This is a genomic window from Streptomyces sp. NPDC045968 (genome assembly GCF_056430475.1).
In genome coordinates, this window is record NZ_JBWKLF010000009.1 from 283,568 (window position 1) to 341,238 (window position 57,671).

The 57,671-nt window shown below is 71.4% G+C and carries 51 protein-coding genes, 1 tRNA gene and 1 riboswitch (2 of these 53 running past the window's edge); of the genes, 35 read left to right on the forward strand and 17 right to left on the reverse strand.

All coding sequences use genetic code 11. The annotated features are described in order from the left end of the window. Positions 1-2,817, forward strand: partial view of a transcription-repair coupling factor gene (mfd, locus tag AC07FA_RS26075; protein ID WP_479078651.1) — the 3' portion only. Its footprint begins 714 nt before the window's first position; 2,817 of the gene's 3,531 nt are visible here — the last part of the coding sequence; its start codon lies off the left edge, out of view; it ends in the stop codon at positions 2,815-2,817. On the opposite strand, the gene AC07FA_RS26080 is transcribed toward mfd, so the two are convergent. After that, entirely contained in the window at positions 2,795-3,370 is a 576-nt protein-coding gene (locus tag AC07FA_RS26080; RefSeq protein ID WP_479078652.1) for a TetR/AcrR family transcriptional regulator, read from the reverse strand. The two genes, mfd and AC07FA_RS26080, sit on opposite strands and share 23 nt — an antisense overlap. Positions 3,371-3,494: 124 nt before the next feature. On the opposite strand from AC07FA_RS26080, the gene AC07FA_RS26085 reads away from it, so the two are divergent. Beyond that, a complete protein-coding gene (locus AC07FA_RS26085) occupies positions 3,495-4,361 on the forward strand; it encodes an SCO6745 family protein (RefSeq protein ID WP_479078654.1) in 867 nt (288 codons plus the stop codon). A gap of 153 nt (positions 4,362-4,514) precedes the next feature. Then, positions 4,515-5,270 carry an HNH endonuclease family protein gene (locus AC07FA_RS26090; protein WP_479078805.1) on the forward strand — a complete coding sequence of 252 codons (756 nt, stop codon included), beginning with the start codon at positions 4,515-4,517 and terminating at the stop codon, positions 5,268-5,270. 57 nt (positions 5,271-5,327) lie between these two features. Here the strand turns inward: AC07FA_RS26090 and AC07FA_RS26095 are convergent, their stop codons facing one another. Then, on the reverse strand, positions 5,328-6,218 hold the full coding sequence (locus AC07FA_RS26095) for a sigma-70 family RNA polymerase sigma factor (RefSeq protein ID WP_479078656.1): 891 nt from the start codon (positions 6,216-6,218) through the stop codon (positions 5,328-5,330). 114 nt (positions 6,219-6,332) lie between these two features. Here AC07FA_RS26095 and AC07FA_RS26100 point away from each other — a divergent pair, with 114 nt between their 5' ends. After that, positions 6,333-7,079 (forward strand): N-acetyltransferase, encoded by a 747-nt coding sequence (locus AC07FA_RS26100; protein WP_479078657.1) that lies wholly within the window; start codon positions 6,333-6,335, stop codon positions 7,077-7,079. A 64-nt stretch (positions 7,080-7,143) separates the two neighbouring features. Here the strand turns inward: AC07FA_RS26100 and AC07FA_RS26105 are convergent, their stop codons facing one another. Next, on the reverse strand, positions 7,144-7,887 hold the full coding sequence (locus tag AC07FA_RS26105; protein WP_479078658.1) for a LolA-like protein: 744 nt from the start codon (positions 7,885-7,887) through the stop codon (positions 7,144-7,146). 135 nt (positions 7,888-8,022) lie between these two features. Then, positions 8,023-8,856 (reverse strand): DUF4352 domain-containing protein, encoded by an 834-nt coding sequence (locus AC07FA_RS26110; RefSeq protein ID WP_479078659.1) that lies wholly within the window; start codon positions 8,854-8,856, stop codon positions 8,023-8,025. Positions 8,857-9,085: 229 nt separating this feature from the next. Between AC07FA_RS26110 and AC07FA_RS26115 the strand changes: the two genes are divergently transcribed. From AC07FA_RS26115 to AC07FA_RS26185, 15 genes are all read left to right on the forward strand, one after another. Then, entirely contained in the window at positions 9,086-11,377 is a 2,292-nt protein-coding gene (locus tag AC07FA_RS26115) for an N-6 DNA methylase (RefSeq protein WP_479078661.1), read from the forward strand. Positions 11,378-11,475: 98 nt separating this feature from the next. After that, positions 11,476-12,105 carry a hypothetical protein gene (locus AC07FA_RS26120; protein WP_479078662.1) on the forward strand — a complete coding sequence of 210 codons (630 nt, stop codon included), beginning with the start codon at positions 11,476-11,478 and terminating at the stop codon, positions 12,103-12,105. Further along, positions 12,102-13,661, forward strand: a complete 1,560-nt coding sequence (locus AC07FA_RS26125; protein WP_479078663.1) for a serine/threonine-protein kinase — start codon at positions 12,102-12,104, stop codon at positions 13,659-13,661. Before AC07FA_RS26120 ends, AC07FA_RS26125 begins: the two co-directional genes overlap by 4 nt. Before the next feature lie 173 nt (positions 13,662-13,834). Further along, complete coding sequence (locus AC07FA_RS26130) at positions 13,835-14,491, forward strand: SurA N-terminal domain-containing protein (protein ID WP_479078664.1); 657 nt, start codon at positions 13,835-13,837, stop codon at positions 14,489-14,491. Positions 14,492-14,525: 34 nt separating this feature from the next. Next, on the forward strand, positions 14,526-15,500 hold the full coding sequence (locus AC07FA_RS26135; RefSeq protein WP_479078666.1) for a nucleoside triphosphate pyrophosphohydrolase: 975 nt from the start codon (positions 14,526-14,528) through the stop codon (positions 15,498-15,500). A gap of 41 nt (positions 15,501-15,541) precedes the next feature. After that, positions 15,542-17,851, forward strand: a complete 2,310-nt coding sequence (locus AC07FA_RS26140; RefSeq protein WP_479078667.1) for an SEL1-like repeat protein — start codon at positions 15,542-15,544, stop codon at positions 17,849-17,851. Then, positions 17,848-19,236 (forward strand): cytochrome P450 family protein, encoded by a 1,389-nt coding sequence (locus tag AC07FA_RS26145; protein WP_479078668.1) that lies wholly within the window; start codon positions 17,848-17,850, stop codon positions 19,234-19,236. Before AC07FA_RS26140 ends, AC07FA_RS26145 begins: the two co-directional genes overlap by 4 nt. Before the next feature lie 105 nt (positions 19,237-19,341). Beyond that, entirely contained in the window at positions 19,342-20,352 is a 1,011-nt protein-coding gene (locus AC07FA_RS26150; RefSeq protein WP_479078669.1) for a transglycosylase family protein, read from the forward strand. Between the two features lie 290 nt (positions 20,353-20,642). Continuing rightward, a riboswitch (cyclic di-AMP (ydaO/yuaA leader) is annotated at positions 20,643-20,814 on the forward strand. A gap of 3 nt (positions 20,815-20,817) precedes the next feature. Next, the gene (locus AC07FA_RS26155; protein WP_479078670.1) at positions 20,818-21,525 is read left to right on the forward strand and encodes a transglycosylase family protein; all 708 of its coding nucleotides are present in this window, start codon (positions 20,818-20,820) and stop codon (positions 21,523-21,525) included. 350 nt (positions 21,526-21,875) lie between these two features. Further along, positions 21,876-23,156 carry a phosphopyruvate hydratase gene (gene eno, locus AC07FA_RS26160; RefSeq protein ID WP_479078672.1) on the forward strand — a complete coding sequence of 427 codons (1,281 nt, stop codon included), beginning with the start codon at positions 21,876-21,878 and terminating at the stop codon, positions 23,154-23,156. A gap of 102 nt (positions 23,157-23,258) precedes the next feature. Then, on the forward strand, positions 23,259-23,729 hold the full coding sequence (locus AC07FA_RS26165; RefSeq protein ID WP_479078673.1) for an FtsB family cell division protein: 471 nt from the start codon (positions 23,259-23,261) through the stop codon (positions 23,727-23,729). Positions 23,730-23,861: 132 nt separating this feature from the next. Then, on the forward strand, positions 23,862-24,392 hold the full coding sequence (locus tag AC07FA_RS26170) for a DUF501 domain-containing protein (protein WP_479078674.1): 531 nt from the start codon (positions 23,862-23,864) through the stop codon (positions 24,390-24,392). Positions 24,393-24,444: 52 nt separating this feature from the next. Beyond that, the gene (locus AC07FA_RS26175) at positions 24,445-25,386 is read left to right on the forward strand and encodes a Ppx/GppA phosphatase family protein (RefSeq protein WP_479078675.1); all 942 of its coding nucleotides are present in this window, start codon (positions 24,445-24,447) and stop codon (positions 25,384-25,386) included. Between the two features lie 427 nt (positions 25,387-25,813). Beyond that, positions 25,814-27,199: an NAD(P)/FAD-dependent oxidoreductase gene (locus AC07FA_RS26180; protein WP_479078676.1), complete on the forward strand. Its 1,386-nt coding sequence runs from the start codon at positions 25,814-25,816 to the stop codon at positions 27,197-27,199. A gap of 280 nt (positions 27,200-27,479) precedes the next feature. Then, positions 27,480-28,781, forward strand: coding sequence for a class I SAM-dependent methyltransferase (locus AC07FA_RS26185; protein WP_479078678.1), 1,302 nt, complete (start codon positions 27,480-27,482; stop codon positions 28,779-28,781). Positions 28,782-28,850: 69 nt separating this feature from the next. Here AC07FA_RS26185 and AC07FA_RS26190 read toward each other — a convergent pair whose 3' ends face one another. Together AC07FA_RS26190 and AC07FA_RS26195 are read right to left on the reverse strand one after the other, a co-directional pair. Beyond that, the gene (locus AC07FA_RS26190) at positions 28,851-31,376 is read right to left on the reverse strand and encodes an ABC transporter permease (RefSeq protein WP_479078679.1); all 2,526 of its coding nucleotides are present in this window, start codon (positions 31,374-31,376) and stop codon (positions 28,851-28,853) included. Positions 31,377-31,429: 53 nt separating this feature from the next. Beyond that, positions 31,430-32,200 carry an ABC transporter ATP-binding protein gene (locus AC07FA_RS26195; protein ID WP_479078680.1) on the reverse strand — a complete coding sequence of 257 codons (771 nt, stop codon included), beginning with the start codon at positions 32,198-32,200 and terminating at the stop codon, positions 31,430-31,432. Positions 32,201-32,415: 215 nt separating this feature from the next. Between AC07FA_RS26195 and AC07FA_RS26200 the strand changes: the two genes are divergently transcribed. From AC07FA_RS26200 to AC07FA_RS26210, 3 genes are all read left to right on the forward strand, one after another. Then, a complete protein-coding gene (locus AC07FA_RS26200) occupies positions 32,416-32,631 on the forward strand; it encodes a hypothetical protein (protein ID WP_479078682.1) in 216 nt (71 codons plus the stop codon). A gap of 249 nt (positions 32,632-32,880) precedes the next feature. Next, positions 32,881-32,966 (forward strand) — tRNA-Leu (locus AC07FA_RS26205). Positions 32,967-33,113: 147 nt separating this feature from the next. Then, entirely contained in the window at positions 33,114-34,004 is an 891-nt protein-coding gene (locus tag AC07FA_RS26210; RefSeq protein WP_479078683.1) for a Bax inhibitor-1/YccA family protein, read from the forward strand. A gap of 80 nt (positions 34,005-34,084) precedes the next feature. On the opposite strand, the gene AC07FA_RS26215 is transcribed toward AC07FA_RS26210, so the two are convergent. Beyond that, entirely contained in the window at positions 34,085-34,315 is a 231-nt protein-coding gene (locus AC07FA_RS26215; RefSeq protein ID WP_479078685.1) for a DUF4287 domain-containing protein, read from the reverse strand. A 100-nt stretch (positions 34,316-34,415) separates the two neighbouring features. Here AC07FA_RS26215 and AC07FA_RS26220 point away from each other — a divergent pair, with 100 nt between their 5' ends. After that, positions 34,416-34,733 (forward strand): hypothetical protein, encoded by a 318-nt coding sequence (locus AC07FA_RS26220; protein WP_479078687.1) that lies wholly within the window; start codon positions 34,416-34,418, stop codon positions 34,731-34,733. An 18-nt stretch (positions 34,734-34,751) separates the two neighbouring features. Here AC07FA_RS26220 and AC07FA_RS26225 read toward each other — a convergent pair whose 3' ends face one another. From AC07FA_RS26225 to AC07FA_RS26235, 3 genes are all read right to left on the reverse strand, one after another. Next, entirely contained in the window at positions 34,752-35,603 is an 852-nt protein-coding gene (locus AC07FA_RS26225; RefSeq protein WP_479078806.1) for a hypothetical protein, read from the reverse strand. Between the two features lie 289 nt (positions 35,604-35,892). After that, positions 35,893-37,113, reverse strand: coding sequence for an acetyl-CoA C-acetyltransferase (locus AC07FA_RS26230; RefSeq protein WP_479078688.1), 1,221 nt, complete (start codon positions 37,111-37,113; stop codon positions 35,893-35,895). A 136-nt stretch (positions 37,114-37,249) separates the two neighbouring features. Then, on the reverse strand, positions 37,250-38,311 hold the full coding sequence (locus AC07FA_RS26235) for an SGNH/GDSL hydrolase family protein (protein WP_479078807.1): 1,062 nt from the start codon (positions 38,309-38,311) through the stop codon (positions 37,250-37,252). A 155-nt stretch (positions 38,312-38,466) separates the two neighbouring features. Between AC07FA_RS26235 and AC07FA_RS26240 the strand changes: the two genes are divergently transcribed. Next, positions 38,467-39,870: a cystathionine beta-synthase gene (locus AC07FA_RS26240; RefSeq protein WP_479078689.1), complete on the forward strand. Its 1,404-nt coding sequence runs from the start codon at positions 38,467-38,469 to the stop codon at positions 39,868-39,870. A 294-nt stretch (positions 39,871-40,164) separates the two neighbouring features. Here AC07FA_RS26240 and AC07FA_RS26245 read toward each other — a convergent pair whose 3' ends face one another. Continuing rightward, positions 40,165-40,584 (reverse strand): hypothetical protein, encoded by a 420-nt coding sequence (locus AC07FA_RS26245; protein ID WP_479078690.1) that lies wholly within the window; start codon positions 40,582-40,584, stop codon positions 40,165-40,167. A gap of 199 nt (positions 40,585-40,783) precedes the next feature. Between AC07FA_RS26245 and AC07FA_RS26250 the strand changes: the two genes are divergently transcribed. After that, complete coding sequence (locus AC07FA_RS26250) at positions 40,784-41,599, forward strand: MurR/RpiR family transcriptional regulator (protein ID WP_479078809.1); 816 nt, start codon at positions 40,784-40,786, stop codon at positions 41,597-41,599. A 56-nt stretch (positions 41,600-41,655) separates the two neighbouring features. On the opposite strand, the gene AC07FA_RS26255 is transcribed toward AC07FA_RS26250, so the two are convergent. The 5 genes from AC07FA_RS26255 to AC07FA_RS26275 all read right to left on the reverse strand — a co-directional run bounded on the left by AC07FA_RS26255 (position 41,656) and on the right by AC07FA_RS26275 (position 45,292). Beyond that, on the reverse strand, positions 41,656-42,030 hold the full coding sequence (locus tag AC07FA_RS26255; protein ID WP_479078692.1) for a roadblock/LC7 domain-containing protein: 375 nt from the start codon (positions 42,028-42,030) through the stop codon (positions 41,656-41,658). A gap of 63 nt (positions 42,031-42,093) precedes the next feature. Further along, a complete protein-coding gene (locus AC07FA_RS26260; protein ID WP_479078693.1) occupies positions 42,094-42,567 on the reverse strand; it encodes a roadblock/LC7 domain-containing protein in 474 nt (157 codons plus the stop codon). A 38-nt stretch (positions 42,568-42,605) separates the two neighbouring features. Then, positions 42,606-43,403, reverse strand: a complete 798-nt coding sequence (locus AC07FA_RS26265; RefSeq protein ID WP_479078694.1) for a transcriptional regulator — start codon at positions 43,401-43,403, stop codon at positions 42,606-42,608. Beyond that, the gene (locus AC07FA_RS26270) at positions 43,400-43,804 is read right to left on the reverse strand and encodes a hypothetical protein (protein ID WP_479078696.1); all 405 of its coding nucleotides are present in this window, start codon (positions 43,802-43,804) and stop codon (positions 43,400-43,402) included. Before AC07FA_RS26270 ends, AC07FA_RS26265 begins: the two co-directional genes overlap by 4 nt. A 135-nt stretch (positions 43,805-43,939) precedes the next feature. After that, complete coding sequence (locus AC07FA_RS26275) at positions 43,940-45,292, reverse strand: APC family permease (protein ID WP_479078698.1); 1,353 nt, start codon at positions 45,290-45,292, stop codon at positions 43,940-43,942. A 134-nt stretch (positions 45,293-45,426) separates the two neighbouring features. On the opposite strand from AC07FA_RS26275, the gene hutU reads away from it, so the two are divergent. The 4 genes from hutU (at position 45,427) to hutI (ending at position 50,994) form a co-directional block, all read left to right on the forward strand. Continuing rightward, on the forward strand, positions 45,427-47,085 hold the full coding sequence (gene hutU, locus AC07FA_RS26280; RefSeq protein ID WP_479078699.1) for a urocanate hydratase: 1,659 nt from the start codon (positions 45,427-45,429) through the stop codon (positions 47,083-47,085). Between the two features lie 110 nt (positions 47,086-47,195). Beyond that, a complete protein-coding gene (locus AC07FA_RS26285) occupies positions 47,196-48,410 on the forward strand; it encodes an allantoate amidohydrolase (protein ID WP_479078811.1) in 1,215 nt (404 codons plus the stop codon). 17 nt (positions 48,411-48,427) lie between these two features. Beyond that, positions 48,428-49,777 carry a formimidoylglutamate deiminase gene (locus AC07FA_RS26290; RefSeq protein ID WP_479078812.1) on the forward strand — a complete coding sequence of 450 codons (1,350 nt, stop codon included), beginning with the start codon at positions 48,428-48,430 and terminating at the stop codon, positions 49,775-49,777. Positions 49,778-49,821: 44 nt separating this feature from the next. Next, entirely contained in the window at positions 49,822-50,994 is a 1,173-nt protein-coding gene (hutI, locus tag AC07FA_RS26295) for an imidazolonepropionase (protein ID WP_479078701.1), read from the forward strand. A 111-nt stretch (positions 50,995-51,105) separates the two neighbouring features. Here the strand turns inward: hutI and AC07FA_RS26300 are convergent, their stop codons facing one another. Continuing rightward, positions 51,106-52,131, reverse strand: a complete 1,026-nt coding sequence (locus AC07FA_RS26300) for an RNA polymerase sigma factor SigF (protein ID WP_479078702.1) — start codon at positions 52,129-52,131, stop codon at positions 51,106-51,108. A 282-nt stretch (positions 52,132-52,413) separates the two neighbouring features. Between AC07FA_RS26300 and AC07FA_RS26305 the strand changes: the two genes are divergently transcribed. From AC07FA_RS26305 to AC07FA_RS26330, 6 genes are all read left to right on the forward strand, one after another. Next, positions 52,414-52,782 (forward strand): STAS domain-containing protein, encoded by a 369-nt coding sequence (locus AC07FA_RS26305; RefSeq protein WP_479078704.1) that lies wholly within the window; start codon positions 52,414-52,416, stop codon positions 52,780-52,782. Positions 52,783-52,974: 192 nt separating this feature from the next. Next, a complete protein-coding gene (locus AC07FA_RS26310; protein ID WP_479078705.1) occupies positions 52,975-53,466 on the forward strand; it encodes an ATP-binding protein in 492 nt (163 codons plus the stop codon). 147 nt (positions 53,467-53,613) lie between these two features. Next, positions 53,614-54,279 (forward strand): peptidase, encoded by a 666-nt coding sequence (locus tag AC07FA_RS26315; protein WP_479078706.1) that lies wholly within the window; start codon positions 53,614-53,616, stop codon positions 54,277-54,279. An 88-nt stretch (positions 54,280-54,367) separates the two neighbouring features. Continuing rightward, on the forward strand, positions 54,368-55,354 hold the full coding sequence (locus tag AC07FA_RS26320) for a COG1470 family protein (protein ID WP_479078707.1): 987 nt from the start codon (positions 54,368-54,370) through the stop codon (positions 55,352-55,354). A gap of 95 nt (positions 55,355-55,449) precedes the next feature. After that, positions 55,450-56,463, forward strand: coding sequence for a hypothetical protein (locus tag AC07FA_RS26325; protein ID WP_479078813.1), 1,014 nt, complete (start codon positions 55,450-55,452; stop codon positions 56,461-56,463). A gap of 14 nt (positions 56,464-56,477) precedes the next feature. After that, positions 56,478-57,671 carry the 5' portion of a hypothetical protein gene (locus tag AC07FA_RS26330; protein ID WP_479078814.1) on the forward strand. 153 nt of this gene lie beyond the right edge of the window, so the window shows 1,194 of its 1,347 coding nt (coding positions 1-1,194); it begins with the start codon at positions 56,478-56,480; the stop codon falls past the right edge of the window.

The window sequence follows — 57,671 nt, forward strand, 5'->3', positions numbered from 1 at the left end:
CTGCTGCTCACGGACGAGGTCCGCTCCCGCGCCGCCGCACTCGCCGAGGCCCACCCGGAGCTGGGTGAGCTGCTGGGCAAGATCGCCGAGGGGATCGCCGTCGAGGGCATGGAGTCCCTCGCCCCGGTTCTGGTGGATGAGATGGAGCTGCTGATCGATGTCCTGCCGAAGGGCTCGATGGCGGTGGTCTGCGATCCGGAGCGGGTACGCACGCGGGCGACCGACCTGGTCGCCACCAGTCAGGAGTTCCTCCAGGCGTCCTGGGCGGCCACGGCGGGCGGTGGCGAGGCCCCGATCGATGTCGGCGCGGCCTCGCTCCGGGGGATCGCGGACGTCCGCGACCGGGCCCGTGAGCTCGACATGATGTGGTGGTCGGTCTCCCCGTTCGCCGCCGACGACGAGCTGGACGAGGACACCCTCAAGCTCCGGATGCGCGCCCCCGAGTCGTACCGGGGCGACACCGCCCGCGCGCTCGCCGACACCAAGGGCTGGCTCGCGGACGGCTGGCGCACGGTGTACGTCACCGAGGGCCAGGGCCCGGCCTCCCGTACCGTCGAGGTCCTGGGCGGCGAGGGCATCGCCGCCCGCCTCGACCAGGAGCTGGCCGAGATCTCGCCGTCCGTCGTCCACGTGTCGTGCGGCGCCATCGACCAGGGCTTCGTCGACCCGGCGCTGAAGCTCGCCGTGCTGACCGAGACCGACCTGACCGGTCAGCGCACGGCCACCAAGGACCTCGGCCGGATGCCGGCCCGCCGCCGCAAGACCATCGACCCGCTGACGCTGGAGACGGGCGACTACATCGTCCACGAGCAGCACGGCGTGGGCCGGTACATCGAGATGGTGCAGCGCACGGTGCAGAACGCCACCCGCGAGTACCTCCTCGTCGAGTACGCCCCCGCCAAGCGCGGCCAGCCCGGCGACCGGCTGTACATCCCCACCGACCAGCTGGAGCAGGTCACCAAGTACGTCGGCGGCGAGGCCCCGACCCTGCACCGGCTCGGCGGGGCCGACTGGACCAAGACCAAGCAGCGTGCCAAGAAGGCGGTCAAGGAGATCGCCGCCGACCTGATCAAGCTGTACTCGGCGCGGATGGCGGCCCCCGGCCACGCCTTCGCCCCGGACACCCCGTGGCAGCGCGAGCTGGAGGACGCCTTCCCGTACGCGGAGACGCCCGACCAGCTGTCCACGATCGCCGAGGTCAAGGAGGACATGGAGAAGACGGTCCCCATGGACCGGCTGATCTGCGGCGACGTCGGTTACGGCAAGACGGAGATCGCGGTGCGCGCGGCGTTCAAGGCGGTCCAGGACGGCAAGCAGGTCGCCGTGCTCGTACCGACCACGCTCCTCGTCCAGCAGCACTTCGGTACGTTCACCGAGCGGTACGCCCAGTTCCCCGTCAACGTACGGGCGTTGAGCCGGTTCCAGTCGGACGCCGAGTCGAAGGCGACGCTGGAGGGCCTCAAGGACGGCTCGGTCGACCTGGTCATCGGCACCCACCGGCTGTTCTCCGCCGAGACGAAGTTCAAGGATCTCGGTCTGGTCATCGTGGACGAGGAACAGCGCTTCGGTGTCGAGCACAAGGAGCAGCTCAAGAAGCTCCGTGCCAACGTCGACGTCCTGACCATGTCCGCGACGCCCATCCCCCGTACGCTCGAAATGGCCGTCACCGGCATCCGCGAGATGTCGACGATCACGACGCCGCCGGAGGAGCGCCACCCCGTCCTCACCTTCGTCGGACCGTACGAGGAGAAGCAGATCGGCGCAGCGGTCCGCCGTGAACTGCTGCGCGAGGGCCAGGTCTTCTACATCCACAACCGGGTCGAGTCCATCGACCGCGCCGCGGCACGGCTCCGGGAGATCGTGCCGGAGGCCCGTATCGCCACGGCGCACGGGCAGATGGGCGAGAGCGCCCTGGAGCAGGTCGTCGTCGACTTCTGGGAGAAGAAGTTCGACGTCCTCGTCTCGACGACGATCGTCGAGTCCGGCATCGACATCTCCAACGCCAACACCCTGATCGTGGAGCGCGGCGACAACTTCGGCCTCTCGCAGCTGCACCAGCTGCGCGGACGCGTCGGCCGAGGCCGGGACCGCGGCTACTCCTACTTCCTGTACCCGCCGGAGAAGCCGCTCACGGAGACCGCCCACGAGCGCCTGGCGACGATCGCCCAGCACACGGAGATGGGCGCGGGCATGTACGTGGCCATGAAGGACCTGGAGATCCGCGGCGCCGGAAATCTGCTCGGCGGCGAGCAGTCCGGACACATCGCGGGCGTCGGCTTCGACCTCTACATCCGGATGGTCGGCGAGGCGGTGGCGGACTACCGGGCCGCCGTCGACGGCGGAGTGGAGGAGGAGCCCCCGCTGGAGGTCAAGATCGAGCTTCCGGTCGACGCCCACGTGCCGCACGACTACGCCCCCGGCGAGCGGCTCCGCCTCCAGGCGTACCGCTCGATCGCCTCCGCGAACACGGAGGACGACATCAGGGCGGTACGCGAGGAACTCACCGACCGCTACGGCAAGCTCCCCGAGCCGGTCGAGAACCTCCTGTTGGTCGCCGGTCTGCGCATGCTGGCCCGCGCCTGCGGGGTCGGCGAGATCGTCCTCCAGGGCTCGAACATCCGCTTCGCCCCGGTGGAGCTGCGCGAGTCCCAGGAGCTGCGCCTGAAGAGGCTCCACCCGAAGACGGTCATCAAGCCGACCGCCCACCAGATCCTGGTCCCCCGCCCCACGGCGGGCCGGATCGGCGGCAAGCCGGTGGTGGGCCGCGAACTGCTGGCGTGGACCGGGGAGTTCCTCACGACGATCCTGGGGTCCTGACACCGTCGGCGAACAGCAGCCCCGCGAGTGAGCGGAAGGTCTCCTCGGGGTCCCGGGTGCCCAGGGGGCCGGTCAGGTTGCCGCTGAGCAGCAGGGTGGCGAAGCCGTGGGCCAGGGACCAGGCGGCGATGCCCGCGTCGGCCCCGCGCCCGGTGGGGAGTTCGCTGACGCCCGCGCGCAGGGAGTCGGCGGCGCGGGCCTTCGCCGCGAGCAGGTCCGGGTCGTCGGGGTGGTGGAGCTCCGGGCGGAACATCACCTGGAAGTGCGCGGGGTGTTCCCTGGCGAACCGTACGTACCGCACGCCTCGTTCGTTCAGGGTCGGCGCCTCGTCCAGGGCGTCCGCGAAGAGGGTGTAGCCCTCGGCGGCGATCGCGGTGAGCAGGCCGGTCCTGTCCTTGAAGTGATGGGCCGGGGCGGCGTGCGAGACGCCGGCCCGGCGGGCGAGGTCGCGCAGGCTCAGGGCGCCGGGACCCTCCGTGGCGACGACGTCGAGGGCGGCGGTCAGAACGGCACGCCGCAGGTCGCCGTGGTGGTAGGTGCGCTCGCTGCTCATGCCCAGCACAGTACGCCGAATCTAGTCATTGACAAGTTGGAGGGCGGGGCGCACTCTGGGAATCCGAAGGGATCTAGTCACTGGCAAGATTTCGTGCGCCGTGGAGTTCTGGGAAGGCGGAGAGATGTCCGGAGAGCTGGGACGCGTACGTCAGATGTGGCACCTGTTGGAGCCCCTGCACGCCGTCCTCTACTACGCGCCCGAAGCCCGCGAAGAGGCCGCCGCGCTCGGATACGCCGTCGACGAACGCTGGCCGGGTTACTTCGCCTGGCGTGCCGCACCGCTCGGGGCGGCAGGGGAGCGTCAGGTCGTCGACACCTTCCACAGCTTCAGCCCGGCGATGGTCCGGGAGTACGTCCCGGCCGTCTGGTCCGTCGCCCCGCCGGAAGCCGTGCTCGCGGCCCGGACGCGGGCGGTCGACCGTACGTACCGCGCACTGCTCGCCGAGTGGACCGACGGCCCGGAGCTCGCCGAGATCGCCGCGCTGGTCCGCCGCGCGGCCGAGGCGGCGGACGTGAAGGGCCGGCCGCTCGCCGAGGCCAACGCCGCACTGCCCTGGCCGGACGCCCCGCACCTGCTGCTCTGGCACGCCGCGACCGTCCTGCGCGAGCACCGGGGTGACGGGCACATCGCGGCACTCGTCGCCGCGGGCCTCGACCCGGTCGAGTCGCTGGTCTCCTTCGCGGGCGTCGGAGCGGCGCGCCCCGAGGTGTTCGAGAGCCGGGGGTGGAGTGCGCGGGAGTGGGCGGCCGCGCGTGAACGGCTGGAGAAGCGCGGCCTGTTGGAGCAGGACGGCATGGTCACCGAAGCGGGCCGCGCGCTGCGCGCGGAGGTGGAGCGGCGTACCGACGAGGAGGCGGCCGGACCGTGGGCGGCCCTCGGGGAGGAAGGGCGGGAGCGGCTGGTGGAGCTGCTGGGCCCGCTGTGGGTGGCGGTGCTGGGAGAAGGGCTGCTGCCGTCCGAGACGACGCTCGGTATCGGGAAGGTGTGAGCCCGGGGCGGGCCGGCCGGAGGCGCGGTGGCGTGTGATCCGTGCGGGCGCCCGCCTTGAACGGTCCCTGGCGGGGAAGGAGTCCGTAGGATTCCCGGGTTCGGCTTTCTCCCGTCAGGATGGCTCCGAGTGATATCTCCCCGTGTGTACCGAGTGGTGCTGCCCGCCCTGAGCGCGGCGGTCGTGCTGTCCCTGGCGGGCTGCGAACCCCAGCTGACGGAAGGCGGCGGTGCGGGCGAGAGCAGTGCGGCGAGCGGCGGGCAGCAGGGCGAGGGCGCCGGAGCCAGCCCGCTGAGCAATCGGGACGGTACGAAGCCCGGGCTCGCCCCCCTCACCTCCGAGGGCGACAGGGCCGCGGCCCGCAAGCTCATCGGGGCCGTGGCCACCAAGGGGCGCGGACCACGCACCGGTTACGAGCGGGACGAGTTCGGCTACGCCTGGATGGACACCGCGGACGGCGTCCCGCTCGCGCGCAACGGCTGCGACACCCGCAACGACCTCCTCCACCGCGACGGCAGGGGACTGCGCTTCCGTGGCGGTTCGGACTGTGTCGTCGTCGCGATGAAGCTCTACGACCCGTACACCGGCCGGACCCTCGACTGGCGCAAGGAGCGGGCCGCCGAGGTCCAGATCGACCATGTGGTGCCGCTGTCCTACAGCTGGCAGATGGGCGCCGCGCGCTGGCCGGAGAGCAAGCGCAGGCAGCTCGCCAACGACGTACTCAACCTGCTCCCCGTCGAGGGGCGCGCCAACTCGTCCAAGGGCGACTCCGGCCCGGCCTCCTGGCTCCCGCCGAACAAGCGCGTCCGCTGTGCGTACGTGGTGCGGTTCGCGCAGGTGGCGCGGAAGTACGAGATGCCGGTGACCGCCCCGGACAAGCAGATGATGCTGCGGCAGTGCGGCGGCTGACAGCGGGGACGCCTGCCGGGCGCCGACCCGGTCTCCCGGGTCGGCGCCCCTGGTGCGTCAGTGGTCCGGTACGGCGATGTCGAGTCCGCCGAGACGCTCCGGTTCCGCGATCACGTCGATCTCCGTGATCCTGCCCTCCGCCATCGTGAAGGCCAGCACGATGCGCAGGCGTCCCTGGGGAGCCATCGCGAGGCCGATCGTGCCGTTCACCAGCGCGGGGCCGGTGAAACGTGCCCGGCCCACGGCGGCCATCGCGCCCTTGGCCACGCTGAGGGCGCCGCGGACCTCGACGGGTTCGGGTGTGGGGATGACGGCCCGGTCGGCGCGCAGCACCACATCGGGGTCGAGGAGGGCGACCAGTGCCTCGAAGTCGCCGCCCCGGGTGGCGGCCAGGAAGGCGTCGACGACCTTGCGCTGAAGGGTGACGTCCGGCGCGGGTGCCGCTGTGCCGCCCTTGACCCGGCGGCGGGCCCGGCTCGCGAGCTGGCGGACGGCCGTCGGGGAACGGTCGAGCAGGGGGCCGATCTCGTCGAAGGGCACGGCGAACATGTCGTGCAGGACGAAGGACACCCGCTCGGCCGGTGACAGCGTGTCCAGGACCACCAGCAGGGCCAGCCCCACCGAGTCCGCCAGGAGCGCTTCCTGTTCCGGGTCGTGCCGGACTTCGCTCCCCCCGGACTCGGCCTCGCCCGTGGCGTACGCCTCCAGGGGGTCCTCGCGGCGGGTCTCGCGCGAGCGCAGCATGTTGAGGCAGACCCGGGACACCACGGTGGTCAGCCAGCCGGCGAGGTTCTCCACCTCGCTCGTATCGGCCCGGCTCGCACGCAGCCAGGTGTCCTGGACGGCGTCGTCGGCCTCGCTCGCCGAGCCGAGCATGCGGTAGGCCACCGCGCGCAGATGGGGCCGGTGCTCCTCGAAGCGCTCAGTCAGCCAGGGGTTCTCGTCCACCGTGTCGTGTCGCCTTTCTTCCGCTCAAGTGTCGGACGAGTAGACCATCGAAGGCGGCGGCGGGTCCCGGGATAATCGGTGGACGTTCCTGGTCGGCTCACTAGCGTGTGGCCCATGAAGCTGACCATCACCTCGCTCGCCGCACGCCCCGAACTGGCCGGACCCATGGCCGAGATGCCGGACACCTGGCCGGAGTTCGTCCTCCAGGACCTGGTGGGCTGGGCGAACTTTCCCCGGATCGCGGTCGAGTTCCCCGAGTACGTGCTCGTCGCGACGGACAGCGAGGGCGCCGTCGTCGCCCGCGCCTACAGCGTGCCCTTCGCGCTCGGCGTGGCCGGACGGAAGGAGCTGCCCCCGGGCGGCTGGGACCAGGCGTTGCTGTGGGCCTTCTCGGATCTGCGCCGCGGGCGCACCCCGGACACGGTCAGCGCGATCGAGATCACGGTCGCCAAGGGGCAGCTGGGGAAGGGGATATCGGGCCGGATGGTGACGGCGCTGCGGGAGAACACCGAACGGCTCGGTTTCCGGGAGCTCGTCGCTCCGGTACGGCCGAACGCCAAGCACCAGGAGGCTTCCGCTCCGATGGAGGAGTACGCCCGCCGGACGCGGGACGAGGACGGTCTGCCGTACGACCCGTGGCTGCGCGTCCATGTACGGGCGGGCGGGGTGATCGAGGCGGTGGCGCCGGTGTCGATGACGGTGAGCGGGTCGCTCGCACAATGGCGGAGCTGGACCGGGCTGCCGTTCGACGTGGAAGGGCCGGTGGAGGTGCCGGGGGCCCTGGTGCCGGTGCACTGTTCCGTCGCGCACGGGTACGCGGTCTACGCGGAGCCGAACGTGTGGGTGCGCCACCGGCTGTGAACCGCTCCCGTGTACGCGTGCGGCTCGTCCCCCGTGCACCACTGTGCACGGGGGACGAGCGAGGTCAGACGGTGGCGGGCCTCTTCGCCGCGACGGGCTTGCCGAACGCGGAGAACTCCACGGTGAGCGGCGGCTGTCCACGGTCGGTGACGCGCATCTTCAGGAGGTAGGGCTTGCCCTCGGTGGCGACGCTCGCCGTCCAGGACCCGCCGCCCGGCCCGCCCGAGGTGCCGGACCCGTCGGGCGTGCCGGTCAGCGTGAGCGTGGGCCGGCCGCCGAGGGACACCTGCTCGCCCTTGTGGGCGGTGTCGCTCTTCACCGCCAGACGGTCGAGCAAACGCTGCGGATCGCAGTAACGCAGGCTCTCCGCCGTGCGCCGGTCGTCGGGGCGCGCCTTGACCCAGCGGCCCGTGAGCTTCTTGACGTCGGTTTCCGCGGCGCCGCGGCCGCCGTCCGCCGAGGCCGCCCGCAGCATCGCCTCGTCGGACTTCGTGTAGACCGTGCCGCCGGTCCGGATCAGCTCCATCGTTCCTGCCGTACCCATGGAGAACGTCCCCGTGCACTCGCCCCGCGCGCCGGCCGCGACGAACACCTGGACCGGCCCGTCCGCCGACTCCGTCGTCACGGCCAGTCGTACGGACGTGGCGGCCCGGGTCGCGGCGATCGCCTTGTTGGTGACCTCGGGAGCCGTCAGGCCGTCGAACGGGCCCTGCGCCTCGGGGCCTTCGAGGAACGAGCCGCAGGCGGTCAGGCCGAACACCGCGACGGTGCAGAGAGCGGCTGCTGCGGTGCGGGCTACGGGGTGCATGGTGCGGGCTCCGGGGTGTCAGGGGCGTCGGGGGGAGTCAGGAGTGGACCGGGCCTCGGGCCTGGCGTACGGGCACGGGTGGCCGGCGTGCGGTGAGCGGGCCGGGCGCGGGTGCCGGGCGTGCGGGGGGCGGGGTCAGAGCTTCAGCTCCCACTGGCTCGCGTCCCAGTCGAGGCCGGGGCTGACCTCGACGGTCAGGTTCTTGGCGTCCGCCGGGGTGTCGAAGGCGAACTGCACCGTGACCTTCTTGCCCGGCAGGACCGTGCCGGTGAAGCCCGCGCCGACCTTGCCGTCGAAGATCTGCTCGGCGCTCACGCCGTCCTTGCCGGCCCGGGCGTCCACGCTGACGAGCGCGGTGTCGAACTTCTCCTTGGTCTTGTTCTCGACGATCACGGAGACCTTGTAGGCGCGGTTGCCCTTGGTGTGCCCCGCGGCGTACGCGTCAGGGGTGTAGGCGGCCGCGTTGCCGACGGTGAGCTCCAGGCCGTCGTCGTACACGGCCGTGTCACGCTCCTCCAGCGCCTCGCCCGTGGCCTCCTCCTCGCCCGCCGTGTCGTCCTCGCTCTTCTCCGGTGCCGGCTCGTCCTTCGTCCCGCCCGGCTTCTCCGCCGCCGAGTTGCTCGGGGCCGTCTTGCTGATCTCGTCCACGGCGTCGTCCACGGCCTTGAACGTGATGACCGCTCCGACCACCGACAGGATCAGCGCGAGCAGGCCGAGGACGGCGCCGAAGGTGGTGACGCCCTTGTTGGCCGCCTCGCCGCGCTTCACCCGGCCTCGCCCGGACAGGCCGAGGATCAGGGCGATCAGGCCGAGGATGCCGGCCAGCCAGAAGAAGAAGGGGATGAGGCCGGAGACGGCCCCGATGATGCCGAGGACGAGCGCCGCGGTGCCCAGGCCGTTACGGGCGGGCCGGGCGCCGGGCGCCTGGTCGGGGGCGTACGGCTGCTGGGGCTGGGTGAACTGGGACATGGGTGTGCCCTCCGGCAAAAGCAGGGATAGGTGGTGAGCGGTACTGCGCGCCGCTTGGCTGCGGCGATGAGTCAATAAGACCAGAGCCTGTGAACCGAGTCAACACGGTTCACAGGGAATTGATTCATCCACGCTGTGAAGGGGTGCGGCACGAGCAAGTCGGTATGCTCGCCGACACAGAGCTCAGGCAGCAGGGCAGCGGCAGAGCAGCGGAGCAGGGAGGCAGTCAGTGCCGGATAACACGACAGAGGTGACCGCGGCCGGTATCGCCCGGCTCGCGGGGGTGGGGCGCGCGGCCGTCAGCAACTGGCGCCGCCGTCACGCCGACTTCCCCAAACCGGTCGGCGGTACCGAGACGAGCCCCTCCTTCGCCCTGAACGAGGTCGAGGAGTGGCTGCGGGATCAGGGGAAGCTCGCCGAGGTCCCGCTGCGCGAGCGGGTATGGCAGCAGCTGTCGGGGCACCCGGCCGGTGCCGTGACGGCCCTGGTCCACACGGGTTGCGCCCTGCTGCTCGTACGCGACAGGCCGACCGCCTGGCTGGAGATCAGCGCCGTATCGGACGAGCGGATGGCCGGTGTGCTGCCGGTGGCCCTGGAGGACGTCCTCACCGCGCGCTTCGGACCGGACACCGGATCGGCCACCGCACCGGACAGCGCACCGGTCGCCGGGCAGGGCGCGACGGCGGGCCCGCCCCCGGGCGGCGCTCCCGAGGGCCCGGCCCCCGGCGGCCGGGCGGTTCACACGCCCGGCGCTTCCGAGCTGCTGCCCTCCGTCCCGCTGCTGCGCGCCGCCGCCGAGCTGGCCGCCGAATCGGGGGCCCGGCAGTGTTTCGAGTTCCTGTTCGGCCGCCAGCTCGACGCCAACCCGCGTCAGTACACGCTCACTCCACCCGGCCTGGCCGAACTGATGGCGGACCTCGCGGAACCGTGGAAGGAGGCCGACAAGCCGGGCAGGCCCGCACGCGCCGTCCTCGACCCGGCGGCCGGAACCGGCGCCCTGCTGCGCGCGGTCAGCCGGCCCACGGCTCTGTACGCGCAGGAGTCGGACCCCGACCTCGCCGCGCTCACGGCGCTCCGTCTGGCCCTCCAGTCCGAGGGTTCACGGGCCGACGCCCCGGCCCTCGTCGTACGGACCGGCGACACCCTGCGCGCCGACGCCTTCCCGCAGCTCGCCGTCGACGCCGTGCTCTGCCACCCGCCGTTCAACGAACGCAACTGGGGACACGACGAGCTGGCCTACGACCCTCGCTGGGAATACGGCTTCCCCGCCCGTACCGAGTCCGAACTCGCCTGGGTCCAGCACGCGCTGGCCCACCTCCGCGAGGGCGGCACCGCTGTCCTCCTGATGCCCCCGGCCGCCGCGTCCCGCCGCTCCGGGCGCCGCATCCGTGCCGATCTGCTGCGTCGCGGCGCACTCCGCGCCGTCATCGCGCTCCCGGCCGGGGCCGCGCCGCCGTACGGCATCCCGCTCCACCTCTGGGTCCTGCGCAAGCCCGGCACCGGGCTCCACCCCGCGCCCGAACTCCTGCTCGTCGACACGGCGGAGGCCGCCGAAGCGGTCACCGGGCCGGGCACCCAGGCGGCCGGCGGCCGGGACCGGCTCGACTGGCCGGCCGTGCGGAACGCCGTACTCGACGCCTGGCAGACCTTCAGCCGGAAGGACCGGCCCGACTGGAAGGACCGGGCGGACCAGGCCACGGACCCCGGCCACCCCGCCTCCTCCACCGCCAACGCCAGCGGTACCCACCCCGCCCCCCGCCCCGGCCTCAGCCGCGCGGTCCCCGTCATCGAGCTCCTGGACGACGACGTGGACCTCGCCCCGGCCCGCCACCTCCCACGCCCCGCACCCGGCGGCGGAGCGGCCGAACTGACCCGCGTACGCGAGCGGCTGGCCGACACCCTCCGCGTCACCGCACGCCTCACCCCGCCCCCCGCCGACCTCTCGGACCCGGCCCGCTGGCCCCTCACCACCGTCGGCGAACTCGCCCGCGCGGGCGCCCTCCAACTGCGTACCGGAGGCTCGGGCACCGGCACCGCTCCCGTCCTCACGGAACACGACGTCCTCGGCGGTACGCCCCCGAGTGGCACACCCACCGTCCAGCCCGAGGGCGCCGCCGACGAAGCGCTCCTCCTCCAGCCCGGCGACGTCGTCGTGCCCGTGCTCGGCGGCGGCTCGGTCGCCCGGGTCGTCGACGAGGCGACGGCGGGCGCCGCCCTCGGCCGCAACCTCCAGCTGCTGCGCCCCGACCCGGCCGCCCTGGACCCGTGGTTCCTCGCCGGCTTCCTGCGCGGCACCGCCAACAACCGCCAGGCCAGCAGCTACGCCTCCACCGCCACCCGGCTGGATGCCCGGCGGCTCCAGCTGCCCCGCTTGCCGCTGGCCGAACAGCAGCGGTACGGGGAGCAGTTCCGGCAGCTCGCCGCGTTCGAGGAGGCGCTACGGACGGCCGGGCGGCTCGGCGGGCTCCTGGTGCAGGGGATGTACGACGGGCTGACGGACGGCACGGTCGCCCCGAAGTGACGTGAACCACAACGGTTGTGCACAACCCGGGACCGGGTGTCCGTGTCGGTGTATACGCTCACTGCACACGTCCGACATACGCCTTCCAGGAGCGTCCCATGCACGGCTACGGCTATCCGCCGGAGCAGCCACCGAAGCACCGCCCGTCCTCGGGGGCGCTGACGGCGCTGCGCGTGCTCTTCGTGGCGCTGACCGTGCTGAGCTGCGGACTTCTGGCCTGGGCCGCGATGCTGCGGCTCGCGATCGTGACCCGCAAGGGGCGTGACTGGGGGCTGCTCGCGCTCGTGTTCGCGCTCAACACGGGACTTTTCGCGTTCTTCATCGCGATGCCGGAGGACCCGGACAAGACGACCGACACGGAGGCGTTCATCGGGGTCTCCTGGATCTTCGGCGTCATGGTCGGCGTGATCGCCTACTACCTCTACGCGGAGATTCAGCACTACGGCCCCGAGGGACCGTACGGCACCCCCCGTCCGCCCCTGCTCCAGACGCAGGGACAGGGGCCGTACGGCGGGTACGTCCCGCAGCAGCCCCCGGCCCCGTCCACCCCGGCTCCCGGATACGGCTATCCGCCCGCCGTGCCCCCGCCCGCCCCCACTCCGCCGCCGGCCCACACCCCGCCGCCGGCCCACACCCCGCCGCCCGCCGCACCCCAGCGCCTCGACCAGGTCCGCGCCGAGCTCGACGAGCTGAGCCACTACCTCCGTAAGGAGGGCGAGGGCCGGTGACCGGACGCGTCATCGCCGGGCGGTACGAGCTGGCGACCATCCTCGGCCAGGGCGGCATGGGCCAGGTGTGGACGGCGTACGACCAGCGGCTTGACCGCCGGGTCGCCGTGAAGCTGCTGCGTCCGGACCGGGTGGCCGGGCCCACCGGCAGCGACGCCGCGGGCGAGCTGCGCCGCCGCTTCGTCCGCGAGTGCCGGGTCACCGCCCAGGTCGACCATCCCGGTCTGGTCACCGTCCACGACGCGGGCAACGACGACGAGGACCTCTTCCTGGTCATGCAGTACGTCGAGGGCGCCGACCTCGCCGACCACCTCGCCGAACACGACCCGTACCCATGGCCCTGGGCCGTCGCGGTCGCCGCGCAGCTCTGCGCCGTCCTGTCCGCCGTGCACGCGGTGCCGATCGTCCACCGCGACCTGAAGCCCCGCAATGTGATGGTCCGGCCCGACGGCACCGTCACCGTGCTCGACCTCGGTGTCGCCTCCGTCCTGGACACCGACACGACGCGCCTCACGCACACCGGCTCACCGATCGGTTCCCCGGCCTACATGGCCCCCGAGCAGGCGATGGGCGGCGCCGTCGGCCCGTACACCGACCTCTACGCCCTCGGCGTCCTCCTCCACGAACTCCTCAGCGGGGACGTCCCGTTCGCGGGTTCCACCGCGCTCGGCGTCCTGCACCGCCACCTCTACGAACCGCCGCTGCCGGTCCGCCATCTCCGAGCCGAGATCCCGGCGCAGCTCGAAGCGCTCGTCCTGCGGCTGCTCGCCAAGGACCCGCAGGCCAGACCCGCCTCCGCGCAGGAGGTGTACGAGACGCTCGCGCCCCTGCTGCCCGCCCGTGGCGCACCGGCCGGGCCGCTCGACCCGACCCGGCCCTTCCTGCGGCCGCACGCCCCGTGGCCCGACCGGGCCGCAGCTGTCCAGCCCCCCGCGCCCGTACCGCCGCCGTCCGCGCCCGACCCCCGCTCCCCGGCGCCCGCCCGCCCGGATGTCGCGCGGGCCGTCGACGAGGTGAAGCAGCTCCTCGTGGAGGGCCGGATCACCCAGGCCGTGGACATCCTCGGGGGCATCCTCCCGGCCGCCGCGGCCGAACACGGGGAGCACTCACCCGTCGTCCGCATCCTGCGCAAGCAGTACGCGGCCACCCTGATGGACGACGGCCAGTACCGGCGCGCCCTGCCCGAGCTGCGCCGCCTCGCCGACGACCGCACGGCCGAGGCGGGCCCGGCCGACGTACAGACCCTCCAGTTCCGTTACGACGCGGCGCAGTGCCTGGAACAACTGGGCGAGCCGTCCGCCGCACTCGCCGAGTACCGCGCGGTCCTCCCGTACTACGAGAACACCTACGGGGCGGTCACCGCCGACCCCGGCCGCGCCTTCGACATCCGGCACCGCATCGGCCATCTCCTGCTCGCGGTGGGCGATCACGCGGCGGGACGCGGGCAGTTGCAGACACTGCTGTACGACGCGGAGCGCGCCTACGGGCCGCACCACCCGCTCCCCGTGGAACTGCGCAGGCAACTGGAGCACCAGCAGGACGTCCGCGGCGGCTGACGGAGCATCCCCCGGGGGTCGAACGCGTGCTCTGAAGGGCCCGCGGGCGCGCCGCATCCCCAACTCCTCCCGAATCGTTGGTCGAATCAGTGGCCCCAACCACCTCCACTGCCTAACATCGATCACCGCAAGGCTTTGTGCGCTGATGCACAAACTCTCCCCGGGAGGCTCCTTTGCACCGCCGTCGTCGCACCGCGCTCTCCGTCTCAGCCGCACTGCTCGTCGGGGTGCCGCTCCTCTCCGCCTGTGGGAGCGAGGCCCATCCGGGCGCCGCGGCCCTGGTCGGCGGGGACCGCATCGAGGTGTCCACGCTCCAGGCACAGGTGGCGGACGTACGCAGCGCGCAGGAGAGCTCCCAGCAGTCCGCGCAGCTGGTGAAGAGCTCCGGGCAGCTCAGCCGCGCCAAACTGCACGGGATGATCTTCGGGCGGATCCTGGACCGGGCCTCGAAGGACGCAGGAGTGACGGTCAGCCGCAAGGAGGTCCAGGAGATGCGCCTGGCGGCGGCCGCCCAGTCCGGCGGTGACAAGCAGCTCAAGGCGATGATGCTCCAGCAGCGCTGGGTCGCCCCCGGCCAGATCGAGAACGATCTGCGCCGGGAGGTCCAACTCCCCAAGCTGGCAAAGGCGCTCGGCGCCGACCTGTCCTCCCCCGAGGGCCAGAAGGTCGTCGGGGAGGCGCTCGCCAAGGCGTCGAAGGCGCTCGACATCGACGTCAATCCGCGCTTCGGCGTCTGGGACGACGAGCAGATCCAGCTCGGCAACTACAAGGCGCCGTGGATCACCCAGGTCACCGAGTTCGAGCAGCCAGCACCCGAGGCAGGCGCCTGACCGGGGCGGCAGCGGACCGGGGTAGGTTCGAGGGGTGAACGCTGAAGCCCCCGGCGACCCCGGCCGTATCGTCCTGCTCACCGCCAGCCACCGGGTGGCGCCCGGACTGCTGTCCTGGCCCGCCTGGCAGACCCTGCACGCGGCGGACCGGGTGCTGTGCGGTGAGCCGCACCATCCGCAGCTGCCGTATCTGCGCGAGGCGGGCGTCACGGTCGAGCACGGCGTGCCCACCGCCCAGGAAATCGTCGACGACTGCGTGGGCGGCCGGACCGTGGTGGTCCTGGTGGGCGGCGAGGGGAACCAGCCGCTGACCGACGGCCTCGCGCGGCTCGGCGGCTCGGGCCGGGTGCGGATGCCGGACCTGGAGCTGCTGCCCGGTTCGTACGATCTGCCGGGCGCCCGGCTCCTCGATCTCGTCCAGGTCATGGACCGGATCAGGCGCGACTGCCCGTGGTCCTCGCAGAAGACGCACAAGGGCCTCGCCAAGTACGCCATCGAGGAGGCGTACGAACTCGTCGAGGCGATCGAGGACGGCGACCGGGACGAACTGCGCGAGGAGCTCGGGGACGTACTGCTCCAGGTCGTCTTCCACGCCCGGATCGCACAGGAGGACCCGGACGAGCCGTTCGACATCGACGATGTCGCGGCCGGCCTCGTGGAGAAGCTGATCCACCGCCACCCGCACGTCTTCGGTGACGAGAGCGCCGAGACCCCCGAGGACGTCCACGCGCACTGGCAGCGCACCAAGGCGATCGAGAAGCAGCGCGACTCGGTCACCGAAGGCGTCCCGCTCGGTCAGCCCGGGCTGGCTCTGGCCGCCAAGCTGGGCAGCCGGGTCCGCGGCGCGGGACTCGATGTCGCGCTCCCCGCGGGTGACTCCATCGGGTACGAACTCCTCGCCCTCGCCGTACGGGCCGAAGAGGACGGGACCGACCCCGAGGCCGCCCTGCGCGCGGCGGCACGCACCTACCGCGACGCGATCCTGGCGGCGGAGGGCAACACCCGTTAGTACGGTGGCTCCAGGGCCGGTCGAGGTGTGGGGGACAGCGCGTGAGCGGGGAGATCGAATCGCTGGCCGATGCCGTGCTGAGGGCGTTGGCGGACGACAGCCGCAGTGACTACCTCTTCGGTGTGTACGAGGAATCGCGGCCGGGGATCGCCGAGGCGTTGCGGCTCCGCAGGATCCTGAGCGGGATGCGGCACTTGGGCGGCGTCGACCCGAGGGAGCGTCGCGAGCTGGTCCGGCGGCTGAAGGATGTGGCGGCGCAGGACCCCGACGCGGTGTCGGAGCTGCGGACGTTCTTCCCGGCGCAGGGGGGCCTGGCGGCCGGCGTACAGGAGGTTCCGCAGGACGCGGTGCTGGTGGACCCGGCGCACAACTCCGTCACTGGCGGCACCTTCATGGGACCGGTTCTGGGAGACGGCACCCAGTACAACTACTTCGGCCCGGGTGCCCACGCCCCGCTGCCCGCCGTGGCGCACTGGCTGACGCTCGACATCGCCGACCCGATCGCGCTGGGGGTGCGGCGCACCCGCCGGCTTCCGGAGGAGCCGCCCCTTCCGCCGTACGCCGGACGTGACTGCGACGCGCGGCTCGGCACCCTGGTACGGGCCGCGGCCGGGCAGGGCGGTCTCGTGCTGGTGACGGGCGAGCCGCTGTCGGGGAAGACGAGGACGGCGTGGGCGGCGCTGTTCAGCAACATGGCGGGTGCGACGCGGATCTACGCACCGCCGCCCGGTACGGACCTGCGCGGGCTGCCCGCCGTACTGCGTGGCCGCGGTGACGAGTCGTGCGTTCTGTGGCTCGACGAGCTGGAGGGGCACCTCGGCGAGAACGGCCTGACGGCCGCCGTCCTGGCGGAGCTCGTCCAGCAGCGCACGGTCGTGATCGGCACGATGGCCGACGAGGCGTACGACGCCCACCGCTTCGGCGCGTCCGCCGGCGCGCGGGTGCTCGGCGGCGTGGAGCCGGTCGAGCTGACCTGCGCCTGGTCCAAGAAGGAACTGTCACGGTTCAGGAAGCGCCTCGACGACCCCCGGCTGCGCGGCGCACACGAAGGGCGCGGCGCCAGGGGCATCACCGAGTACCTCGCCGTCGGCCCCGAACTCGGTGACCTGTGGCGCCGGGCACGGCGCGCGCGGGGCCGCGGTCGCGGCCACCACCTGGTGCGCGCCGCGATCGACCTCGCCCGCTGCGGGGCCCGTGGCCCGCTCCCGCTCGACGTACTGCGCGCGGCGCACGACGTGTACCGGGACTGGCCGTGGTCCGAGGAGGAGACGTTCGACGCCGCGCTCGCCTGGGCGGCCGAGATCCGGCTCGGGGTGACGGGGATGCTCGTGCCGGGCCCGGTGGAGGGCACCTGGACGGCGTTCGGTTCGCTGGTCGCCGAAGTGGAGGACCAGGGCGCGAAGGCCCGTCCCGTACCGCTGGAGATCTGGCCGTTCGCCCTGGAAGCGGTACGGGGTGACGAGTCCGGGCGGACCGAGGTCATCACGAGGGCCCGCCGGTGGCTGACCCCGCGGGCGGACGGTGACCCGGACACCATGGCGGTCCTCGGATCGCTCGAACAGGAGTTGGGCGAGGTGGCGGCGGCCGAGTCCTGGTACCGCAAGGCGGCGGACGCGGGCAGTGCGCGGGCGGCGGCCGTGGTGGGGGGACTGCTCGTCGCGCGGGGCGCCGGCGCCGAAGCCGTCCCGTATCTGGAGAAGGCCGCCGCGACGGGGGACACCGCCTCGCAGAACAGGCTGGCCACCGTATTGAGGGAGCGCGCCGAGTTCTGGCTGACCAGGGCCGCCGAAGCGGGGGACGGCGAAGCGGCGTGCCGGCTGGGGCACCTCCTCCTGGCGGACCGGTCGCACGAGGCGATGCGGTGGTACCGCAGGGCCGCCGACAGCGGGTACGAGGGCGTCGCCAGGAGCATCGGCAACCTCTTCCACGACTGGCAGGACCTGGAAGAGGCGGAGACCTGGTATCGCAGGGCCATCGCCCATGGCGACAGCAGGGCGGCGAACCCCCTGGCGCTGATTCTGGAGGAGCGGGACGAACCGGCCGAGGTGATCGAACCGCTCTACCGGATGGCGGTGGAAGCGGGCGACATCAGCGCACTGGCCAATCTCGGCTACTTCATGAAGGCGCGGGGGCGGCTGGACGAGGCCCGGCGCTGGTTCGAGGAGGGCCACGCACGGGGGAGCTACGACGCGGCCTACGCCATGGCCGTGCTGGAGCGGGACCAGGGGAACACGGCAGCGGCGGAGGAGTGGTTCGGCAAGGCCCTGGAGATCGGCCACCACGGCGCCGAGCGGGCGATCGCGGAGCTGCGGTCGGAGGGCGGGGAGGCGGCGGCTAACGTCGAGGGGTGAACGACAGCCCCGCCGAAAGCCCTGCCGACAGCCCTGCCGACAGGGCCGAGAGCCCCGCGGACAGCCCTGACAGCCCTGCCCAGGCCACGGCCGGCTGCCCCGTCGGCCACGCGGCCGCGGCGCCCGCCGCCCCCGAGCTCTTCACCTGGGAGTTCGCCACCGATCCGTACCCCGCCTACGCCTGGCTGCGCGAGCACAGCCCCGTACACCGGACGACGCTGCCCAGCGGGGTCGAGGCCTGGCTCGTGACCCGGTACGCGGATGCCAAGCAGGCACTCGCCGACACGCGGCTGTCCAAGAACCCGGCCCACCACGCCGGGTCGGCGCACGCCAAGGGCAGGACGGGCATCCCGGGCGAGCGTAAGGCGGAGCTGATGACGCATCTGCTGAACATCGACCCGCCCGACCACACCCGGCTGCGCCGTCTCGTCTCCAAGGCGTTCACCCCGCGCCGGGTCGCCGAGTTCGCGCCACGCGTGCAGGAGCTGACGGACCGGCTCATCGACAACTTCGTGGCGGAGGGCAAGGCGGACCTCATCCACGACTTCGCCTTCCCCCTGCCCATCTACGCGATCTGCGATCTGCTCGGCGTCCCGCCGGAGGACCAGGACGACTTCCGCGACTGGGCGGGCATGATGATCCGGCACGGCGGCGGCCCGCGCGGCGGGGTGGCCAGGTCCGTGAAGAAGATGCGCGGCTACCTCGCCGAACTGATCCACCGCAAACGGGAGGATCCGGGCGACGACCTGATCTCGGGGCTGATCCGCGCCAGCGACCACGGCGAGCACCTCACCGAGAACGAGGCCGCCGCGATGGCGTTCATCCTTCTCTTCGCCGGATTCGAGACCACGGTCAACCTCATCGGCAACGGGACGTACGCCCTGCTGCGCAACCCAGGGGAACGCGAGCGGCTTCAGCGTTCGCTCGCCGCGGGGGAGACGGACCTCCTGGCCACGGGGCTGGAGGAACTGCTGCGGTACGACGGCCCGGTGGAGCTCGCCACCTGGCGGTACGCGACGGAGCCCGTCGCGCTCGGCGGGCAGGACATCGCTCCCGGGGACCCCGTGCTCGTGGTCCTCGCCGCGGCCGACCGGGACCCGGAGCGATTCCGTGATCCGGACACGCTGGACCTCGCACGGAGTGACAATCAGCACGTGGGATACGGGCACGGCATCCACTACTGCCTGGGAGCGCCGCTCGCACGCCTGGAGGGGCAGACCGCGCTGGCAACCCTGCTGAGGCGCCTTCCTGACCTGCGCCTTGCGGCGGAACCTGACGATTTGCGGTGGCGCGGCGGCCTCATCATGCGCGGACTGCGCACGCTTCCGGTGGAGTTCGCGCCCGGCCCGCCGGCCGCGCAAGGTGACACTCCGTCAACTCTGTGACTTTCACGTGATCTCCGCTGCATCGACTTGTGACACACGTTCGAGTGCCGCTAGGTTCACCGTTCACCACAGCAGTCACATGTCAGTCACACGGAAGGCAATCCCATGGGCTCCGCGAACGGCAGACACCGCCGCCCTCGCCAGGCACCCGCCATCGTCGTCGCCGCAGGCGTGACGGGATCGGCCATCGCCATCCCGCTGCTCGGTGCGACCGGTGCGCACGCCGCCGACGCCTCGACCTGGGACCGGGTCGCCGAGTGCGAGAGCGGCGGCATGTGGAGTGCGGACCTGGGCAACGGCTACTACGGCGGCCTGCAGTTCTCCCAGGACACCTGGTCGGCGTACGGCGGCTCGGCGTACGCGCCCCGCGCCGACCTCGCCAGCCGCTCGCAGCAGATAGCCGTCGCGGAGAAGGTCCTGGAGGACAAGGGTCCGCAGGCGTGGCCGAGCTGCGCGGTGATCTCCGGGCTCGCGCTGGACGGGTCCCTCCCGGGCGTCGACCCGGGCGGCGTGCCCTCCGCCGAACCGTTGGACCCGCTGTTCCCGTCGGACGAAGCGACGGACGAGGCGGCGGGCGAGGCGGCGGACGAAGCCACGGACGAAGCGAACAAGAGCGGCGAGAGCGACAAGGCGGGCGAGTCGGGCAAGTCCGGCGACATGACCGGGCCTGTCGAGTCCGACAAGAACGGCGCGACCGGCGAGTCGGCCGGGTCCGAGGACTCCGGCGCGACGGCCCCGCCCTCCACCACGCCGTCCCCCGAGGCGTCCGACGCCCCGGCCGACGCGGACCAGGGCGGCGGCAAGCACCGAGGCGCGCCGGCGCCCGAGGCGAGCCAGGACGTCGACCCGGGCAGCGGGCGCGACTCCGGCCGGCACGCCTCGCGCGGTGACGGCGAGGCGCGCGACGGGGGTGCGGCGAGCCTGGACGGCGACTACACCGTCCGGCCCGGAGACAATCTCTGGGCGATTGCTGACGCACAGAAGGTTCCCGGCGGCTGGACCGAGCTGTACGAGGCCAACAAGGGCGAGCTGGGCTCCGACCCGGACCTCATCCTCCCCGGGCAGAGCCTCGATCTGGGGCTGTCGGACAGCGCGGAGAGCTCCGCGCTCAACTGATCAAATTCGGGAAAACGCCCCAAAATCGAGGGCAGTTCAGAGGCCTATGTCCACTTATGCGTAAGTGAGACATGGGTCTCTTTGCTTCAACTGGCGTGCCACGGCCGGGTGGTGCGCCTGCGCCCCCTCTGGCCTGCGGAAACGTTTGATCGCCCAGAGCAAGTAAGACCCGAATGGCCGGTATGTCCCTCTTTGAAAGTGGGGGTTGCCTATGTTTACGGTCGGAACCGCTCGCACCGCGGGCCCCGTCGACCGTCACGCCGAATCCTGCCGTCGGTCGAAGGGAACAGACGCGTAAAGCGCCGTAGGCAGGAGCGGGGGACCCAGGTAAGCGCCGGGCCCGGTCGTCGAAGGACGACTGAGGACCGGCTTGGGGTGAAGTCGCGCGCTAGGACGTGCGACCGGGCAACTCACTTGGCCCGAACCCGACAGCTCACCTCGTAGGCGTCGGTGAGGAGAAGCTCCATGCTGTTTTCCAGCAAGGCCAAGCACCGCCGCCCGTCCAAGGCCGTCCGTGTCGCCACGCTCGCCGGTGTCGCCGGTGCCGCTGTGGCCGTCCCGCTGATGGGCGCGACCGGCGCCTCCGCCGCCTCCGTCGCCACGTGGGACGCCGTGGCCCAGTGCGAGTCCGGTGGCAACTGGTCCATCAACACCGGTAACGGCTACTACGGCGGTCTGCAGTTCTCGCAGTCCAGCTGGGCCGCCGCCGGCGGTACGCAGTACGCGTCCCGCGCCGACCTGGCCACCAAGTCGCAGCAGATCGCCACGGCCGAGAAGCTTCTCGACATGCAGGGCCCGGGCGCCTGGGCCTGCGCCGGTGCCGGCAACCTGACCAACGACGGTGTGGACCCGGGTGTCGACACCGGCTCCGCGCAGAGCGGCGGCGCCGAGCAGCAGGCCCAGCCGGAGCGCCAGGCCGAGCAGCCGGCCACGCGCAGCGAGCAGCGCACCGCCCCGAAGACCGAGGCGCCGAAGACCGTCACCACCCCCACCGGCGAGAAGGTCGAGAAGGGTGACGGCGAGTACAAGGTGAAGACCGGCGACACCCTCAGCAAGATCGCCGCGAAGCAGCACGTCAAGGGCGGCTGGGAGAAGCTGTTCGAGCTGAACGACGACATCGTCAAGGACGCCGACCTGATCTTCCCGGGCCAGCAGCTCCACCTGACGAAGTAGTACCTGGGACTCTCCTCCCCCTCGGGAGGGTGTCCGGCGGCATCCCTCCCGCTCTGCTCCCCGACCCGGCGCGCTCTCCCCCGTGCGCGCCGGGTCGGGGTCGTTTCGAACGCGAGCGCACCGCCGAACGGGTCCGGCTCGCACGGTCCCGGCGCCGTTGATCGTTCAAGTGTTGTAGTTACTGGCCAGTAAATTTCTGGAGCTTTGCCCGTGAATGCATACCCTTGGGTCCTTTTTCGTCCCAGGGGACGGGCGCCCGGCTGGCCGATGGGGTCCGGCCGGATAGGCTCGTGCCGCAAGGCCACAGTGACCCTGCACAACCAGTGTCATATCCCAGAAGGAGATGCCTCGTGCCGTCCATCGACGTCGTCGTAGCCAGGGAAATCCTCGACTCCCGGGGTAACCCCACGGTCGAGGTCGAGGTTGGCCTCGACGACGGCAGCACGGGACGTGCTGCTGTTCCGTCCGGCGCCTCCACCGGTGCGTTCGAGGCCATTGAGCTTCGCGACGGAGACCCCAACCGCTACATGGGCAAGGGCGTGGAGAAGGCCGTCCTCGCCGTCATCGAGCAGATCGGCCCGGAGCTCGTCGGGTACGACGCCACCGAGCAGCGCCTCATCGACCAGGCGATGTTCGACCTGGACGCCACCGAGAACAAGGGCTCGCTCGGCGCCAACGCCATCCTCGGCGTCTCGCTGGCCGTGGCGCACGCCGCCTCCGAGGCCTCCGACCTGCCGCTCTTCCGCTACCTCGGCGGCCCGAACGCGCACCTGCTGCCCGTTCCGATGATGAACATCCTGAACGGCGGCTCGCACGCCGACTCCAACGTGGACATCCAGGAGTTCATGATCGCGCCGATCGGCGCCGAGTCCTTCTCCGAGGCCCTGCGCTGGGGCGCGGAGGTCTACCACACGCTGAAGAAGGTCCTCAAGACCAAGGGCCTGTCCACCGGTCTCGGTGACGAGGGCGGCTTCGCCCCGAACCTGGAGTCCAACCGCGCCGCCCTGGACCTCATCGTCGAGGCCATCAAGGAAGCCGGTTACGTCCCGGGCCGCGACATCGGCCTCGCGCTCGACGTCGCCGCGTCCGAGTTCTACAAGGACGGCGTGTACGAGTTCGAGGGCAAGTCCCGCTCGGCCGCCGAGATGACCGAGTACTACGAGGAGCTCGTCTCCGCGTACCCGCTGGTCTCCATCGAGGACCCGCTGTACGAGGACGACTGGGCCGGCTGGAAGGTCATCACCGAGAAGATCGGCTCCAAGGTGCAGATCGTCGGTGACGACCTCTTCGTCACCAACCCGGAGCGCCTGGCCCGTGGCATCGAGGAGGGCTCCGCGAACGCCCTGCTCGTCAAGGTCAACCAGATCGGTTCGCTGACCGAGACCCTGGACGCCGTCGAGATGGCCCAGCGCAACGGCTTCAAGTGCATGATGTCGCACCGCTCCGGCGAGACCGAGGACGTCACCATCGCCGACCTCGCCGTCGCCGTGAACTGTGGTCAGATCAAGACCGGCGCCCCGGCCCGCTCGGACCGTGTCGCCAAGTACAACCAGCTGCTGCGCATCGAGGAGATCCTCGACGACGCGGCGGTGTACGCGGGCCGTTCGGCGTTCCCCCGCTTCAAGGGCTGATCACCGGCCCCTCGCGGCCGAAGTCACCAGCCTCCGTCCGTCCCCGCACTCGGTCCCGTACCGTGTGCGGGGACGGACGTGCGTAACGGGGAGGCGTGAGACATGGCCGGGAAGGACCGCGACCGGTTCTCCACCGCGACCAGGCTGCGACTGCTCGGTGAGCAGACCGCGGCCCGCGTCTACCGGTCCCAGAACCGGCGCCAGGCCCGCCGCTCGCGGCTCACCGGCCGCGCCGCGTTCCTCGCCCTGGTCGTCTGCTCCCTCGTGGTCGCGCTCGCGTACCCGATGCGGCAGTACGTCTCCCAGCGCGACGAGATCGCCGACCAGGAGCGCCTGTCGCAGGAGGCTCGACAGCGGACCGAGGAGCTGCGCGACGAGAAGGCGCGGCTCAAGGACGACGCGTACATCCGGCGGCTGGCCCGTGAGCACCTTCATTACGTACGTCCGGGGGAGACCGGTTACACCGTGATCGATCCGGAAGCGGCCGAGGACCGCCGCGGGGAGCCGGGCACGACGGACCGCCCCTGGCACTCGAACCTCTGGGACGGCGTGGACAAGGCCGACCGCCCCTGACCGGCGCCACACGACCGGCCCGCACCACCGGCATCACCGCATCAACCGCATCAACCGCACCACCGCATCATCAGCACCACCCGCACCACCCGCACCATCTGAGAAGCACCTTCGAGCAGAACCAAGGCAGGCATGGACACCCCCCCTCCGCAGACCGCATCCACCACGCCCACCGACGCGGACATCGGCGCGTTCGAGCAGCAGCTCGGGCGCCCGCCGCGCGGGCTGCGCGCCATCGCGCACCGCTGCCCCTGCGGCAACCCGGACGTGGTCGAGACGCAGCCCCGTCTGGAGGACGGCACGCCGTTCCCGACGACCTTCTATCTGACCTGTCCGCGTGCCGCGTCCGCGATCGGCACGCTGGAGGCCAACGGGGTCATGAAGGAGATGACCGAGCGTCTGCAGACGGACCCCGAGCTCGCCGCCGCGTACCGCGCGGCGCACGAGGACTACATCGCCCGCCGTGACGCCATCGAGGTCCTGGAGGGCTTCCCGAGCGCGGGCGGCATGCCGGACCGGGTGAAGTGCCTGCACGTCCTGGTCGGCCACTCCCTGGCGGCCGGCCCCGGGGTGAACCCGCTGGGCGACGAGGCGATCGCGATGCTGCCGGAGTGGTGGGCGAAGGGGCCGTGCGTGTCGCCGTGCGGCACCGACGGGGCCTGACAGCCCCCGCCACCCGGGGCGGAGCCCCGTAACGACCACCACAGGAGCCCGTATGACCCGCGTTGCCGCCATCGACTGCGGTACCAACTCCATCCGTCTGCTCGTCGCCGACGCCGACCCCGGTACGGGCCGGTTCACCGAGCTCGACCGCCGGATGCAGATCGTCCGCCTCGGTCAGGGCGTCGACCGGACCGGGCGGCTGGACCCCGAGGCGCTGGAGCGCACGTTCGCGGCCTGCCGCGAGTACGCCGCGGTGATCAAGGAGCTGGGGGCCGAGCGCCTGCGCTTCGTCGCCACCTCTGCCTCGCGCGACGCGGAGAACAGCGACGAGTTCGTCCGGGGCGTCCTGGACATCCTGGGCGTCGAGCCCGAGGTCATCACCGGCGACCAGGAGGCACAGCTCTCCTTCGACGGCGCCACCAAGGAGCTGACCGGGAGCGACCATCTGGCGAAGCCGTATCTCGTCGTGGACATCGGCGGCGGCTCCACCGAGTTCGTGGTCGGCGACGACGCGGTCCGCGCGGCCCGGTCCGTGGACATGGGCTGCGTACGGATGACCGAACGTCACCTGGTGCGGGACGGCGCCGTCGTGGACCCGCCCACGCCCGACCGGGTCGCCGCGATCCGCGCGGACATCGACGCCGCCCTGGACCTCGCCGAGGAGACCGTCCCGATCGCCCGGGCGGCCACGCTCGTCGGCCTGGCCGGCACGGTCACCACGGTGGCCGCGATCGCCCTGGAACTGACGGAGTACGACCCCGGGGCGATCCACCACTCCCGGGTCTCCTTCGAGCAGGTCCAGGAGATCACCGGGCGGCTGATCGGCTCCACGCACGAGGAGCGGGCCGCGATCCCCGCGATGCACCCGGGACGGGTCGATGTGATCGCCTCGGGGGCGCTGATCCTGCTCGCCGTGATGGAGCGGACCGGTGCCCGTGAGGTCGTGGTCAGCGAGCACGACATCCTGGACGGGATCGCGCTCTCCGTGGCGTAGCCGCGACCACCCCTGACGCTCGCTCAAACGCACTCCGGCCTGCACCTCTGAGCCCTTCGGAGGCGCTTGTGGGGACCCTTCGGGAGCCCGCCGCGACGAAGTTCGTGAACTTCTTCACAAGGAATTCGGTCCGGTTGGGCGCCGTTCGGCCTATCGGGGGCCGTGACGGCCGCCCGACGGCTCTCACACCGAGGGTTCGGTCAGGTTCCGCGCGTGTTGCGCGTAGGTGAACCGGAGCCGTGGTTCAGCCCCTCGGAAGGCACAAGGGCCAGCTCACAAGCGGTGAACAACGTTCTCTACGGCACCGTGGTTCCCCTCCGGTGTCATGACCTGGGTCACGTGGGCGGCGGAGTGTAGCAGAGGGGCGCGGATACCTTGTGAAGGGGCTCACGAGCAGGTGCCCCGAGGGGGGTGGATACTCGATGGCATGAGCACCACGGAGCGTCCCAGGATCCTCGTTGTAGGCGGTGGGTACGTAGGCCTGTACGCAGCTCGTCGCATTCTGAAGAAGATGCGCTACGGGGAGGCGACCGTCACGGTTGTCGACCCTCGCTCGTACATGACGTACCAGCCCTTCCTCCCCGAAGCTGCTGCCGGCAGCATCTCCCCTCGGCATGTCGTCGTCCCGCTGCGACGCGTCCTGCCGAAGGCCGAGGTGCTCACCGGTCGCGTCACGACCATTGACCAGGACCGCAAGGTCGCCACGGTCGCGCCGCTCGTCGGCGAGGCCTACGAGCTGCCCTTCGACTACCTCGTCATCGCGATGGGCGCGGTCTCCCGCACCTTCCCGATCCCCGGCCTCGCCGAGCAGGGCATCGGCATGAAGGGCATCGAGGAGTCGATCGGCCTGCGCAACCACGTCCTCGAGCAGCTGGACAAGGCTGACTCGACGACCGATGAGGACGTCCGCCGCAAGGCGCTCACGTTCGTCTTCGTGGGCGGCGGTTTCGCCGGTGCGGAGACCATCGGTGAGGTCGAGGACATGGCCCGCGACGCGGCGAAGTACTACACCAACGTGAAGCGCGAGGACATGCGCTTCATCCTCGTCGACGCCGCCGACAAGATCCTTCCCGAGGTCGGCCCGAAGCTGGGCGCGTACGGCAAGGAGCACCTCGAGGGCCGCGGTGTGGAGATCTACCTCTCCACCTCCATGGACTCGTGCGTCGACGGTCACGTCGTGCTGAAGAACGGCCTGGAGGTCGACTCCAGCACCATCGTGTGGACCGCCGGTGTGAAGCCGAACCCGGCGCTGGCCCGTTTCGGCCTGCCGCTCGGCCCGCGTGGTCACGTCGACACCTCCGAGAAGCTCCAGGTGCAGGGCACCGACTACATCTGGGCCGCGGGCGACAACGCCCAGGTTCCGGACCTGGTCGGCCGCAAGGCCGGCAACCCGAACGCCTGGTGCCCGCCGAACGCCCAGCACGCGCTGCGTCAGGCCAAGGTCCTCGGCGACAACGTCATCTCCGGGATGCGCGGCTTCCCGCAGAAGGACTACAGCCACGCCAACAAGGGTGCGGTCGCCGGTCTGGGCCTGCACAAGGGCGTCGCGATGATCGTCATGGGCAAGGTGAAGATCAAGCTCAAGGGCCGTCTCGCCTGGTACATGCACCGCGGCTACCACGGCATGGCGATGCCGACCTGGAACCGCAAGATCCGCATCTTCGCCGACTGGACGCTCGCGATGTTCCTCAAGCGCGAGGTCGTCTCGCTCGGCGCCATGGAGACGCCGCGCGAGGAGTTCTACGAGGCAGCCAAGCCGGCCCCGGCTCCGGCCGTCGCCAAGTCCGAGGGTGAGAAGGCCAAGGCCTCCTGACCAGGGCCTTACCGTTCCACGCCCGAAGGGGCCGTCCGCCATCCGTGGTGCGGGCGGCCCCTTCGGCGTATCCGGGCCCGCGCGGCTCCCGGTGCCGCCCCGGATAGGTGTGGTGTGCACGTATTTTGCCGTTCCATTGCGCGCTGGCGGGATGGCTTGCGGCCCGGGCACTGTTGACCGAGGTGTACCTCGTCACGTCCCCGAGGTGTCGCGACGTGGCTTTGGGCATGTTTGTGGAAATTTGGGCATGTTGGGAAACACCACCACGGAGGTGTGCGCCATGGCAGACGCCGCATCGCGGCTGACCGCTCTCGCCGAGGAGTTGCTGGGAGAGGCCCTACCGGTCCGTATCCGGGCCTGGGACGGCAGCGAGTCCGGACCGCCGGGCGCCCCCGTCCTCGTGATCCGCAACCGCCGTGCCCTGCGCCGGCTGCTCTGGAAGCCGGGCGAACTGGGCCTGGCCCGCGCCTGGGTGGCCGGCGAGATCGACATCGACGGAGACCTCTACGAGGTCCTGGACCGGCTGGCCGCCCTGCTCTGGGAGCGCGGCGCCGACGCGAAGGACTCCGTCCACCCCGTCCGCGACCCGAAGGTCCGCGCCTTCGCCCGCGGTCTCGTCCAGGTGGCCGGTCCCTGGCCGCCGCCCGCCCCGCCGGCCGAAGAGGTACGCCGCCGCACCGGACCGCTGCACACCAAGCGCCGCGACAAGGAGGCCATCAGCCACCACTACGACGTGGGCAATGACTTCTACGAACTGGTCCTCGGCCCGTCCATGGTCTACTCCTGCGCCTACTGGGAGAAGGACGGCACTCTGGAGGACGCCCAGCGCGACAAGCTCGACCTGGTCTGCCGCAAGCTCGGACTGAAGGAGGGCGACCGCCTCCTGGACGTCGGCTGCGGCTGGGGCTCGATGGCCATCCACGCCGCCCGTGAGTACGGCGCGCAGGTCACCGGAGTGACCCTCTCCACCGAACAGGCCGCCTACGCCCGCAAACGCATCGCCGAAGAGGGGCTGACCGACCGGATCGAGATCCGGGTCCAGGACTACCGGGACGTCAGGGACGGCCCGTACGACGCGATCTCCTCGATCGGGATGGCCGAACACGTCGGCACCGTCCGCTTCCGCGAGTACGCCGACGACCTGTACGCCCTCCTCAAGCCCGGCGGCCGGCTGCTGAACCACCAGATCGCCCGCCGCCCCGAGAAGGACGAGTCCTCCTACCGCATCGACGAGTTCATCGACGCCTACGTCTTCCCCGATGGCGAACTGGCCCCGGTCGGACGGACCGTGGCCACCCTGGAGGAGGCCGGATTCGAGGCCCGGGACGTCGAGGCGATCCGGGAGCACTACGCGCTGACCCTGCGCCGGTGGGTCACCAACCTGGAACGGCACTGGGACGCCGCCGTACGGGCCACCTCGCCCGGCCGGGCGCGGGTCTGGCGGCTCTACATGGCCGCTTCCGCGGTGTCCTTCGAGCGCAACAGGATCGGTGTCAACCAGATCCTCGCGGTCCGTCCGCAGGAGGGCGGGTCCTCCCGGATGCCGCTGCGCGCCCGCGACTGGAGGACGGCCGAGGGCTGAGCCCGCACATGACGAGGGGCCGGTCTCCGCACCCGCGGACACCGGCCCCTCGCACGTCCCCTGCGAGCGCTATTCGGTCTTGATCGCCGTCAGCATGTTCAGCTTCGCGGCGCTGCGGGCCGGCCAGAGCGAGGCCAGCACGCCCACCAGTCCTGCCAGCACCAGGAAGAGCGCGAGCCGGTCCCACGGGATGACGAGTGCGTACCCCGGGATGGACGGGGCCAGGGTCTGGCCGATCGCCCAGCCGAGGAACGTACCGAGTCCCACACCGACCAGCGCGCCGAAGACCGAGATGACCACGGCCTCCAGCCGGATCATGCGCTTCACCCGGCGCTTGTCCAGGCCGATCGCCCGCACCATGCCGATCTCCTGCTGCCGCTCGAACACCGACATCGCCAGTGTGTTGACGACCCCGAGCACCGCGATGATCAGGGCCATCGCCAGCAGGCCGTACATGATGTTCAGCGCCATGTTGACGAAGCCGCCGAACATGTCCCGGATGTCCTGCCGGTCCATCACGCTCATCGCCGGGTTGTCGCCCAGCGCGTCGACCACGGCCTGCTCGTTGGCCTCGCTCGCGCCGCCGTCCATCTTCAGATAGATCTCGCGGATGTCCGGGTGCGAGGTGTGCGCGTCGGCCATCGCCTTCGGCACGAGGATGGGGGAGAGGAACTCGTTGTCCTCGTAGAGCGCGCCGACCTTGATCTTCCCCTTCTTCTCGTCCTCGTACGTCACGGCGATCGTGTCGCCGGTCTTCCAGCCGTTCGACTTCGCGGTCTTCTCGGAGACCGCGACCCCGCCCTCGGCGAGTGTGTCCAGCGAACCGGAGAGGGTCTTGATCGCCAGGACCTTCTGCACGTCACCGGGGGTGACCCCGGAGGCCGAGTAGCCGGAGTCGCCCGTTTCGAGCCAGACGGCCTGCTGGGGGGAGACCGCCGCGACCCCGTCGGCCTTCTCCAGAGCCTTGAGCGCCGACTCGTCGAGCGAGTCGCCGCTCGCCATCGTGACCATGTAGTCGGCCTTGATGTTGTCCGTGGTCATCCGGTCGACGGCCTGGCCGAGGGTGACGCCCAGGACCGAGATGCCGGTGACGAGGGTCAGCCCGATCGCCAGCGCCGAGGCGGTCGCTCCGGTACGCCGGGGGTTACGGACCGCGTTCTGCGCGGCCAGCTTCCCCGAGACGCCGAACAGCTTCATCAGCAGCGGACGCACCAGGGCGATCACCGGCCGGGACAGCAGCGGGATGAGGATGATGACGCCGATCAGCGCCAGGAAGGCGCCGCCCGCGATGAGCCACTTGCCGTCCTTGCCGGCCGCCGCACCCGCGACGATCCCCGCCGCGCCGAGCAGGGCGAACACCCCGCCGATCGAATTCCGCACGATCAGCGACTTGGTGGTGGCCACGGCGTGCACGCTGCTCATCGCCGCCACCGGCGGGATCTTCGCGGCCCGTCGGGCGGGCAGCCAGGCGGCCAGCACGGTCACCAGGATGCCGACGCCGAGCGCCGCACCGATCGCGGTGGGGGAGACCACCAGCGGACCGGCGGGAATCTTGCCGCCGATCAGGCTCATCGCGGAGCGCAGCCCGACGGCGAGGCCGAGACCGAGCAGGAAGCCGGTCACCGACGCGATCGCGCCGACCACGCCCGCCTCCAGCAGCACGGAACGCTTCACCTGCCTGCGGGAGGCACCGACGGCCCGCATCACGGCCAGCTCCCGGGTGCGCTGGGCGACCAGCATGGTGAAGGTGTTGGCGATCAGGAAGATGCCGACGAAGAGGGCGATGCCCGCGAAGGCGAGCAGCATCGTGTTGAGGTTGGAGAGCTCCTTCTTGATCTGCGCGGCCTGCTCGTCGGCGAGGGCCTTGCCGGTCTCGGCGGTGGCGTCCTTCGGCAGCAGCGGCTCGACCGCGTCCAGCAGTTGCTGGGAGGAGACGCCGGGTGCCGCGGAGATCGTGACGTTCTGGAAGACGCCGGGCCTGAGGTAGAGCTTCTGGGCGACCGCGGTGTCGAACAGGACCAGGCTGCCGCCCGCGTTGACGGCGCCGTCCTCGGTGGTGAACACACCGGAGAGGGTGAACTCCTTCACCGGTCCGTTCGTGGCGACCCGCACCGGGTCACCGACGCGGTAGTCGCCCTTGTCGGCGGAGTCCTTGTCCAGCGCGACCTGGCCGGCCTGTGCGGGGCCCGACCCCTCGACGAACGTGTACTGGTCGTCCTTGCCGTTCTCGCCGGGGAAGAAGTTGGCCCCGGTGTTGGACCAGCCGTTGCCGATGAGCTTGCCGTCGGTGTCGGCGACGCCCGCGAAGCCGGAGACCCGGCCGGTGGCGCCCGAGACGCCGTCCAGGCCCTGGATCTTCTTCAGGGTGGCGGTGTCGACGCCTTCGTACTCCTCGTCCCGCTGGGAGGCGTAGGTGGTCACGGCGACGGCGACGTTGTCGTAGCTCTTCGCCGACTGCTTGCGGAAGGCGTTGCCGAGGGTGTCGGTGAAGACGAGGGTGCCGGAGACGAAGGCCACGCCGAGCATCACGGCGAGCACGGTCATCAGCAGCCTGGCTTTGTGCGCGAGGACGTTGCGCACTGCTGTACGGAACATGTCTGTAGTCCTGGGATGGGTTCCGGAAGGGGGACGGGACAGCCGGCGTGACGTCAGCTGGTGCGGCCCTTCGCGTCGAACGCCTTCATCCGGTCGAGGACCCCGTCGGCCGTGGGGTGCATCATCTGGTCGACGATCGCGCCGTCGGCGAGGAAGATCACGCGGTCCGCGTAGGAGGCGGCCACCGGGTCGTGGGTCACCATCACCACGGTCTGGCCGAGCTCGCGCACCGAGTTGCGCAGGAAGCCCAGGACTTCGGCGCCGGAGCGGGAGTCGAGGTTTCCGGTCGGCTCGTCACCGAAGATGATCTCCGGCTGGGAGGCGAGGGCGCGGGCCACCGCGACGCGCTGCTGCTGGCCGCCGGAGAGCTCGGTGGGCCGGTGCTTCAGCCGGTCGGCGAGGCCCACCATGCCGATCACCTTCTGGAGCCACGCGGCGTCGGGCTTGCGGCCCGCGATGTCCATGGGCAGCGTGATGTTCTCCAGCGCCGTCAGGGTCGGCAGCAGGTTGAACGCCTGGAAGATGAAGCCGATCTTGTCGCGGCGGAGCTGGGTGAGCTGCTTGTCCTTGAGGGACCCCAGCTCCGTGTCGCCGATCCGTACGGACCCGCTGCTGAAGCTGTCGAGCCCGGCCACGCAGTGCATCAGCGTGGACTTGCCGGAGCCCGAAGGCCCCATGATCGCGGTGAACTCGCCCTGCGGGAAGTCCACGGTGACCCGGTCCAGGGCGACCACCTGGGTCTCACCCTGGCCGTAGACCTTCGACAGCTCCGTGGCGCGGGCGGCCACCGCGGTGGCGCGGTGAACGGTGGGGGTGGTGGTCACAGGGACACTCCTGGTTCGGGGCTTCGTTCGGGGACCCCTCCATCGTCGCCGCCGAATCCCGCCCGGTCGTCAGTCCCCGTGCCCGTTCCCGGGGCCCTCTTGAGTCGCACCGGCGGGCCCCCGGCGTACTCCTGCGGTATGACACCGCCCCTGAGAACGTCCGTCCACGGTGGGGCCTCGGGGCCGTCGGTGACGGAGAGTGACGGGCCCGAAGCGTGGCACCGGCGGAGGTGATCGCCCGCACGCTCCCGCGGGACCTCGCGCTCGCCCCCTGGCGGTGGGGCCCGGTGGCGGACGTGGGCGACACGCCCGTCGATCCGCCGCCCGGCGGGAGCGTCGTGTTCCGTGTCACGGGAGCGGCGCCGGCGGAGGCCGGGACGCCGGGGATCCGGCCGGTTCCGCGCCGCGTCGACGACGCCTTCGTCGGGTGAGGTGGCGGGACCGTGGCGCATGGTGGCGCGGCCCTGGCGATATGGGCCGTCCGAGTGCGGCGAATTTCCGTCAATCCCGTGTGAGGGGGCATCGGGGCCGTGTTCCGGCCCGGCCATGTGGTGAGGCGCCGGGAATGTGCTGACGGACCCTCAAACGGTCAATAAAATAAGACAACATCGCGCCAGTGTTCGGCTGATCGAGGGACGCCCCCGGATAGGGTCATGTGCCAACGCGGAGCCGCGCGCCCTGCCCGGATGGTGGAATGCAGACACGGCGAGCTTAAACCTCGCTGCCCCTCGGGGGCGTGCCGGTTCAAGTCCGGCTCCGGGCACCACCGCGGTCCCTCTCGGGGAGCGCCGCCCTCCCGAGGGTATTCAAGCGATCAACTTCTCGAAAGATCCTCCCCGAGCACTAGGGTGATTGTTTTGCCTACCCATTACTCTTGTGTCAAGGCCACGCAGTGTGGCCATGGAGGAGTGAAATGAGGAGCAGCAACCCGGTCTTCTCGCGACGGGGGTTCAGCCGCGACAACGGCACCGCGGGCTTCAACGCGGCACCGCAGGCCGGGGCCCCCGCGACGGGCACCAACCCGTACGCCGAGGGCGCCGCCGCCAACCCGTACGCCACGAACCCCTACGCCCAGCAGGACACCACCCAGTACGGCGCCCCGCAGGCGCCCGCGCGCACCGGCGCGATGACGATCGACGACGTCGTCACGCGTACGGCGATGACGCTGGGCACCGTGGTGCTCGGTGCCGTGCTCGCCTGGGTCCTCCTGCCGGTCGACGAGGCCAACATCGGCAAGTCGTACGGCATCGCGATCGGCGCCGCCCTCGTGGCGTTCGTCCTGTCGCTCGTCCAGTCGTTCAAGCGCAAGCCGGTCCCGGCGCTGATCATCGCGTACGCGGCCTTCGAGGGTGTCTTCCTCGGGGTCATCTCCAGTGCGGTCAGCACCTACATCAGTCCCGGTGTGGTCGCGCAGGCGGTGCTGGGCACCATGTGTGTCTTCGCCGGTGTGCTCTTCGCGTACAAGATGCGCTGGATCCGCGTCACCCGCCGTTTCTACGGCTTCGTGATGGCCGCCGCCATGGGCTTCATGCTCCTGATGGTGGTCAACCTGCTGTTCGCCCTCATCGGCGGCGGCGACGGCCTGGGCTTCCGCAGTGGCGGCCTCGGCATCCTGTTCGGTGTCATCGGCATCGTCCTCGGCGCGTGCTTCCTGGCCCTGGACTTCAAGCAGGTCGAGGACGGCATCGCGTTCGGCGCTCCGCGCGAGGAGTCCTGGCTGGCCGCCTTCGGCCTCACCATGACCCTGGTGTGGATCTACCTGGAGATGCTGCGCGTGCTCTCCATCCTGAGCGGCGACGACTAGTCCGCAGGGATCACGTACGACGGGAACGGCCCGCAGGCTCACCGCCTGCGGGCCGTTCCCGTTTCCGTGGGGCCGTACGCCTACCCGAACTTCCGGGCGGCCCGCCTCAGGTCGTACTCGTGGATGATCGCCTTGGCGTGGCCGTAGGTCAGATCGTGTTCGCTCCGCAACCAGCTGACCTTCTCCTCGAAACGGAAGAGGGACGGGCCCTGGTCGACCGTGCGGAGCCAGTCGGAGATCTCACGACCGGTGCATTGAGGGATGCGGGAGAGCAGGTTGCGATGGGTTTCTTCGGAGAAGACTTGAGACATCGGCGCCTCCGACGCAGTGCGCGTTACTGGACCTTCCCGACACCGTGCCTGAGGGTCGGCCCGTTGGCAACCATCGCGCAAGGGCGCGTAGGGTCGCGGAGTGCTCGATACGACTCCGCTGATCACCGCCGTGGACCGGTTCGCCGACCGTCTGCGTTCCGCCCCGCAGAGCCGCCTCCAGCGCGGCACCGCGGCCGAGGCGCTCGCCACGGCGCGGGAACTGTCCGTCCGGGCCCAGCGGATCGAGCGGCCCGGCCCTGAGCCGCGTCTCATGCCGGACGCAGGGGTGTTCACCGTCGGTGACCAGCTCGCCGTCGCGGGGCGCGACCTGGCGGTGGCACTGGTAACGGCCCCGCCGGTGGAGCTGGACGAGGCCGTGCGGTACGTCGACGAGGCTGCGGCGCGGGCGTTCGCGTAGGGCCCGCGCCCGGGCGTACTAGAACGAGGCGATGACCCGGTCGGCGAGGATGTAGACGTTCTCCTCGCCGCAGGAGAAGGTCAGCGCGTAGGCGCCGGAGACTCCGGAACCGCCCAGCAGGACCGGGGTCTCACCGGCGCGCAGGGAGTCCGCGAGGCGCTCGGCCGTCTCGCGGTGGCCCGGCGTCATGCAGAGCGTGGTGCCGTCCGCGAAGACGTAGACGTCGAGGGTGCCGAGCGGCCCGGGCCGGACGTCCGTCAGCTCGACGGCCGTGTCGGCGAGCTCTTCCAGGCGGCTCACGGTGCGTTCGTGGTCGGTGACCACGGGCGTCTGTACGGGGACGAAGTCGGGGTGCGAGGGGTGGCGGCGGCGGGCCGCGGCCAGCTCGGGGGAGTCCTCGGGGTACTCGGAGATCTCCGGAAGATCGGTGATCTCGGCGAGCTCGCGCTCCGCCAGGGACCGCTCGCTGAGCTCCGTCAGTTCCTCCAGGGCCTCGGTCGCTTCGAGGTCCATCCCTTCGAGACCGGCGAAGTCGGCCTGACGGGGAACGAAGAACGGGACGTCGTCGCCGAGACCGGCCAGCCCGCCCAGCAGGGACGGGGCGTCGGCGGCGTCGCGGGCCTCCTGGGCGGCCCAGAAGGCGCGCGCCTCGGCCAGCTCGCGTTCCCGCTCCTCGGCGAGTGCCTCGGTGACGGCCGCGCGTATCTCCGCGGCGGGGGTGGCTGAACTGCGACTCTGCGGTGGCACGGCCGCCGCGTCGAACCGGCCGGCGGCCAGCTCCTCACGCAGGGCCGCGACCTGTTTGCGCAGCCCGTGAGAGGCGTGCAGAGCAGCGGCGCCGACAGCCGTGGCAGCGGCGGTGGTCAGCAACAGGGCAAATGACATGGCGCTCACTGACATACTCCCGGTTTCAATCGATCCCCCGACTTCCTACATCAGCTTGTCCTGTACGTGCGCCCGCTGTCAGTGCATTACGTCACGAATTGGACAGGTCTTTGGGCCTGGTGTTCAACCCTGTGACCAGCGTGACCTGGGGAAACGACTCTCCCCCGGGACGCAGATCACATCCTGGGGGAGATTCGGTCACGGTCGGGGCTCGGTCCGGTTCAGAACGGCCGTTCCGAGGGAGTGGGGGCCGGCCCCCACCCTCCGCCGTGGATCAGCTCAGTCGCTCGATGACCATGGCCATGCCCTGGCCGCCGCCCACGCACATGGTCTCCAGACCGAACTGCTTGTCGTGGAACTGCAGGCTGTTGATCAGCGTGCCGGTGATCCGGGCGCCGGTCATGCCGAAGGGGTGGCCCACGGCGATGGCGCCGCCGTTGACGTTGACCTTGTCCAGCGGCAGGCCGAGGTCGCGGTAGGAGGGGATGACCTGGGCGGCGAACGCCTCGTTGATCTCGGCCAGGTCGATGTCGCCGACGGTCAGCCCGGCGCGCTTCAGCGCCTGCTTGCTGGCCTCGACGGGGCCGTAGCCCATGATCTCGGGGGAGAGGCCGGAGACGCCGGTGGACACGATCCGGGCCAGCGGGGTCAGACCCAGCTCGCGCGCCTTGGTGTCGGACATGATCACCAGGGCGGCGGCGCCGTCGTTGAGCGGGCAGCAGTTGGCGGCGGTGACCAGGCCGTCGGGGCGGAAGACCGGCTTCAGGCCCTGCACGCCCTCCAGGGTGACGCCCGCGCGCGGGCCGTCGTCCTGCGAGACGACGGTGCCGTCCGGCGTCGTCACCGGGGTGATCTCGCGCTCCCAGAAGCCGTTCTTGATGGCCGCCTCGGCGAGGTTCTGCGACCGTACGCCGAACTCGTCCATCTCCTGGCGGGTGACGCCCTTGAGCCGGGCCAGGTTCTCCGCGGTCTGCCCCATCGAGATGTACGCGTCCGGGACGACGCCGTCCTCGCGCGGGTCGTGCCAGGTCGCGCCCTCCTGCTCGGCGCGCGCGGCGGTGCGGGCCTCGGCCTCGGCGAAGAGCGGGTTGTGCGTGTCCGGCAGGCTGTCGGAGTTGCCCTTCACGAAGCGGGACACCATCTCGACACCGGCCGAGATGAACACGTCGCCCTCGCCGGCCTTGATGGCGTGCAGCGCCATGCGGCTGGTCTGGAGCGAGGACGAGCAGTAGCGGGTGACCGTACAGCCGGGAAGGTGGTCCATCCCCATCTGGACGGCGATGATGCGGCCCAGGTTGTTGCCCTGCTCGCCGCCGGGGAGACCGCAGCCGAGCATCAGGTCATCGATGTCCCGTGGGTCCAGCTCGGGGACCTTGGCCAGCGCGGTCTGGATGATGGTGGCGGTCAGGTCGTCCGCGCGCAGGTCCTTGAGGGACCCCTTGAAGGCCCGGCCGATCGGCGAACGGGCGGCAGAGACGATCACGGCTTCGGGCATCACGCGGCTCCATGAGGGCTGGAAGGCAGGCTGGAAGGCTGGACTGCTTTGGAAATTACCCGCACGTATCGCTGAGGTCACCCGGCAGGCCGTGTGATGCGGGCCTCTTTTCTAAGCAACCGCTCAGTCGCTCGGCTCAGTCGCTCTGCCGTGCCTCCCGGTACGCCGGGTCTGTGCCCGGGTCCGTGCCGGGGTGCCTGGCCGGGCCCGTGGGCGGGTGCGTGGCCGGGTGTGAGGCCGGTTCCGTGGCCGTGGGCAGGCGCCGCCGCCTGCGGTGCTTGAGCAGGGCCCAGGGCGCCCGCGCCCCCGTGACCTCCGTACCGGCCTCCCGTGCCGCCCTGGAGGCCGCCTTGGCCACCGGCAGCATGCCCTCGCGCCGCGCCCCGTCCAGCCGGTCGGACTCCGGCCACAGGCCCAGCGCCGCGCACAGGGTCGGCAGCATCGCCATCGCCGCCGTCGCGTACCCCTCCGCCGACGGGTGGTAGTTGTCCGGGCCGAACAGCTCACGCGGATTCGCCGCGAACTCCGGCCCCAGCAGGTCGCCCAGCGACACCGTGCGGCCGCCCTGCTCCACGGCGCCGATGGTCTGCGCCGCCGCGAGCTGCCGGCTCACCCGCCGGGCCAGCCAGCGCAGCGGCTGGTAGACCGGCTCGATGGTCCCCAGATCCGGGCACGTGCCGACGATCACCTCCGCGCCCGCCGTCCGCAGCCTGCGCACGGCCGTGGTCAGACACCGCACCGACTGGGTGGCGGGCATCCGGTGCGTCACGTCGTTCGCCCCGATCATGATCACGCAGACATCGGGCACCCGCGCCGGATCGGCCAGCAGCAGCGAGACCTGGCGCTCCAGGTCGTCGGAGCGTGCGCCCGGCAACGCGACGTTCCTCATGTCCACCGGCCGTTCGGAGACCGCCGCGAGCCCCGAGGCGAGGAGCGCCCCGGGCGTCTGCCCGGCCCTGCGCACCCCCTGGCCGGCCGCCGTCGAATCACCGAGCAGCCCGAGCCGCAGCGGTTCGTCGGGGCCGGTGAACGCCACCCCGTACCGCCCGTCCGCACTCGGCGGAACCGGCGCCGTACCGCCGCCCACCTGCCGTTTCGCCAGCTGGACCTCGGCCAGCACCACTCCCACCGTCGCGGCTCCGATCAGCCCGATGCTGCCGCCTCCATAAGCAGCGCCCGCCGCGATCCGCCGTGCCACCCTCGCCCTCGACACAGTCGGGTCCACCTCCTCGTTGCCGTACGCCGTACCTACACCTACCTGCCCCGTGGGAGGCAGCGCCCAATCGCTTCGCCCAATCTCGTGCCCGTACGCATACTCTGGGCCGGACCATCTCGGAGATCCCGGAGTACACGGTGCAATTCCACGATTCGATGATCAGTCTTGTCGGCAACACCCCGCTGGTGAGGCTGCGCAATGTGACGGCAGGCATCCAGGCGACGGTCCTGGCCAAGGTCGAGTACTTCAACCCAGGCGGGTCGGTGAAGGACCGCATCGCGCTGCGCATGATCGAGGCGGCCGAGCAGAGCGGCGAGCTCAAGCCCGGCGGCACGATCGTGGAGCCGACCAGCGGCAACACGGGCGTCGGTCTCGCCATCGTCGCCCAGCAGAAGGGCTACAAGTGCATCTTCGTCTGCCCTGACAAGGTGTCCATGGACAAGATCAATGTGATGCGCGCGTACGGCGCCGAGGTCGTCGTCTGCCCGACGGCCGTCGACCCCGAGCACCCGGACTCGTACTACAACGTCTCCGACCGGCTGGTCCGGGAGACGCCGGGGGCCTGGAAGCCCGACCAGTACTCCAACGCGAACAACCCGCGCTCCCATTACGAGACCACGGGTCCGGAGCTCTGGGAGCAGACGGACGGCCGCATCACCCACTTCGTGGCGGGCGTCGGCACGGGCGGCACCATCACCGGCACCGGCCGCTATCTCAAGGAGATCAGCGACGGCGCGGTGAAGGTCGTCGGCGCGGACCCGGAGGGCTCGGTCTACTCGGGCGGCTCCGGACGTCCGTATCTGGTCGAGGGCGTCGGCGAGGACTTCTGGCCCACCGCCTACGACCGCACGGTCACGGACGAGATCGTCGCGGTGTCCGACAAGGACTCCTTCCAGATGACCCGGCGTCTCGCCAAGGAGGAGGGGCTGCTCGTCGGCGGTTCCTGCGGCATGGCGGTCGTGGCGGCCCTGGAGGTCGCGTCGCGGCTGGGACCGGACGACGTGGTGGTCGTCCTGCTTCCCGACAGCGGGCGCGGCTACCTCAGCAAGATCTTCAACGACGAGTGGATGGCCGACTACGGCTTCCTTGAGGACACCGGTCCCTCCGCACGCGTCGGCGCCGTCCTGGACTACAAGGACGGCCCGCTGCCGCACCTCGTCCACATGCACCCCGAGGAGACGGTCGGCGAGGCGATCGAGGTGCTCCGCGAGTACGGCGTCTCCCAGATGCCGATCGTGAAGCCGGGCGCGGGCCACCCGGACGTGATGGCCGCCGAGGTCATCGGCTCCGTCGTCGAGCGGCAGCTCCTGGACGCCCTGTTCACCCAGCGCGCCCAGCTCACCGACTCGCTGGAGAAGCACATGTCGGCCCCGCTGCCGCAGGTCGGCTCCGGTGAGCCGGTCGAGGACCTGATGGCCGCGCTCAGCGGCGCGGACGGCGCGGACGCGGCGATCGTGCTGGTGGAGGGCAAGCCCAAGGGTGTCGTGAGCAGGCAGGACCTGCTGGCGTTCCTCGCGAAGGACGCGAACACGAAGGCGTAACGCGGTGCGTCCGTGCTTCGTGAAATCGGTACGAGCGCGTCATGTACGCGCAGCACCCGCTTAACACGGCTCGGGCAGATTAGTGGGTGTCGGCAGGGAAACCCGCCGGCACCCGAGACGGCGACACGGACTACGGAGCGGCTCCCGGACCTCCACCGTCGCCAGGACGCGCACCCGGCCCTGACCCGGACCGCGTCCCTCGCGGGGACCGCCGTCGTCCCGCCCCCCGGGCAACCGGGGGTGCGGCGGTCCCCGCGACATATCTCCCCGTACCGGCTCCCGCCGCGTACCGGTTCACTCCTCCCAGGCCCTGCCGCGTGCGTCCCGCCCGGAGCGTCCCCACGCCCAGCCGTGTGCCGCGTTCACCGCGTTGACGCCGACGATCCCCGCCCAGGCCACGACCAGCCCGTCGATCCCGGCGTTCGCGACGCCGATCGCGGAGAGCGGGATCGCCAGGACCAGCGAGACGATGCCGAATCCGAACCGCTCGCCGAACCTCCCCACGGCCTGCGGCGAGCGCGTCTCGCGGGCGACGGCCATCCGCTGTTCGGCCAGATGCCGGCGCACCCGCCGGTCGAGCGTTCCGTCGAGACGCCGCTCGACCTTCTCCAGGAACGAGTCGATGAGCGCGGACTCGTACTCCGGGCCCAGTTCGGCGCGGGCCTGCACGGTGGCGTCGAGCTCTTCTGCGAGCTCGGGGTCGCGGGCTTCCATCTCCGTACCGTACGAAGCCTGGGGGCCGGAGTCAGGGGGGCTAGCCCCCCAGTTCGCGCGACAGGCCCGCCCGGCGGGCCGCGCAGCCGGGCTGTATATGGACATGCAGGCCGCTTGCTGGCTGAATGGATTTGGCCGGTGCCGGACCGGCGGGGATCTCTGGAGGGTCAGCATGAGCGGGAGCAGCCCGGCTGCGCGGTTGCAGCGGCTCTTCGAAGGGCATCGGCTCACGCCCACCCAGCGGAGGATCGCCCACTCCATGGTGCGCAGGGCCGGGGACGCGCCGTTCCTGTCCAGTGTGGAGCTGGCCGAACTGGCCGGGGTCAGCCAGCCGTCCGTCACCCGGTTCGCCGTGGCGCTCGGCTTCGACGGCTATCCCGCCCTGCGCAGACACCTGCGCGAGGTGGCCCCCGCCGACACGGCCGCGGGCGCCGAGGACACGTACAACGAGTACCAGCAGGCCGTCCGGGCCGAGATCGAGAACCTCCAGCATCTGACGGAGCTGCTCGCCGACCCGGGCCCGGTGGAGCGGGCCGGGCAGCTGCTCGCCGGCTCGCGGCCGCTGCCCGTGCTGGGGCTGCGGGCCGCGTCCTCGCAGGCGCGCGGGTTCGGCTACTTCGCCGCCAAGGTGCACCCCGATGTGCGGGTGCTCGACGAGGGCGGCAGCGCGCTGCTCGACCGGATCGACGCCGTCCGGCGGGCGGGCGCCACCGCGCTGATGTGCTTCGCGCTGCCCCGGCACCCCCGGGAGGTCGTGGAGGGACTCGCGTACGCCCAGGAGCAGGGGCTGACCGTGGTGACCGTGGCCGACTCGCTGTTCGCCCCGGTGGCCAAGCACAGCGATCTGCTGATCCCGGCCGCTGTGGGCACGGGGCTCGCCTTCGACACCGCGTGCGCGCCGATGCTGCTGGGGCGGGTGCTGCTGGAGGCCATGTGCGACGCACTGCCGGACGCGCAGGCCCGGCTGGAGGAGTTCGACGCCCGGGCCGCCGCCCGTGGGCTGTTCGTCGAGTAGAGCGGTGCCGGCGCGGCCGGGACGCCGCCCCCGGGCGGCGCTCCCGGCGAGCGGGATCAGACCTCCAGCTCGGCCTCGATCCTCTTCAGCTGGTGGCGGGCCATCGCCAGGTTGGCGCGGCTGGAGTCCAGCACCAGGTACAGGAACAGACCGTTGTTGCCACGGGTCTTGAGCAGCCGGATCAGGTGGTACTGGGTGCCGAGCGTGATGAGGATGTCCTCGATCTCGTCCTGGATGCCGAGGTGCTCCATGGTGCGGAGCTTGGCGCGTACGACATCGGTGTTTCCTGCGGCCGCGACCTCCAGGTTGAAGTCCTTGCCACCGCCGAGCGTGCCCAGTGCCATGCCGCTCGTGTAGTCGACGAGGGCGACACCGGTGGTGCCCTCGATGGACGTCATCGCTTCCTTCAGTGCCGCTTCGGTGTTCGCCATGGGTGCTCGTTTCCTTTCCTTGGCCGGTCGGGGTGACCGGAGCCGCTGGTGTGTCAGGGGGTGCTACGGGGTGGGGCGCTGCGGGAGAGGGCCGTTGCGCGGGGCGCGTGGCTGCGGGGCGCCGCTCATGGGGGACGCGGGCCGCTCGGTGCGGGCCAGTGCCGTGTCGATGAGTTCGCCGATACGCGTGCCCGCGCGGCGGCCTTCCAGATGGAGCCGGCCGACGTTGATGCGGTCATCGGCCAGCAGGGTGAGGACGGCGGAGGTGCCTGCCGCGTACGTGGCGATGTAGCCGGCCCGGCCGCGGACCAGTAGTTCGCGGAAGCCGCCCCGGCCGGTGGCGTCGGTCATCCGGATCGCCACGCCGAGTGCGGCGGCGGTCAGCGCGGCCACTCCCTCCGCTTCCACGCCCGGAGTGTCGTGGGCCACGACCAGGCCGTCGGTGCTGGCCGCCAGTGCGCCGGACAGGAGGGGGACGCGGGCCCGTAAGCGTTGGAGTTCGTCGAGGACATCCTGCACTTCGGCCTCGGGCACCATCAGTTGTCTCCTCCCGGCACGCTGTCTGAGCGCGCGTATCACAGGGCCTCCAATGCGTCTCGGAGCCGGCGCAACAGGGCGACGTCGGGGTCGGCCGTCACCTCGGGCAGGGCAGCGCGGCCGGGCGGCGCCGCTTGCTGCCTGACCGCTGCGACCAGCCCGGCGGCGGCCAGCCGCCGCAGGTCCACCAGGGTGTGGAACGCCGAACGGCCCAGCTCCCGGGCGATGTCGGAGGCCGTCCGTACGCCGTCGGCCAGCTCCAGGACCCGGAGCGCGCGCGGCGGGACGGGAGCGTCCACGGGATGGGGCGAGCGGGTCACCGGCGCGGTGTCGGTCAGTGCCTCGGGCCAGATCCGCTCCAGCAGTTCCCGGCGTCTGAGCGTCTCGCGCTGTACGGCGTCGACGGCGACGGGACGGACGGGCCCGATCCAGTGCGAGACGCCGTACCGGAACCGGGCCGGGGTCCGGGTCGGGGCGAGTGCGAAGAACGCGGCGTCGTACAAGGCGCCCAGGTGGCACAACTCCAGTGCACCGCCCGGCACATGGCCGCTGTCCACGAGGTAGCGGCCGACCCGCTGCCCGGCGCCCGCCTGGGCGACCGCGTCCCACCAGCCCTCGTGGCGCAGCGTCCCGCCGGTGGTCAGCAGGATGTCGATGCCGGGGGTGGCGGGGCTCTCGGCGTGCACCACCTGTCCGTCCGCGAGGTAGAGGGTGCCGCGGTCCCGCATCAGGGCACCGGTGGCGCGCTCGGCCGCCAGCCGCTGGAGCATGGGGGAGGGCGGGGTGCGCGGGGTACTCCCCACATCTCCCTCGGGGCCGGCGGTCGTCGGTCTCATGCCAGGACCAGCCGCTGCGCCATCTCGCCGAGCCGCAGACGGGCGAGGGCGAGATTGCCCTCCGCCCGGTCCAGCCACAGATGCAGGAAGACGCTGCTGTCGAAGGCCGTCTCGACGAAGCGGAGTATGTGGTAGCCGGCGTGTGTCGTGATGATGACGTCCTCGACCGGGGGGCCCGGTCTCGGCCTGTCCGCCTCTCCGGGCGGCGGGAGCGCGAACGCGGGCTGCTCGGCCGCCATCCGCGCCACCTCCGCCGTCTCCGCGGCGGTGGCCTCGTGGTCGCCGTTGGGCGATTCGCCGGCGGTGCCCAGGGCGAGCCCGCTCGTCCAGTCGACCACTGCGGCTCCCCGGGCACCGGGCAGCTTCATGACGTCGAGCAGGCACTCGTCGATTCCGGGCACGCGGACTCCCCTCCCGACATCGCGTACGGCTGGTCTGTGACCCAGAGATTACGCAACGTGCCCGCGCCAGGGGTGAGTTCTGGCATTTTCCACAGGTACATGCGGGCGGCCGGGCGGAGAGGCCGCCGGACCTCGTCAGTCCTTCTCGCGCACGGTCATCACCACCTTGTTGACCACCCAGAGGCCGATGCCGATCAGCAGCAGCACCCCGGACCTGATGTATACGTCGGCGTCCCGGTCGGCGAGCGGGCTGGCCAGGATCAGGGCCGAGATCGCGCCGAGTACGGGCAGGGCCGTCGGCGTACGGAAGTGGTGGTGGTCCACCCGGTCCTTGCGCAGGACGAGCACGGCGATGTTGACCACGGCGAAGACGCACAGCAGGAGGAAGGCCGTCGTGTCGCCGAGGCCCTCGATCTCCCCGGTGGAGACGAGTCCGATGGCGAGTACGGAGACGAAGACGATCCCCACCCACGGGGTGCGGCGCCCGGCGAGGACCCGGCCCATGGCGCGCGGGAGGATGCGCTCGTTGGCCATGCCGTAGCAGAGCCGCGAGGCCATCATGATGTTGATCAGGGCGGAGTTGGTGACCGCGAACAGGGCGATCAGGGCGAAGAGTTTCGGCGGGAAATCGATGCCGCCCGCCTTCACCACTTCCCGGAGCGGGCCGCTGGAGGTCTCCAGGGTGCGGTAGTCGACCAGGAGCGAGGAGATCAGGGCCACCAGCACGTAGACCGTGCCCGTCACGGCGACGCCGATGAAGATGGCGCGCGGGAAGGTGCGGGCGGGGTTCTGCGTCTCCTCGGCCATGTTCACCGAGTCCTCGAAGCCGACGAAGGCGAAGAAGCCGAGCGCGGTCGCGCCGAGCACGCTGGTGATCAGCGCGAAGCCGGTGCCGCTCGCCTCGAACTCGGTCAGCCGGGACGGCTGCCCCTCGCCCGCCAGGACGGCGTACGCGCCGATGGACAGGATCACCAGCAGACCGGTGACCTCGACGGCCGTCAGCACGACGTTCGCCTTCACCGACTCGGCGACGCCGCGCAGATTGATCGCCGCGAGGGCCAGGATGAAGAGGATGGCGACCAGTGTGGGCGGCACGGCGGAGGTGAACTCCCCGAGGTAGTCGCCGCTGAAGGCGCGGGCCGCCGCGCTCGCGGAGGAGAGCCCCGAGCACATCACCATGAAGGCGATCACGAAGGTCAGGAACGGGACCTTGAACGCCTTCTGGGTGTAGAGCGCCGCCCCGGCCGCCTTGGGGTACTTGCCGACGAGTTCCACGTACGAGGCGGCCGTCAGGATCGCGACGACGAAACCGATCAGGAACGGCAGCCAGAGCGCCCCGCCCACCTTCCCCGCCACCTTGCCTGTGGTGGCGTAGATACCGGTGCCGAGGATGTCGCCGATCACGAAAAGGATCAGCAGCCTGGGGCCGATGGCCCGCTTGAGCGCCGGTGTTTCCGCTGTGGCGGGTGGTTCGGGTGTGTGCGACATGGTCACAGAGGCCTCCCCCGGGTGTGTGGTGCCAGACATCTGCCCGGGCGCGGCATGGGGCTCACCTGTTGACTACAAGTATTCAGACCTTCAGGATGTGAATAGAAGATTCACAGTTGCGAGGAGGCATTGCCATGTCAGGACCCCGCCCCGTACGGGCACCGCGCGGTACCGAACTGAGCGCCCTGGGATGGCAGCAGGAAGCCGCCCTCCGCATGCTGCAGAACAACCTCGACCCCGAGGTCGCCGAGCACCCCGACAAGCTCGTCGTCTACGGCGGCACGGGCAAGGCGGCCCGCGACTGGCGCTCGTTCGACGCCATGGTCCGTACGCTGCGGACGCTCAAGCAGGACGAGACGATGCTCGTCCAGTCCGGGCGGCCGGTCGGCGTCATGCAGACCCACGAGTGGGCGCCGCGCGTCCTGATCGCCAACTCCAACCTGGTCGGCGACTGGGCGAACTGGGAGGAGTTCCGCCGCCTGGAGGCCCTCGGCCTCACCATGTACGGACAGATGACCGCAGGGTCCTGGATCTACATCGGTACGCAGGGCATCCTCCAGGGCACGTACGAGACGTTCGCCGCCATCGCCGCGAAGAAGTTCAACGGGACGCTCGCGGGGACGATCACCCTGACGGCCGGGCTCGGCGGCATGGGCGGCGCCCAGCCGCTCGCCGTGACCATGAACGACGGCGTCGCGATCTGTATCGACTGCGACCCGCGCGCCATCGAGCGCAGGATCGAGCACCGCTTCCTCGATGTGAAGGCCGACAACCTGGAGCACGCGCTCCAGCTGGCCGTCGAGGCCCGCGACGCCCGCCGCCCGCTCTCCATCGGCCTGCTCGGCAACGCGGCGGAACTGCTGCCCCGCATGCTCGCCGAAGGCGCCCCGGTCGACATCGTCACCGACCAGACCAGCGCGCACGACCCGCTCGCCTATCTGCCGCTCGGCGTCGACTTCGACGACATGGCCTCGTACGCCGCCGAGAAGCCGGCCGACTTCACCCAGCGGGCGCGGGAGTCGATGGCCGCGCACGTCGAGGCGATGGTCGGCTTCATGGACGCGGGCGCCGAGGTCTTCGACTACGGCAACTCCATCCGTGGCGAGGCCCAACTCGCCGGATACACGCGGGCCTTCGACTTCCCGGGCTTCGTGCCCGCGTACATCAGGCCGCTCTTCTGCGAGGGCAAGGGGCCCTTCCGCTGGGCCGCCCTTTCGGGCGAGGCGTCCGACATCCACAAGACGGACAAGGCGATGCTCGAACTCTTCCCGGAGAACGAGTCGCTGCACCGCTGGATCAAGATGGCCGGCGAGCGCGTCCACTTCCAGGGGCTGCCCGCCCGTATCTGCTGGCTCGGCTACGGCGAGCGGGACAAGGCCGGCGAGCGCTTCAACGACATGGTGGCGAGCGGCGAACTGGCCGCCCCGCTGGCCATCGGCCGCGACCACCTGGACTGCGGCTCCGTCGCCTCGCCGTACCGCGAGACCGAAGCCATGCTCGACGGCTCGGACGCGATCGCCGACTGGCCGCTGCTGAACGCCATGGTCAACGTGGCGTCCGGGGCCTCCTGGGTGTCGATCCACCACGGCGGCGGCGTCGGCATGGGGCGCTCCCTCCACGCGGGCCAGGTCACCGTCGCCGACGGTACGAAGCTGGCGGGGGAGAAGATCCGCCGGGTGCTGACCAACGACCCGGGCATGGGCGTCATCCGGCACGTCGACGCCGGGTACGACATCGCGGAGTCGGTCGCCGAGGACAAGGGCGTACGCGTCCCGATGACGGAGGGCGAGTGACCGCCGCCGCGGACAGCCGTGCCACCGGCGCGGAGGCCCCCTCCGCGCCGCGTCCCACCCCGCCGCGCCCGGCCACGGCCGGGCCGGCCGGCGGTTCCTCCTTCCACGAGATGTGGCGCGACCTCGCTCCCCTCGGACGCGACGCGGACTCCGGCGGATACCGGCGGTACGCCTGGACCGGAGCCGACGCGGACTGCCGGGACTGGTTCCGCACGCAGGCCGAGGCCCGCGGCCTCACCCTTGAGGTGGACCGCAACGGCAACCAGTGGGCCTGGCTCGGTGACCCCCTCGCGGGGGACGCCGTCGTCACCGGCTCGCACCTCGACTCCGTGCCCGACGGCGGTGCCTTCGACGGCCCGCTCGGCGTGGTCTCCTCCTTCGCCGCGCTCGACGAACTCCGCCGCAGGGGAGCGGAGTTCGTCAAGCCCCTGGCCATCACCAACTTCGGTGACGAGGAGGGGGCCCGCTTCGGGCTCGCCTGCGTCGGCTCCCGGCTCGCCGCCGGGCAGCTGACCCTCGAGAACGCCCACCGGCTCCGCGACGGGGACGGTGTGTCCCTGCCGCAGGCCATGGCAGCCGCCGGATACGACCCCGACGCCATCGGCCCGGACCCCGAACGGCTCGCCCGTATCGGAGCGTTCGTCGAACTGCACGTGGAGCAGGGGCGCGCCCTCGACCTCACCGGCGACCCGGTCGGCATCGCCTCCGCCATCTGGCCGCACGGGCGCTGGCGCTTCGATTTCCGGGGCGAGGCCAACCACGCGGGCACCACCCGGCTCGCCGACCGGCGCGACCCGATGCTCACGTACGCCGAGACCGTGCTCGCCGCCCGCCGGGAGGCGGAGCTCACCGGCGCGCTGGCCACCTTCGGCAAGATCGCCGTGGAGCCGAACGGGGTCAACGCCATCCCCTCCCTCGTGCGCGGCTGGCTCGATTCCCGCGCCGCCGACCAGGCCACCCTGGACACCGTCGTCACGGGCATCGAACGCGCCGCCCGCGACCACGCGGAGCGGGCCGGCATCGATCTCACCGTCGTCCGGGAATCCTTCACCCCGGTGGTCGAGTTCGAGCACGCGCTGCGGGACGAGATCTCCAGGCTCCTCACCGCCCGCCCGTCCCACGACACGGACCGCGCCGTGCCCGTCCTCGGCACCGGAGCGGGGCACGATGCGGGTATTTTGTCCGCTTCGGTGCCTACCGCCATGCTGTTCGTCCGCAACCCCACCGGCATTTCGCACTCGCCGGCCGAATACGCCGCCGAGGACGACTGCGTGGCCGGTGTGATCGCACTCGCCGACGTACTGGAAGGCCTCGCGTGCCGCTGACAACCGAGCCGACCCCGATGCCCGGCGCACCCGGCTCCACCACCTACTGGCTCTCCCACGCCTGGCTCGGCAGCCACGTCGAGCCGGGCGTCACCCTGGACGTGGCCGGCGGACGGATCACCGGTGTGCGCACCGGCGTCGCCACACCCCCGCCCGGCGCCACGGTGCTGCGCGGCCTGACGCTCCCCGGGCTGGCCAACACCCACTCGCACGCCTTCCACCGGGCCCTGCGCGGCAGCGTCCAGGTGGGCTCCGGCACCTTCTGGACCTGGCGCGAGCTGATGTACGGGGCGGCCTCCCGGCTGACCCCCGACACGTACTACGAGCTGGCCCGCGCCGCCTACGCCGAAATGGCCCTGGCCGGCATCACCGCCGTCGGCGAATTCCACTATCTCCACCACGCGCCCGGCGGCACCCCCTACGAGAACCCGAACGCGATGGGCGAAGCGCTCATCGCCGCCGCCGCCGAGGCCGGAATCCGCATCACCCTGCTGGACACCGCCTACCTCTCCGCCGGATTCGGCGAGAAGCCCGGACGTCACCAGCTCCGCTTCTCCGACACCACCGCCGACGCCTGGGCCGAACGGGCCTCGCTCCTCAAGGGCGACGACCACACGCTGATCGGCGCCGCCGTCCACTCCGTACGCGCCGTCCCGGCCGGGCAGCTCGCCACCGTCGCACAGTGGGCCGAGGAGAGGGACGCCCCGCTCCATGTCCACCTCTCCGAGCAGATCGCGGAGAACGAAGCCTGCCTCGCCGCCCACGGCCGCACCCCCACCCGGCTGCTCGCCGACCACGGGGTGCTCGGCCGCCGGACCACCGGCATCCACAACACGCACCTGACGCCCGAGGACATCGACCTGCTGGGCTCCTCGGGCACCGGCACCTGTATGTGCCCCACCACCGAACGCGACCTCGCCGACGGCATCGGCCCCGCCGTCGCCCTCCAGCGCGCGGGCTCCCCGCTCTCGCTGGGCAGCGACAGCCACGCCGTGATCGACCTCTTCGAAGAGGCGCGCGCGATGGAGCTCAACGAGCGGCTGCGTACCCACGTGCGCGGCCACTGGACGGCGTCGGCCCTGCTCCGGGCGGCCTCCGCCACCGGGCACGCCGCACTCGGCCGCCCGGACGCGGGCATCATCGAACCCGGGGCGCCCGCCGACCTCACCACCGTCGCCCTGGACTCCGTCAGAACAGCGGGACCGCCGCCCCGGCTGGCCGCCGAAGCAGTCGTATTCGCCGCCTCCGCCGCTGATGTGCGGCACACGGTCGTGGCAGGCCGCCAGATCGTCCGGGACGGTCACCACACTCAGGTGCAGGACGTGCCCGCAGCGCTCGCTTCGGCCATCGCCGCCCTGCACGGCTGATCCAGGACCCCCCGGACCCTCGCGCAAGGAGAAACAGCCTCCTCATGACGACGACCGCCGTCATCAACATCGCCAGCCTGGTCACCAACGACCCCTCCCTCGGAAACGGGACCCCCCTGGGCCTGATCCGGGACGCGGCCGTCGTCATCGAAGGCGACCGCGTCGTCTGGACCGGTGAATCAAGCAAAGCACCCGCCACTGACAACGCCGTCGACGCGGGCGGCCGGGCCGTCGTCCCGGGCTTCGTGGACTCCCACTCCCATCTGCTCTTCGCGGGCGACCGGACCCAGGAGTTCAACGCCCGGATGTCGGGCCTGCCCTACACCGCGGGCGGCATCAGAACGACCGTCGCCGCGACCCGCGCCGCCTCCGACGACGCGCTCGCCGCCAACGTCTCCCGCTATCTCGCCGAGGCGGCACGCCAGGGCACCACCACCTTCGAGACCAAGTCCGGCTACGGCCTCACCGTCGAGGACGAGGCCCGGGCCCTGCGCATCGCCGCCCGCCACACCGAGGAGGTCACCTACCTCGGCGCCCACGTCGTACCGCCCGACTACGCCGACGACCCCGCCGGCTACGTCGGCCTGGTCACCGGGCCGATGCTGGACGCCTGCGCCCCGTACGCCCGCTGGATCGACGTCTTCTGCGAGAAGGGCGCCTTCGACGGGGACCAGGCCCGCGCCATCCTCACCGCGGGCCGCGCCAAGGGGCTGCACCCCCGCATCCACGCCAACCAGCTCAGCTACGGCCCCGGCGTGCAGCTCGCCGTGGAGCTCGACGCCGCGTCCGCCGACCACTGCACCCACCTCACCGACGCCGACGTGGACGCGCTGGCCCAGGGGAACACGGTCGCCACGCTCCTGCCGGGCGCGGAGTTCTCCACCCGCGCGAAGTGGCCCGACGCCCGCCGCATCCTCGACGCGGGAGCCACCGTCGCACTCTCCACGGACTGCAACCCCGGCTCGTCCTTCACGTCCTCCATGCCCTTCTGCATCGCCCTCGCCGTACGGGACATGGGCATGACGCCGGACGAAGCCCTCTGGTCCGCCACCGCGGGCGGCGCCGCCGCGCTGCGCCGTACGGACATCGGCGCCATCACCCCGGGCGCCCGCGCGGATCTCGTCCTCCTCGACGCCCCCAGCCATGTGCACCTCGCCTACCGGCCGGGAGTCCCGCTGGTCAGCGCGGTGTGGCAGCGCGGAGAGCGCACCCTCTGACCCGGTCCGTGACGCGCCCGCACACATGCGGAAGGACCCGCCCCTTGCCGGGCAGGTCCTTCCGCAGGGCTTCACCGTCGCCGGTCCGGCAGGGACCGGGGCGGGGAAAGCTCACTCCTCCAGGGTCAGGCCCTTCCTGAGCTTGACCAGGGTGCGCGAGAGCAGCCGGGAGACGTGCATCTGCGAGATGCCGAGCTCCTCACCGATCTCCGCCTGCGTCATGTTGGCGACGAAGCGGAGCGAGAGGATCGTACGGTCGCGCGTCGGGAGCGAGGCGATGAGCGGCTTCAGGGACTCGACGTACTCGATGCCTTCGAGCCCGTGGTCCTCGTAGCCGATCCGGTCCGCCAGCGCGCTCTCGTGCTCGTCCTCGTCCGGCTTGGCGTCCAGCGAGCTCGCGGTGTACGCGTTGCTCGCGGCCATGCCCTCGACGACTTCGTCGCGGGTGATGCCGAGACGCTCGCCGAGCTCGGCCACGGTGGGCGCCCGGTCCAGCTGCTGGGCGAGCTCGTCGCCCGCCTTGGCCAGGTCGAGCCGCAGCTCCTGCAGGCGGCGCGGGACGCGCACGGACCAGCTGGTGTCGCGGAAGAAGCGCTTGATCTCGCCCATGATGGTCGGCATCGCGAAGGTCGGGAATTCGACGCCGCGGCTGAGTTCGAAGCGGCCGATCGCCTTGATCAGCCCGATGGTGCCGACCTGGACGATGTCCTCCATCGGTTCGCTGCGGGAGCGGAACCGGGAGGCGGCGAACTTGACGAGGGCCATGTTCAGTTCGACGAGCGTGTTGCGTACGTACGCGTACTCGTGGGTGCCCTCTTCCAGGGTCTCCAGCCGCGCGAAGAGCGTCTTCGACAGGGCCCTGGAGTCCATGGGCCCCAGATCGGCGGAGGGCGGGATGTCGGGCAGCCCCTCCAGACCTTCGAGGAGCTCCGTCCCCTCGCCATACGGGACGGCGGCGAGGCCGGTGCTTTCGGTACGGCTGGTGGAGCTGGTGGATCCGGTCCTGCTGGTGGTGCTGGTGGCGCTGGTGCGCGGGCCGGGTACGGCGATCGCGGCACGGGAGTCGGAATTGGTCGGTCCCTGAGGACATATCGACGGCGCGTTGTGGGTACGCGCTACGTCGAGCCGGGGTGACATGCTTCTCCTCCATCGTTCTCGGCATATGGCTGCCGATGCCCATACGTGTTCCTGCGGTGAAGCGGCGCCTCCAAAGCCACGAAAATCGGTATCCCTCTACCCTTACCCGGTTCTTGCTGCGACTTACAAGCGCCAAATCATGCGCTATGTCCGCTTTGTTCAGGTCTTCGGCTACCGCGTGGCGTACGGAACGCGTACTGTTTTACGAACGTCGGCGACAGCTAGGCAGACAGCCGCGCAGATTTCCGCGTGGGCAGTGACGGACGACGAAGAGGAACGGGCATGGACCGCGGGACGGTCGGCAGTGCGAACCGGGGTCGGCTTCATGTCGAGGTCCGGACCGAGGGGCGCAGCGAAGTCGTGACGCCGGTGGGTGAGCTCGATCACCACACCGCCGATCTGCTGCGCGAACCCCTGGAGAGTGCGGTCGAACAAGGGCGTGTGCGCCTGGTGGTGGACTGCTCTCGGCTTGAGTTCTGTGACTCCACCGGGCTGAACGTGCTGCTCGGTGCCCGCCTCAGGTCGGAGGCGGCCGGTGGCGGCGTCCACCTGGCCGGAATGCGGCCCGTCGTGGCGAGAGTCTTCGAGATCACCGGGGCCGAGGCGGTTTTCACCGTCCACGCCTCGCTCGAGGAAGCGCTCAAGGCCTGACCACGGCACGCACCCCACCCCTTCGGGCGCTGCGGGTGTTGTCCGTGTCACGCGATCGCGTGAACCAAGTGGGTGTTGTCACGATTCGGCCGGGCAGGAGACACCCCGGTGGCGTCCTGACGACTCGCACACTCTGTATCTGATCAGTATCCGTTCAATGGCGACATGGTGAATCGGTGAGGTGAAGCGCTGATGAGCACCACCCGGCAGCATCCGCCGGGCGGCCTCGGCCGCGAGCCGGACGACGCAGGCGATGCCTCCGTCGTGCCGGGGAATCGGCAGTGGCGCACGCTCTCCCTGGGACAGGCCAGTGGCATTGTGCCGACGGCCCGCGATTTCGCCCGTCAGGCGCTGTACGACTGGGGCTGGCTCCCGGCTGAGAGTGCCGACCGGCGTGCCGCCGCCGAGGACGTGCTCCTGGTCGTCTCCGAGCTGGTCACCAACGCCTGCTTGCACGCGGAGGGCCCCGAGGAGCTCCGTATCGCGTGCACGTCGAAGGTGCTGCGGGTGGAGGTCGTCGACCGCGGCGCGGGCCAGCCGGCGCCGCGCACCCCGCACCGCGCGGGGCGGCCGGGAGGCCATGGCATGTTCATCGTGCAGCGGCTCTGCCTGGACTGGGGTGTCACGCGCACTCCTGACGAGCCGGGCAAGACCGTCTGGGCGGAGCTGGCCGCGCCCGCGTGATATCCGCCGGGCCGTGCCCGGATTCGTACACCCGAAGAGCGCACCGGATCGGTGCGCTCTTTTGTCTTCCCTCCAAAAGGCCCCAGGCGTACCTTGGGCGCCAAATCTGATGCGTCGTCAGTAAAATTGGGCGTGAGGGGACTAGAGGTGTCGAACCAGAAGAGGACAGCTCTCGCCGCGGTGTCCGCGGTTGCGGGCTCGGTGGTGCTGATGGCCGCACCCGTCGCCCACGCCGAGGTCGTGGACGTCAACTACCAGTGTCAGACGCCGATCGGCCCCAAAGGGGCGGTGTCGCCCATCGACATCAAGAGCGTCAAGAGCGGCAGTGGATACACGCTCACCATGTCCTTCCAGAAGGGTGTCTCCTCCAGCCCGGTGGAGCTGGGCAAGGGCGCCATGAAACCGAGCGCGGTGATCGAGCTGGGCGGGGCCGAGAGCGGCACGGTCCAGGTCTCCGGAGCCGCGAACGCGGCGGCCGTACCCGCCAACACCCCCATCAGGATCAGCGACTTGTCGGGGACGTACACCCCGAAGAAGACCGGCAAGGTCACCTTCACCGCCGGCGTGCTCACGATCAAGGCACTCGGTACGACCACGACCTGCACGCCGAAGAACGACCCCAAGCCCTCGCTCGAACTCGACGTGGCGGGCGCCGCGACCCCGCAGAACGCCCCGGCGGGCGGCGGCGAACTGCCGAAGACCGGTCCCCTCGACTCGGCCGCCGCGCTCGGCACGCTCGGCGGCACCGTCCTGCTGACCGGTGCGGCGGGCGTGCTGTGGCTGACCCGTCGGGGACAGCGGGCCACGGGCTGACCACCGCCCCACGCCCGGACACCCCGCCCCCGGACTCCCCGCCCCCGGACGCCACACCGCCGTAAGCACCCGCACCAGGGAGCCGCCCATGTCGCTGTCGACCGGTCACGCCGCCCGAGCGGCGCTCGCCGTCCTCCTGTGCGCCCTCGCCGTCACCCCCGCGGCCGGCGTCGGTCGCCGGGATGCCGCCGTGCCGGGCTGGTCCGCCGGGCCCACCGGTGGCGGCGCGCGGCCGAGCGCCGACGGCCGGCCGTACATCTACCTGGAGGGCCCGCCCGGCACCGTACTGGAGGACCGGATCTCGGTGGCCAACCCCGGGCGCGCCCCGATCACCGTGCGGCTGCGGGGCGCCGACGCGTACACCACCGGGGGCGGCGGCTTCGCGGTGCGGGCGACGAGGCGTCCGAGCGGTACGGGGGCCTGGCTGCGGCTCGCCTCGCGCGAGGTGACCGTACCGGCCAGGACCCGCGCCGAGGTCCCCTTCGCCGTCACCGTGCCGCCCGGCGCGGCGCCCGGTGACCACCCCGGCGCCGTCCTCGCCGTCAGCGGGGGGCGCGAAGTGGGCGTACGCGTGCATCTGCGAGTGAGCGGGCCCACCCTGGCGGCGCTCACCGTGGAGGACGTCGCCGTGTCCGGGCGGACCATCCGTTACGCCCTCGTCAACCGCGGAAACGCGGCCCTCGTGCCGCGCCTGGCCGTCACCGCCGACGGACTGACCGGCACGTTCCCGCACCGGCGGGCCCGCACACTCCCGCTGGAGCTCCTGCCCGGCCAGCGGGCCGAGCTGACCGAACCCTGGCCCGACGCCCCCGCCTTCGGCCGGGTCACCGTCCGGCTGAGCGTCACAGCGGCGGGCGGGGCGCACGGCGAGGCGTCGGCATCGGCGGTGTACGTCCCCTGGGCCCCGCTCACCGGTGGCGCGCTGCTGGTGCTCGCAGCGATCGCCGGGGGTGCGTACGTCCTGCGGCGGCGCCGGCACCGCGAGGCGCCGGGCGACGACCCGCCCGGCCCGTGTCCGGGCCGCCGATCGGCTACCCATGACCGGCACTTGTCGAAGGCGGGAGCGCACGCGTGACCGGAGAGACCACAAAGACCACCAAGACCGGACAGGCGCCCCTCCCGCACAGCAGCGGCCGGCCCGCCGCACCACACCCGGCGCGCCCCCTCGCCCTGCTCCCCGCCCTTCTCCTCGCCCTGCTCCCCGTACTCCTGCTCCTGCCCGCCCCGGCCGCCGCCGCGGAAGGCGAACCCGCCGTCACGCTCTCCGCGCAGCAGGGCGGCAAGGGCGGGGACATCACCGTCAAGGGCCGCGGCTGGCGTCCTGGCACCCTGCTGATGATGCTGATCTGCGGACAGGCCACGCCCGCCAAGGGCGTGATCGGGGGCACCAACTCCTGCGCCAACGCGGACGGCCGCGCCGTCACCACCGACAAGGCGGGCGCCTTCGCCAAGGAGATGCCGGTCGCCGAGCCGCCCGTGGCCTGCCCGTGTGTGGTGCACGTCGCCACGGTCACCGGCGAACAGGCCACCGCCGACGCGGTGTTCGAGGTCGCGGGGCACCCGACCGCCCCCATCCCCCAGCAGACCGGCGGCGGCAGGCTCGCCGTGCTGGCGACCACCCGGCTGGCGGGCGACAGCGGACTGCTGACCTGGTTCGGCGCCCCGGCCTCCCGGAAGCTGGTGTTCACCGTCGGCAACCTCGGCTCCGCACCGGTCAGGGACCCCGTCTTCGAGATCGGCACCGCGCACGGCGTCTACGCCCCGCAGTGGGAGGAGCGGCAGTGGCGCGGCACCGTCGCCCCCGGCCGCAAGGCGCAGATCGAGCTGCCGGTCGAACTGGCCGCGGGTGCGCACGGCGACTACCAGATCTCCCTGCGGTACGGGACGAAGGTGCTGGCCGAGCAGCCGTGGCGGGTGGGCCGTCCCTGGGGCGTCACGCTCTTCTGGATCCTGCTGTGCGTCGTCGTACCGGCCGCCGTCTTCCGTATCGGCATGGCGGTCGTCGACAAGGTACGGCCGCGCCCCGCCGCCACGAGCCGCCCGCGCATCGCGCGTCACCGTCCCCGGCGGCGTACCGGGCGCGCCCCGCTGCCTGTGAGCACCACGACCACGGCCTCGCTGCCGTGGTTCACCCCGGATTCCGCACCGTCAGAGAACAGACCCACGACGAAGGGACATTCGTGAGCACGCAACGGAGGATGAGCGCGGCGGGAGTCGCGCTGATGCTCGGCGGGGCGGGGATTCTGCTGGCCGCGAGTCCAGCCCAGGCCGCCGACGTCTCGTACGGGACGGAGTGCGTTCCGCCCCCCATTTCCGGACTGCCACCCGTCCAGGGAACCACCAAGGTGCAGCTGACCGCCCCGGCGGAGGCGAAGGTCGGGGACGAGGTCGAGGTCGTCTGGAAGACGGTCGAGGCCGCCTCCAGGAACCCCGACGTCCTGGACCTGGGCAAGGACACGGTGAAGCCGTCCGGCACGGTCAAGCTGGGCGGGGCGGCGAGCGGCGAGCTGAAGCTCGAAGGGCCCCGGCAGAACCCGCCGATCCCCAAGAACAGCCCCATGGTGCTGCCCGATATGAAGGGCACGCTGAAACTGGAGAAGGCGGGAGAACTGACGCTGACGCCGGACGCGTACACCATCAACGTGTCCAAGCCGATCTCCACGGACACCAAGTGCGCCCCGAAGGAGGCGGTCCAGCCGGGCGCCACGATCAAGGTGACGGCGGGCGGTGGCACCACAGCCGGCGGTACGACCGCGGGCGGCACCACAGCCGGCGGTACGACCGCGGGCGGCACCACAGCCGGGGGCACGACAGCCGGGGGCACGACCGCCGGGGGCACGACCGCCGGCGGCAGCGATGCCGGTGGTACGGACTCCGGTGGTACGGACTCCGGCGGCACCGGCGGCGGCACCGACTTCGAGGGCAAGGAGGTGGCCGTCCCGTACACCTGCAAGACCCCCATCGGGGACAAGAACGCCACCTCCCCGGTGAAGATCAACGCCAAGAAGAGCGGCGGCGGCTACGCCCTCACCGTGAAGTTCAGCAAGTCCGTGATGGACAGCCCCATCGACATCCCCGCCGACTCGGTGAAGCCCTCCATGGAGGTCAAGCTGGGCGGCGCCGACAAGGGCACCGTCCACGTCGAGGGGCCCACGAACAAGGCGCCCATCAAGGGCGGCGCACCGATCGAGATCCCCGACCTCACGGGCACGTACAAGCCGGGCGCGAGCGGTAAGTCCACGCTCAGCCCGGGTGTCCTCACCGTCGCGGCGCTCGGGACGACGACGACCTGCACCCCGCCGGCCGGGGTGGCGGTCTCGCTGGAGCTCGACACCGCCGCCCAGCCGGGCGGTGCTTCCGGCGGCGGACCGGGGGGCGCCGCGGCATCCGGC

Excerpts from the sequence above, each read along its gene's own strand:
- AC07FA_RS26080 (WP_479078652.1), bottom strand. The coding sequence starts at position 3,370 with ATGAGCAGCGAGCGCACCTACCACCACGGCGACCTGCGGCGTGCCGTT.
- AC07FA_RS26085 (WP_479078654.1), top strand. The coding sequence starts at position 3,495 with ATGTCCGGAGAGCTGGGACGCGTACGTCAGATGTGGCACCTGTTGGAG.
- AC07FA_RS26100 (WP_479078657.1), top strand. The coding sequence starts at position 6,333 with ATGAAGCTGACCATCACCTCGCTCGCCGCACGCCCCGAACTGGCCGGA.
- AC07FA_RS26105 (WP_479078658.1), bottom strand. The coding sequence starts at position 7,887 with ATGCACCCCGTAGCCCGCACCGCAGCAGCCGCTCTCTGCACCGTCGCG.
- AC07FA_RS26110 (WP_479078659.1), bottom strand. The coding sequence starts at position 8,856 with ATGTCCCAGTTCACCCAGCCCCAGCAGCCGTACGCCCCCGACCAGGCG.
- AC07FA_RS26120 (WP_479078662.1), top strand. The coding sequence starts at position 11,476 with ATGCACGGCTACGGCTATCCGCCGGAGCAGCCACCGAAGCACCGCCCG.
- AC07FA_RS26150 (WP_479078669.1), top strand. The coding sequence starts at position 19,342 with ATGGGCTCCGCGAACGGCAGACACCGCCGCCCTCGCCAGGCACCCGCC.
- AC07FA_RS26155 (WP_479078670.1), top strand. The coding sequence starts at position 20,818 with ATGCTGTTTTCCAGCAAGGCCAAGCACCGCCGCCCGTCCAAGGCCGTC.
- AC07FA_RS26165 (WP_479078673.1), top strand. The coding sequence starts at position 23,259 with ATGGCCGGGAAGGACCGCGACCGGTTCTCCACCGCGACCAGGCTGCGA.
- AC07FA_RS26170 (WP_479078674.1), top strand. The coding sequence starts at position 23,862 with ATGGACACCCCCCCTCCGCAGACCGCATCCACCACGCCCACCGACGCG.
- AC07FA_RS26175 (WP_479078675.1), top strand. The coding sequence starts at position 24,445 with ATGACCCGCGTTGCCGCCATCGACTGCGGTACCAACTCCATCCGTCTG.
- AC07FA_RS26180 (WP_479078676.1), top strand. The coding sequence starts at position 25,814 with ATGAGCACCACGGAGCGTCCCAGGATCCTCGTTGTAGGCGGTGGGTAC.
- AC07FA_RS26185 (WP_479078678.1), top strand. The coding sequence starts at position 27,480 with ATGGCAGACGCCGCATCGCGGCTGACCGCTCTCGCCGAGGAGTTGCTG.
- AC07FA_RS26190 (WP_479078679.1), bottom strand. The coding sequence starts at position 31,376 with ATGTTCCGTACAGCAGTGCGCAACGTCCTCGCGCACAAAGCCAGGCTG.
- AC07FA_RS26210 (WP_479078683.1), top strand. The coding sequence starts at position 33,114 with ATGAGGAGCAGCAACCCGGTCTTCTCGCGACGGGGGTTCAGCCGCGAC.
- AC07FA_RS26215 (WP_479078685.1), bottom strand. The coding sequence starts at position 34,315 with ATGTCTCAAGTCTTCTCCGAAGAAACCCATCGCAACCTGCTCTCCCGC.
- AC07FA_RS26230 (WP_479078688.1), bottom strand. The coding sequence starts at position 37,113 with ATGCCCGAAGCCGTGATCGTCTCTGCCGCCCGTTCGCCGATCGGCCGG.
- AC07FA_RS26245 (WP_479078690.1), bottom strand. The coding sequence starts at position 40,584 with ATGGAAGCCCGCGACCCCGAGCTCGCAGAAGAGCTCGACGCCACCGTG.
- AC07FA_RS26255 (WP_479078692.1), bottom strand. The coding sequence starts at position 42,030 with ATGGCGAACACCGAAGCGGCACTGAAGGAAGCGATGACGTCCATCGAG.
- AC07FA_RS26260 (WP_479078693.1), bottom strand. The coding sequence starts at position 42,567 with ATGGTGCCCGAGGCCGAAGTGCAGGATGTCCTCGACGAACTCCAACGC.
- AC07FA_RS26265 (WP_479078694.1), bottom strand. The coding sequence starts at position 43,403 with ATGAGACCGACGACCGCCGGCCCCGAGGGAGATGTGGGGAGTACCCCG.
- AC07FA_RS26275 (WP_479078698.1), bottom strand. The coding sequence starts at position 45,292 with ATGTCGCACACACCCGAACCACCCGCCACAGCGGAAACACCGGCGCTC.
- hutU (WP_479078699.1), top strand. The coding sequence starts at position 45,427 with ATGTCAGGACCCCGCCCCGTACGGGCACCGCGCGGTACCGAACTGAGC.
- AC07FA_RS26285 (WP_479078811.1), top strand. The coding sequence starts at position 47,196 with ATGTGGCGCGACCTCGCTCCCCTCGGACGCGACGCGGACTCCGGCGGA.
- AC07FA_RS26290 (WP_479078812.1), top strand. The coding sequence starts at position 48,428 with ATGCCCGGCGCACCCGGCTCCACCACCTACTGGCTCTCCCACGCCTGG.
- hutI (WP_479078701.1), top strand. The coding sequence starts at position 49,822 with ATGACGACGACCGCCGTCATCAACATCGCCAGCCTGGTCACCAACGAC.
- AC07FA_RS26300 (WP_479078702.1), bottom strand. The coding sequence starts at position 52,131 with ATGTCACCCCGGCTCGACGTAGCGCGTACCCACAACGCGCCGTCGATA.
- AC07FA_RS26305 (WP_479078704.1), top strand. The coding sequence starts at position 52,414 with ATGGACCGCGGGACGGTCGGCAGTGCGAACCGGGGTCGGCTTCATGTC.
- AC07FA_RS26310 (WP_479078705.1), top strand. The coding sequence starts at position 52,975 with ATGAGCACCACCCGGCAGCATCCGCCGGGCGGCCTCGGCCGCGAGCCG.
- AC07FA_RS26320 (WP_479078707.1), top strand. The coding sequence starts at position 54,368 with ATGTCGCTGTCGACCGGTCACGCCGCCCGAGCGGCGCTCGCCGTCCTC.